Origin of the sequence: Lacticaseibacillus pantheris DSM 15945 = JCM 12539 = NBRC 106106, from assembly GCF_001311175.1 — a bacterium.
Lineage (GTDB): Bacteria > Bacillota > Bacilli > Lactobacillales > Lactobacillaceae > Lacticaseibacillus > Lacticaseibacillus pantheris.
Window position 1 is genome coordinate 1 of the sequence record NZ_BBAI01000021.1, and the last position, 41,182, is coordinate 41,182.

Genomic DNA, 41,182 nt, shown 5'->3' on the forward strand with positions numbered 1-41,182 from the left:
CTTTAGCACCTAATGTCACTTACGACTTACAGAATCAAATTGGCTAGACCGAGTGGTTTTCTCGGGCTACGGCAATTCGCGGTAGCCCGGCACGGGCGTGAGCGTGAGGCACGTAGCCGGTCGCGGGGCCCAGCCACTCAACCGGAACCACCGCGCCGGTACGACCAGCCACTACCAGTTCCACCACTTATCAGATCCGCCACCTAGGGCCAGCGTACCTATCCACCGGCCCCAATCACTGCTAAAATAGTATTCAGCACGAATAACGAGGAGAACGATATGCAATTTAAATTAATGGCCACGATGGCGGCCGGTCTTGAAGCCGTCACTGCGAAAGAACTGCAACAAATGGGTTACAAAACGCAAACCGAAAACGGTCGCGTCTACTTTGAGGGGGACGAGACAGACATTGTCCGCACCAACGTCTGGTTACGCTCGGCCGACCGCATCAAAATTATTCTCAAGCAGTTTAAAGCATTAACTTTTGATGGTCTTTTCGAAGGCGTGAAGAGTATCCCGTGGGCAGACTACCTGCCGCTCGACGCCGCATTCCCAGTTGCAGGCCGGGCCGTCCGGAGCAAGTTGCATTCTGAGCCCGACGTCCAGGCAATTACCAAAAAAAAGCGGTGGTGGAGAGCATGGCTACGACTTACCATCGACACAGCCGGTTGCCGAAACGGGCAACAAGTACCAACTGGAAGTATCAATTCTCAAGGACATTGCGACCATCACTATCGACACCACCGGTAGTAGCCTGTTTAAGCGTGGCTACCGTGTTGCCAAAGGTCCAGCGCCACTCAAAGAAAACTTCGCGGCAGCGCTAGTCCTGTTGACCAACTGGCACGCCGACATGCCATTTTACGATCCCACTACTGGTTCGGGTACGATCGCCATCGAAGCCGCGATGATTGCGCGGAACATGGCACCAGGGCGCACCCGCGACTTTGCTTTTAGTGGTTTTAGCTTCATGGATTCTCAGCTGCTCGACCAAGAACGCGAACGGGCGATGGCGGCCATTACTAACCCCACGTTGACCATGGTCGGAGGCGATATTAACCAGGAAATGATTGATATTGCGCGTGTCAACGCTCAAAATGCCGGGGTACTGCACGATATTCAGTTCAAGCAGGTTGCCGTTAAGGATTTCCGTACCGACCTGGAAGATGGCGTCATTATTGCCAACCCACCGTACGGGAAACGTCTTCAGGACGCCGATGCAGCACAAAAGATTGCTGAGGAAATGGGTGCCGTTTACGGACCGTTAACGAGCTGGAGCAAATACATTCTGTCCGGCGACGCCAACTTTGAACGTTACTACGGTCACAAGGCCACCAAGCGCCGTAAGCTCTATAACGGGGCCATGCGGGTGGACCTTTATCAGTACTGGGGACGCCGCCCACGACATTAAGTTGCGATATTACTGCTGGGGGCTTGCTTCTGAGTGGACAAATAGTAGAATGAAGCTAATCGCTATCTAATGCTAATTTAATTTTACGACGTGTCAGGAGGAAACAACATGGCTTTGAAGACCACTTACAAAGATGATTTATACATGACGGTGAACGGTGAATGGGAGCAGTCCGCGGTCATTCCGGATGATAAACCGGCCACTGGAGGTTTTACCGACCTCGCTGATGGTGTGGAGAAGAAGCTCATGGCCGACTTTGCCGCATTTCGTGATGGTCAGGAGAAAGCACCTAACCAGTACGTTCAGCGGGCGGTCGACCTCTACCGCGTGGCTGGCGATTACACCCGCCGCGACAAAGAGGGCATTACGCCATTGACACCACGTCTGGCCCGCATTGCGGCGTTAACGTCTGTTGATGACCTGAACGGACAGGCAGCTGAATGGGACCGTAACGGATTCCCATTACCATTTAACATTGCCGTTGAACCCGACATGAAGGACACCGCGAACAACGTGGTCTACCTCTACGCATTACCGACCATTTTGCCGGATACCACATACTATGCCGATGACAATCCGGCAAAGGAACAGTTGTTGGCTGCGTACCGAGAAATGGCAACCGGTCTGTTGCGGTTCACGGACCTTGATGCCGCTGCGCAGGCAGAAATGGTCGAGGCGGCCCTGCGTTTTGACGCCACTATCGCCGCACACGTTAAGAGCAACGAGGACAAAGCGGATTACCCCGCAATGTACAATCCAACTAGTCGCGCGGACGTCACGGCAAAAATGCGGCCGTTCGCCTGGGATCAATACCTGCAGGAACTGTTGCCGAGCGACCCTGACCAAATTATCGTAACGGATCCTGGTTTCCTGGACGCCTTTGCGACCATCTATAACAATGATACCTTCGCGGACTTTCGGGCGTGGGCTTACGTGAACGAGCTAATTGGCGATTCAACCTACCTTAGTGAAGAGTTACGCCAACTTGCTGGTACTTACCGGCGCAAGCTGACGGGGCTTCCGGCACTGCCCAATCAGGATAAATCGGCCTACCGGATTGCCAACAGCGCGTTCAGCGAACCGGTCGGTATCTACTACGGACGCAAATATTTCGGTGAAGAAGCAAAGGGTGACGTAATTCAGCTTGTTCAGCGCATGATTGCAACGTACAAGCAACGGATTGCCGATAACCCGTGGATGTCCCAGCCCACTAAGGACAAAGCCATCGTTAAGTTGAACACGATGGTGCTGAAAATGGCTATCCTGACAAGGTTAACGCCCGCTACGACCACTATCAGGTCGACCCCGATGCCAGCCTTCTGGAAAACATGCTCAATATTAACCGGGCTTCAACCGCCTATTCCATCGCGCAGTTGGACCAGCCGGTTGACCGGACTGAGTGGGGAATGCCCGGCCACCTAGTGAATGCTTGCTACGACCCTTCGCGTAACGACATTACGTTCCCAGCCGCAATTTTGCAGGCACCATTTTACAGTCTCAAGCAAACCGATTCCGAAAACTTCGGTGGGATTGGGGCCGTTATTGCCCACGAAATTACACACGGGTTCGACAACAACGGGGCTCAGTTTGATGAGTTTGGTAACCTGAAGAACTGGTGGCAGGATTCAGACTACAAGGAATTCAAACGGCTTACACAGGCCATGATTGACGAATTTAACGGCCGTGACTTTGCCGGTGGTAAGGTGAACGGTAAGCTCATCGTTAGCGAAAACATCGCCGATTTGGGTGGTATGGCCGCGGCTTTGGCAACCGCTCAACAGGACGAAGATGTCGACTTGCGGGCCTTCTTCACCAACTGGGGACGGATTTGGCGACAAAAAGACCGTCCGGAATATGCACAGCTGTTGCTAGCAAGCGACGTGCACGCACCAAATTACTTGCGTGCCAACGTTCAACCGCAAAACTTCGATGAATGGTATGCTACCTTCGACGTTCAGCCCGGAGACGGTATGTACCTCGACCCAGCGCGCCGGGTGGTTATCTGGTAAAGCCACACAAAAAAAATTGGTTCTTCACTTTCGGGTGGGGAGCCAATTTTTGCGTGGAGTAAAATTGCGTTGAAGAGTCATCAATAACGTTTGCCCACGGTGACTTGACACAAATATATTAATGGCAGTAATAAGGTGAAAAGATTTTTTTTGCATCTTTTGCAATTAAAATGGTCAAATATCGGAATTTTGGGTGGTTTTGTTTGGTGCGGGGCTACGGGCTTCGTATAATCGAATTAAAGATAGTTAGCGCTAGTGGCATAACCATTATGAGGATAACTAACATGCCAGCATACGAACTGTTTCTAAACCAAAAAGAACTGACCAAGCTTAATTTTTACCAGATGGTCATGGACTTGCCGCCGAACGAACGTACATGCTCGCGGTTTGCTGAACAGCAAGGGGTGAGTGTCACCACCATTTACCGTAATTGGCAAGCCATTACGACGGATTTGCATAAATTTATCCGCCCCAATGAGCAGCCACCCAAACTGTTGGAGCGTGTAGTGAACCGCCCGAGCACGATATTCCCGCCGCACGTTATGCCGTTTACCTAATGCGCCAATCGTTAGTGGGGGACTTTATCCGGTCCGTGTTGACTCAGCCTCAGCGGTCACTGGAAGATATCGCGGCGGCTCACGGTTTGAGTGCGGGCACAGCCGTCCGCCGGTTGCGTCCGCTGAGAAACTTCCTGGCCCATTTTAACGTCAACCTAACGTACTCGCCCATCGGGATTGAGGGCTACGAACCGGTTGTACGCCTGACACTCAGCCAGTTAATCTGGCAAATGGGTCAGGATGGGGCCACGTTGTTCCCATACGCGGAGAAACAGGCGCAGATGGTGACCAAGCAGTTACAAGACGCACGGTTAGTGGTTAAAAACTGCCCCTTTTTGCGCACACAAAACATGGTCGCCATCGCAATGTTGCGCAATCAACAAGAGCACACCATGCCCGCATTTCAGCCACTACACAAGGTCGTCCAGCTCACTGGTTATAGTGGGGTGGTGGGAGCGCGTCCGGGGTTTGTGGTCCGCAACCCGCATGACACGGCCCTCATTCATCTAGAAACGCTGTTGGTGGGCAACTTCCATAGTGAGGCTGATACCGATCTGCAACGCTTCGTTCAGTACCACAATAAATGTCGTTCGGCCTGCTGGCATTTGGTTACCGGAATTACCCAGCAGGCACGCACCTTAGTGGGCTACAGTAGTTCGCATCGCAACAAGGTCCTGGTGGGCAACATGTTGGCCGTCACCGTAGCAATTGACCTGATTGGCCATAATATCCCAACCTTTGACCCCATTGCTCTCGGGGGAAAACGCCCGACGTCCGACTCGCTGGAGCGGATGCTGAAACAGCTTTTCGCGACCCTACCGCCGTCAATGGGGCACTTCCGCTCATTAGCCAACACCATGATAATTCGGTATATTCCGCTACTCACGAGCGTCATTAACCTCGGTGTCCCCACGGTGGGCATTGCCCTCGATCCCGAACAGGAGCAACAGGTGTATTCCGCCATGATTGAAATTGCCCGTAGCGTGCCCAGCGTGCAAATTGTTAATAATGAACAGGACGCCGATATTGTGGTGACAACGAGATTAAGCGCGGACCCACACTATTTCACCCTCGCTCCGCAGAGCCGTTCATCATGGTTAGCGTTGGAAAAAAAAGGGTCCACGATGCGGTAGTTAAAAAAAAGTTCGCTAGCCAAGTGCCCCGAGATTGCATATACTGTTATCGAACGGGTGAGTATAAACATGAGCAAAAAGACAAAACAGATGGAACAAGCAGTCATCATTGACATGGACGTCACGTTAATCGCGTCAGCAGAACGTCACGTCCAGGGTCTAGAAGGTGGCGAGGCCGTACTAAATGCCGTCCTGAACGCAACCAAGAACGGACTCAGCGGGTTGGACGAACTATTCCACGATGGTGGGATGGTCCGCGAAGACGTCCGGGCAATCGCCACCGGCTTTTTACGCGACGCAACGGATTTGGAGGGGACGGCCCTTGAGGATCGCGTTGACCAATTAGTTACCGCTGCCCTTAAGTACCTGCGTACGCACCAAAACGATTTTAAGAACATTTAATTTCTACGGCAAAGGGCCGGACCATAGCGGTCCGGCCCTTTATCGTTAGAGTCCAATCAATCAATTAGCAAGACGCTTCTCCGCCGCGTGTAGACCGACTTGAGCGAGTTCATGAGCCCGCCGGTTGCTGTGATCGTTGCGCCAGGTCGGAATAACAAGCTTAATTTGGTCGGCTAACTGCACAATGGCAGTCACCTCCGCAGCAAAGTGCTTGGCGTACTGCTTGTCGAGAGCATCAACCACGATTTGGCTGTCGGTGATGAGAGTGACCTGCTCGTCCTGCCAGCCTGATTAATAACAGCCTCAAGCCCCAGTGCAGCAGCCCGAAACTCCGCCTGGTGGTTGGACATTACGGGCAGGGCCACGCTTTGTTCAACGGGCTCACCATGACCGACAATTAAAATACCGGCACCACTGGGGCCCGGGTTGCCTTTTGTGGCTGCGTCTGTGTACAATTTAAGCATTCAAAACTCCTTCAGGATGGAAAGTGATTCTTTGAAACATCAACTTGCATACCAGCCGGCACCCGTCGACTGCATTATCTTTTGGGGCCTCATTGTCTCTGGTTTTGGCCTGACCACCGTGGTACAACTAGAACTATTAGGGGTGTCACCCATCACGGTCACGATTGGCCTCATCACCTTTGCTTTTGCCGTTGTTCAACTACTGCGCTACCGCATCGTGGTCACCCCCACGAGCTTCAAACTGGGGCGCATGATGCCTGGCAACTCGATTACACTTAAACCGGAGGAGGTGACCATCCAGACCCGCGGGACGCACACGCTTACGCTCATCACGCAACGGTACGGCGAACTCACCATTTCTACGTGGCGCCGAGCTAGCACCGTGGCAACACAATTGCAACAATGGCTCAACCATAATAAATAAACCATCAAGTTGGAACGCAGTCAACTCACAGAGTGGAGGATTTTTTCTAGTGGAAGATATTGAAATTGCTCAGGAAAACGAAGCCAACAAAATCCAAACCATTACCGCCGTTGCGGGCGATATCGGTTTGGACCCAACCGATATTGAACAGTACGGTCCCTACAAAGCCAAAATTACCACCTCAGCGTTGGAACGACTCCGGCAACGTCCGCAGGGTAAACTAGTACTGGTGACAGCCATTAACCCTACACCAGCGGGCGAAGGGAAGTCGACCGTCGCCGTGGGTCTCGCCGACGCAATGCACCGCAAAGGTCAAAAGGCAGTGCTGGCGCTACGCGAACCTTCGTTAGGCCCCGTCATGGGAATGAAGGGTGGCGCTACTGGCGGGGGGTACGCACAAGTTGTACCCATGGCGGATATCAACCTGCACTTTACCGGCGACATGCACGCGCTCACCAGCGCAGTGAACACGCTGGCCGCGCTCATTGACAACCACCTACAGCAGGGCAACGCACTACATATCGATCCGCGGCGCATCCAGTGGAAGCGTGTCCTCGACATTAACGACCGGGCACTGCGCCACGTCACGGTTGGGCTGGGTGGCCCAACGTCCGGTGTGCCACGTGAAGATGGTTTCGACATTACGGTTGCCAGCGAACTCATGGCGGTGCTGTGTCTGGCCGAAGACCTTGGTGACCTCAAGGAACGGATTGCGCGGATTGTCATAGCTTACACATACGGCCGCGAGCCCGTGACCGTCGAGATGCTGGGCGTCACGGGGGCCATCACGATGTTGCTGAAAGACGCCATTAAGCCCAACCTCGTACAAACGCTCGAGCACACACCGGTCCTGATTCACGGGGGCCCCTTTGCCAATATCGCGCACGGTTGTAACTCCGTCGTTGCGACCCGTACCGCACTCGCGCTGGGGGACATCGCCATTACCGAAGCTGGTTTTGGTGCCGACCTGGGTGCGGAGAAGTTTCTGGACATCAAGGCTCCCGTACTGGGCAAGACGCCGGATGCGGCGGTCGTGGTCGCCACACTGCGGGCACTCAAGTATAACGGTGGGGTGGCGCTCAAGGACCTGCAGACGAGCAACCTGGATGCCATCCGCACCGGCTTTGCCAACCTGGAGCGGCACATTCACAACCTGCAGCGCTACGGTTTGCCGGTCGTGGTCGCCATCAACGCCTTTGCCACTGACGATCCCGCCGAAACCCAGTTGGTGCAGGACTGTGCGCCGACCAGGGGGTCAAGGCCGTCCCGGCGACCGTCTGGGCCGATGGTGCGCCGGTGGGGTGGAACTAGCTGAGGCGGTTACCGAAGCGCTCAGTGCCACCGAGCCATTCAAACCACTGTACCCCCAGGAGATGCCGGTGGAAGACAAGATTCAGACCGTCGTCCAGGGTATCTACGGCGGCCGGGACGTGGAGTACGCACGGAAGGCACAACTAGCACTCAAGACAATCAAAGCCAACGGGTGGGACCGCCTGCCAATTTGTATCGCCAAGACTCAATACTCATTTTCGGACGACCCGAAATTACTGGGGGCACCCACCGACTTTACCATCCACGTGAGCGATATCATCCCCAAGATTGGGCGGGCTTCCTGGTCGTTATGACCGGCACGGTGCTCACAATGCCAGGCTTGCCGAAGCACCCAGCGGCAAACGACATTGATATTGACGCGCAGGGGCACATTACCGGCCTGTTCTAGCTCGACAAAGCTGGAGTCGTAACTGCGGGTCAATACGGAAGTATGCTACAATCATTAACAGCCAAAGTATCCCGGTCGGGTTCACCCAGTGGTGGGTTCACGGCCGGGACTTTTTTATGTATTCAAGGGGGAAGTTAGATTGATTATTTACGCAATAATTGCCATCGCCATGATTGCCGTTGACCAACTCGTTAAAGCATGGGTAGTGGCGCACGTCGCTATTGGTGGCTACGCAGCGCTCATCCCCGGGGTGATCAGTATCACCCACATCAAAAACACCGGGGCAGCCTGGAGCATGTTTGAAGGCCAGCAATGGTTCTTCTACATCGTGACGGTCATCGCCCTGGCAGTGGTGGTGTGGTTGTGGCGTGATAGCAGCCACAAACCGCTGTACCGTACGGGGCTCACTTTGATTACCGCCGGTGCACTGGGCAACTTCATTGATCGGGTGCACCAACACTTTGTGACCGACATGTTTCAACTAGATTTCGTTAACTTTCCCATCTTCAACGTCGCGGACATGTGCCTCACTGTCGGCGTCATTCTAGTAGTGGTTTACGTTGTGCTGATTGACGGACGTGAGCAACGGGGGAGGGGTTAAGCAATGGATTTAACCATGACGGTCACCACTGAGCGCGGCCGAATTGATCGCGTCATCACGGACCATTTTGCTGACGTCACGCGGTCGCAGGCCGACAAGTGGCTCCACCTCGGCCTGGTGACAGTGAATGGGAAAACCGTAAAGGCCAGCTACAAAGTCGCGGAGGACGATCAGCTACTGATTGCCGCACCCGAGCCAACCGTGTTGAGCGCCCGGCCCCAGGATATTCCGTTGGACATCGTGTACGAAGACGACGATGTGCTTGTGGTGAACAAACCCCAGGGGATGGTGGTGCATCCCGCACCCGGTCACCCCGACGGTACGCTCGTTAACGGTTTGATGTACCACACGACGCTTTCGCCCATCAACGGCGTGCTGCGGCCGGGTATCGTCCACCGCATTGACAAGGACACTTCCGGCCTGCTGATGGTGGCCAAAACGGCGCTGGCCCACCAAGGGCTGGCCGCACAACTAAAGGACAAAACCACCACGCGTGAGTACCTAGCGATTGTCCACGGCAACATTAAGGAGGACACGGGGACGATTGACGCGCCGTTGGGCCGTGACCCCAAGGACCGCAAGAAACACGCTGTGGTTGCGGGGGGCCGGCACGCGGTGACCCACTTTGCCGTCGTTGAGCGTTTTGGCACGTACACGCTAGTGCGGTGCCGCCTGGAAACCGGCCGAACCCACCAAATTCGTGTCCACATGGCCTACATCAAACACCCGGTTGCGGGCGATCCGCTATACGGTCCCAAGCATACGTTACCGGGGAATGGCCAGTACCTCCATGCAGCTACGTTGGGCTTTACCCACCCAGTCACGGGTACGCCTGGAATTCGCGGCACCCTTGCCGGACTACTTTGAAGCGATGTTGGTACGATTACGCCGCGGGGACTTCAATTGAGCGTTTCAGACAATAATGTCCCGTTTTAATGTCCCGTTTTTCGTTAAATATGGACTTTAGTGGCGGTTCTGGCCGGTGGGAGTGCTGTAGGGTACTGCGACTTTGTGGACCGCTCCACGGTGACCGCTGCTAGGGCGAAACCTCCAACCGCAAAGACCGCGGTTTCCGGTGCTACTTAGAGCCTGTCTGCCAGATGCGGGCAGCCAGTCTCTAAGTTCGTCGCGCTGTACGTCACTGCGTTCCTACAGCGGCAAGCCCCTAACAGCGGTCACCGTTCCGGGTCCAGTCGTCTCCGTACCCTACAGCACTCCCACCAGCCAGAACCACATGAGCAAACAGTGTTACGAATGGATTTGATCCACATCAATCCCAGTGACATTACAACAAACAGAGTTTACTCACCGTTACGTTTCAAGACCACCCACAGTCCAAAATTAAGTTCCCAGAACGGATACTGACAATACTGGTATCCAAACTTACGAGAATAGTGAGATATTTACCATTCACTACTTCTGGGATCAGGTAGTCCGAGGTCGTAACGTACGAGCTATCGGGGACCTACGGGTGAACTTTGAGACGTAGCTGCAACAGTAGTGGTAGGCGGCGTCGGTCGAACCGGTGAGCGGAGGCGTGTGGGGTCGGAATGGTCACCACTGCAAGGGAACGCAGTCAGTTTGCGCTTTAGCGCTTACTGCCTGCTTCTCGCAGGAATGTCGCAGCCAGTCCGAGAGCTTCATTAGCATTGGTGACCATGGAGTACCCCACGAAAGCCGCAGCTCACCGGTTCGACCGACACCGCCGCCAGATACTACCGTAGCAATCACGGCGCAGCACGTAAGCCGCAACCCCAACCCCCGCCCGCGCGTTCGTAACCCCCCAGCCTAGACCAGCTGGGGGGTACCGCGGAGTAATTTCGATTAACGTTGACAATGGTGACCACCTACATTAGACTGAGTACAATTAAATATTGCCTTTAACTAAGTCCAGAGAGGCTTGGAAGGAATCGCGCCTCCGCGGAGGCAACTTGATGATTGCGTAACGCCTTCCGTCCATTCTCTGGACGGGGGCGTTTTTTTTGTGGCCGTAGGGGCGGGCAGCCGTCCCCGGTTACACCAAGGAGGAAATCGGTTATGACCAAAGAAGTCGTAGACGCTGTCACCATGCAGCGGGCACTAACCCGCATTACATACGAAATTATTGAGCGTAACAAGGGGTTACGCGACCTGGTATTTGTGGGTATCCAAACGCGGGGCGTGTACCTCGCCCAACGTCTCGCCACCCGCATGGAGCAATTGGAGGGCGTCACGGTACCAGTCGGATCGCTGGACATTAGCAACTACCGCGATGATCGCGAACCCGCCGGTAGCCAAACGAACGTGGACACGAGTGAGTTACCCGCGCACCTCAACGACCAGCACGTGATTTTAGTTGACGACGTACTCTACACCGGCCGGACAATTCGCGCGGCGTTAGACGCACTCATGACATACGGCCGACCACGCATGATCTCCTTGGCCGTTCTGGTCGACCGCGGACACCGTGAGCTACCCATCCGGCCCGACTTTGTGGGGAAAAACATCCCCACAGCACAGGATGAGCAAATCAAAGTCAGCGTGAGTGAAATTGACGGTCAGGACAACATCACCATTAGTAGCGGCAAGGAGGCCCACCATGAGTAAGCAAAACCCTAACGACGGCATTGTACTTGGCATTCACGACCGCCCCGGCTTCGGCCAGTGGGTGGGCTTATCCATTCAGCACTTATTCGCCATGTTCGGCTCCACGGTGCTCGTTCCGTTGATGGTCGGGCTTGACCCGTCCATCGCGTTGTTCAGTAGTGGGGTGGGCACCTGATGTACATCCTCATTACCCGGGGCAAAATTCCAGCGTACATGGGGAGCTCGTTCAGTTTCATCACCATGATGGAGTCCCTGATGAAGGGTGCCGGATACCCGGCAATTGCCCAGGGTGTTGTGGCCGTCGGCGTAGTATACTTAGTGGTGGCGTTAATCGTCAACTTTGCCGGTAGCGCCTGGATTGACCGCGCGTTACCGCCAGTTGTGGTCGGCCCCATCGTGATGGTGATTGGCCTGTCGCTGGCCACCACGGCTGCCACCGACGCCACCATGCGCACCACGGCGAGCGGGGCGAGTGTGTACGACATTCGCTACTTTGCGGTTGCATGATTACTTTGGCACTCACCATCATCTACAACATGTTCCTCAAACGTTTTATCAGCTTACTCCCGATTTTGCTGGGCATCGTGAGCGGGTATATCGTCGCCATCTTCTTTGGCCTCGTGGATTTCAGTACCGTGGCTAAAGCTGGTTGGTTCAGCTTGCCACACTTCCAAGTCCCGTTCCTAACGTACCACCCGCAATTTTACTGGGGAGCAATTCTATCGATGGCGCCCATCGCCTTTGTCACCATGACCGAACACATGGGCCACATCATGGTGCTCAACAAGCTGACCAACCAGAACTTCTTTAAGGATCCCGGCCTCAACCACACGTTAGCGGGGGACGGGACGGCTTCAATCATTGCCGGTTTGGTCGGCGGGCCAGCCGTGACTTCTTACGGTGAAAACATCGGTGTTATCGCCATGACCAAGGTACAAAGCGTCTGGGTCTTGGGTGGTGCCGGCTTCTTCGCCATCGTCTTCGCCTTCATCGGCAAGCTATCGGCCCTGATTGAATCCATCCCCGGGCCAGTAATTGGCGGGATTAGCTTCCTGCTGTTCGGGGTCATCGCCAGCAACGGTCTGCGCGTGTTGATTGACAACCGCGTTGACTTTAACCGCAAGCGCAACCTCATGATTGCGTCCACCATCCTGGTTATCGGGATTGGTGGGGCCAGTCTCCAATTCGGCGGGTACACGTTCTCCGGATTGGCGGTTGCCACGGTGCTGGGTATCCTGCTAAACTTTGTGCTACCGGCTAAGGCCGCTAACGAAGAATAAACTTTCAAAGGGGTGAACCCCATGCAACGCTATCTCATACTCGAAGACGGTACCGCATTTGCCGGCACCGGCTTTGGTGCGTCCATCGTGTCTTCAGGCGAATTAGTCATCCAAACGGGAATGACTGGCTACCAGGAGACCATTACGGACAAAGTGAACACCGGGTGTATTATCGCCTTCACGGTGCCAACCGTCGGGCTCGTGGGCGTAAACCGGGATAATTACGAAAGCATTGATCCCTCCATTCGCGGAGTGGTGGTCAACGAACTGGCACACGTAACGGCTCACCAGGGTGGTAAAATGTCGCTCGCGGACTTTCTCGACCAGCTCGGGATTCCCGGCATCACCCAAATTGACGTCCGGGCACTGCGGCGACATATTGATGCAACCGGGCCGCAGAAAGCCAGCATCGTGGACGCGGCCGACGAACACGCCTTTGACCAACTACGGGCGCTGGTACTGCCCCACAATCAAGTTCAGCAGGTATCGACTGAACGCCCGTACCCATCACCAGGGACCGGTCGGAACATCGTGGTGGTCGACTTTGGCTTGAAGCACAGCCTGCTACGTGAGTTTGCGGTGCGCGATTGCAACCTGACCATTGTCCCTGCAACCACCACGGCCGAACGGATCCTGAACCTGGATCCCGATGGTGTGGTGCTCAGTGACGGCCCCGGAGACCCCGAGGATAGCCAGGGTGCGCTACCGATGATTAGTGGTATCCAGGAACACCTACCGTTACTTAGCATCGGACTAGGGTACGAGCTATTCGCCATGGCCAACGGCGCCACCACCAAGCGTTTGGCGCACGAACACCACGGACTCAACTTTGCCGTCCGGGAAGTCGCCACCGGGCGGATTGACATTACTTCGCACGATCACAGTTTCACCGTCGATCCGGCCAGCCTCGAACATAACGAAGAACTGTTGATTACGCACCTCAACATTCTCGATCAAACGGTTGAAGCCTACGCCACCGCCGCTTTCCGGCATACGGGGTGCAGTTTCAGCCGGAGGGGGCACCGGGCAGTAACGATGCTGACCACGTTCTGACTGAGTTCATGGAGTTAATTGACGCCGAGAAGGACAAAGCGGGGAAGGAGGCGACGCGGTATGAGTAAAACGGTCCAGAGTATTCTGGTTATTGGGACCGGCCCAGTCGGTTCAGCCCAGCCCACTTCATTTCCGGCGGCTGTTGCCACCGCGTGTCAGGTACTAACCGCAGCCGGCAAGGACGTAACGCTGGTCACCAGCGATCCTAACGCCCCGCGGGACAACCACATCGCCGGTCGTATCTTCGTCGCACCGTTAACCGTTGACTTTATCAGCCAGGTAATTCGCCGTGAACGTCCGGACGCCATCCTCGGGACCATTGGCGGCCAAAGTGCCGTGCATATTCTGCGCCAGGTCCAGCAGAGTGGCCTGCTTCGTCAGCTTCACATCCCCGTACTCGATACTAACGACAGTATCCTGAACACGCTGGAAGACGGCGAGGCTTTCCGCCACTTTTTGGGGGAACAGCATTTACCAAACCCTGAATCAACGTACATTAAGTCGGATAACCAGGCCACTGACGTTGCGGATAAAATCGGCTACCCCGTATTAATGCGTCGGGGGGCTAACCGGGGGATCGCCAACAATGCGGACGAACTGCGCCAGTTGATCAGTAATACCGACCACTGGGGCCGGTTACGGATTGAGCGGGCCATTAACGGTCTGAAAGCGGTGGAGTGCGTCCTCGTTCGGGACAACAACAATACCAAGCTACTGATCGGAACCACCGAAAACTTTGATCCGGTGGGGGTCAACCCGGCGAACACCATTGTATTGTCGCCGGCCCAAACCATTACGGACCACGAACGCAACGTGTTACGCGCCGCGGCTTTCCGTGTGCTCGACGCGTTGGACATTCGTGGTACCGCCACGTTCTCCTTTGCCCTCGACGACACGTCGGCCGACTGGTACCTACTCAAAGTCCGGGTGGGGACCACGTGGGCGACGGAACTCACCCAGACCGCGACGGCCTATCCCATTACCGAGGTGTCCACACAAATTGCGCTGGGTCGCAACGTGGATGAAATCGAAATTGGGGCGGGTGTGCCAGCCGTTATCGAGCCCACCCAGGACGCCATCATGACCCGGTTCCCCCAGTTTGGTGAGGACCACCTCAACGGCGCGACGCTCGGGCCACAACTAGTAGCGAGCGGCGCAATCTTGGGAGCGGGAGCGAACGCTGAGAGCGCCATCCTGGAGGGATTACGCATCCAGCTCGGCGCAAAGCTGACGGCGGACGTCGTACCCGCCACCATTACCAATTGGGATGACGGGGAGCTGACCCAGCACATTATTCGGGCCAACGCGTTGCGGTTACCCACTATCTGGTCCGCCTTTGACCGGGGGTACACCCTCGACGAACTAGTGGAATTATCCCGTATTAACGTGGGGTTGCTGGCCATCGTGCAACACTTGTCGCAGTTGCACCAGCAGCTCACGAGTCACCCCGGCGACCTAGACTTGCTACGGGAGGCGAAGCGGTACGGCATTACCGACGCGGCAATTGCTAACCGCTGGGACATGACCACTGACCAAGTAGCCGCGTTACGCGCCGAACTCGCCATTCAGCCGACGTTTAAGGCCATTGATGGCGGCGGCCAAATCATCAACGCCTCCCGGTCATACTACAGTAGCTTTGGTGACGAAAGTGAACCGCGGGTAGGTACCAAGCCGCGAGTTGTCATCGTTACACCGACCAGCACACACCTATGGCTTAATGAGGCGCAGGGTGCTGTCACCGCTGCTTTGGCAGACGCCATTACGCAGGCTGGCTACGCGCCAGTCATGATTACCAACAGCACGGTTAAGCAAAACGTAGCGGGCGTCCGGCGGTACCTAGCCACCGGCAGCACCGAGGAAATCCTGACGATCATCCACCACGAGGACCCCATTGGCGTTATCTGCCAGGCTAGTGGTAACGACGGAGCCGCGCTGGCAGGGCGGCTCCGTGCCGCGGGCATGAACGTACTGGGTAGCAACGCCGACTCCGTTACCACCTTTGACCAATCCAAAGCTGGTGCGGCCGTCGCGGGTGAGTCGGACAGCGACTGGGAAGTTAGCCTTGACTTCACGGCTAGCATCGCACCTGGTAACACGCACCTGGCCGTGGACGCGTTGAGCGACGGCGAAACCGTGGCCGTCCTCGGCGTGATTAACAGTTTGGAACACAACGCGGACGTTGCCGGCACGGTGCTAGCAGTCACGCCGCCACGCAAAGGGGTGGCCGCACTCACACGACGCGTCACGGCCATTACGGTCAACCTGGCCAAGATGTACGGCCTGATTGGCTTTGTGCACACGGAGTTCGTGGTGAACGGTCACCAAATCATCGTGCGCCGCGTTGCACCCACGGTTAACGCCACCGTACCGTTCCTAGCCAAGACGACTACCGTTGACTTTGGTTCATTGGCGGCGCACGTGTACCTGGGCAACAAGCTGGCTGACTTGGGTATCGCGTCCGGACAACTGGCCCAGGCTGACGGGGTGCACGTACTGTTGCCGGTTTACCGCCAGGGCTTGCCCGCACCGGATACCGACAGGCCCGAAATGGTGCAAACGGGTGTGGTCATGGGCAGCGATACCGCGCTGGGCAAAGCATTGATCAAGGCGTTTGCTGCGGCACACCAACCGTTACCGGACCACGGGCCCATTTTGCTCGACCTCGCCGACGACAAAGCCAGCGCGTTGGCCGGGCGGTTGCGGGCGCAAGGTTTCCAGATTCAGCCTGACGGGACCCGCATCACGCGAGCCAACGTTCGGCTCGTTATCACCGATTCGCCCAGCGCAGCTGTTAGGGCACAAGCGACTGCCCGGACAATTCCAATCATCAACAGCGTCTGTGCGGACGCCATGTTACGGGTCTATGAAGCCCGGGCGTTCTCGCTCGAACCACTACCACCAGTTAGTTGGTAATATTATTTACACACAAATACCCGCTCAATCTCCATAAGGACATTGGGCGGGTATTTGTGTACTAGCTAGACTTTACATGGTCGGTTGTTGCCGCAGTTTATCCACCAGCTCGGTGGTTGGGGTCACACTCAGTGTCCGTTGGCCCGTGTAGATGACAAAACCGGGCTTGCTGCCATTTGGCTTGCGAATCCGTTTGACGGGGATGTAATCCACCGGTACGTTGGCCGATTGCCGCGCCTTAGAAAAGTAGGCGGCTAAGGACGCGGCCTCGGTGAGCGTGCGTGCACTCGGGTCGTTAGACTTGACGATGACGTGAGAGCCGGGGATGTCCTTCGCGTGCAGCCAAACATCGTCCTTGGCCGCGCTATGCAGGGTTAGCTGCTCGTTTTGCAGGTTATTCTTACCCACCAGGATGGCGGTGCCATCACTGGCCCAGAATCTTTCAGGTGGAGCCACTTTGGGCTGCCGTTGCTTCTTAGCTTTGCGCTGGAGCCGAATGTAGCCGGCATTGGTGAGTTCAGTCTGAATATCCACCAGGTCTTGCGGGGCAGCAATCTCCACCATGGCCTGGACACCCTGCAGGTACTCAAGCTCGGCCTGCGCCTCAGCCATCTGCTCGTGCACGTGGCTCACGGCTTTGCGTAGCTTTTGATACCGTGTGAAGTACTTTTGCGCGTTCTGGTTAGGCCCTAATTCCGGGGCCAACGCGATTTTGATGGGGCGCATGTCGTCGTAAAAGTTAGGTAACTCGACCGAGTTTGCGCCACGGGGAACGTCGCGCAAATACGTGGTTAAAACCTCACCACGGATACGCAACTCGTCCGCCCGGTCACTTTCATCTAACGTGTGCTGCAATTTCTTGAGCTTCTTGGTTAGCCGCTCGGTATTGGTTCGTAATACGCGAATGAGCTTGCTCCCGACTTCCTGCACGCGGGCTCGTTCAGCGCGTTGGGCGTAAAAGGCGTCTAGGAGGGCCGATAGCGTGGGGTACGCGTGGGCGTCGCCGTCAACCGTTCGCAGCGGTGTGGCAGCAAACTGTGGCTTCTGAGCGTCAATCAGCACTGGCTCTGGGTGGTTAAAGGCATCAATCAGACCGTCCCAAGCAGCTTGTGGGAGGCCGTGTTGTAATCGGGTCGCCATTTCGACGGCCGCGTCACGCCCAAAGCCTTGGAACCGGGACTGGATGGCTTTAGCCAGTGCGCCAGTATCCGAACCTGCCTGTTCCACCAACGGGGTGTAGTCTGCTGGTTGCGCCGTGAACGGATCCAGTTTATCTTGATAAGGAGGATCAACGTACTCCGCTCCCGGGAGCAGAATCCGGAACCGGTTTTCATCCGGATGCACGTGGCGAATAAGCTCCAAAATTTTGTGGGTCCGTTGGTCAACCAGAATGACGTTACTGTGGCGACCCATTAATTCAACCACCAGTCGTAGGGAGACGGAGTCACCGAGTTCATCACGTGTGGCAAAGTCAAAGTAAATAATCCGGTCGGCGCGACCTGCTGAATGTCGGTAAGCGTTGCGGCAGCGAGGTACTTGCGCATTGCCATTGTGAATGGCGTGGGCACTTTGGGGTTGGCAAAGGGGATGGTAGTAATCTGTACCCGCGCAATTCAGGATTGGCTGAGAGCAACAGGGTTTGCGTTTTACGGTTAGCACGAATACTGAGCATCAATTCGTAAGGGTAGGGTTGTGAGATTTTCATCACCCGACCAGATTGTAGTTCGCCCTGCAGTTCGCGCACCATCGCGTGGGTAAATAATCCGTCAAAGGACATGGTGTGACCTCCTTAATTAGCTCATTTCATTGTACTAGTAGTTTCACCATGGTGCAAAAATATGTTCGTATTGATGGGAAATACGGACACGAATGCCGGCAGGGTTTTCAGAAAAATGCTGTTGGTGATTGTGCACCACGGTTGTCAATCGCCCGCGGGTGGAAAATAGCCTTAACATTGGTTCTGTGTTATAGTACTTGGGTATAATTTTGAAGGAGCTGGTCCACGTTATGAAAATTGCAATTGTGACCGATAGTACTGCTTATCTTTCCGATGAAGAAGTACGGGCCAACAATATCACCGTCGTACCCATTCCCGTAATCCTGGACGGACAGGTATACGACGAGGGGAAGGACATTACCCCAGCAGAATACTACACCAAGTTACGTTCCGCCAAAACGTTTCCCAGTACCAGCCAGCCGCCGGTAGGTGAGATGATTCACCTTTACGAAAACCTAAGGAATGAAGCTACGAAAAGGTTATTAGCATTCACTTGGCCAACACCATTTCCGGTTTTCAGCAAACTCTACGTACAATTGCACCCGAGATTGACGGACTAGAGGTCACCGTATACGACTCCCAAATTACCGTTAAACTCATGGGTTGGTTGGTACTTGAGGCAGCGCACATGGTCGAAGCGGGTGCTGACGTGCCCGCAATTATTGAACGCTTGGACGACTTGCGTGCATCGATGGGCGAATACTTCATCGTTAACGACTTACAAAATCTGGTCCGTGGTGGGCGGTTATCCAACGCGGCCGGTTTTATCGGCGGCATGCTAAAAATCAAGCCATTATTAACGTTCGACGATGAATCGCACAAAATTGTGGCGATTGAAAAGATTCGGTCGTTAAAGAAGGCGTACGCGCGTGCGGAAACCTTATTCCAGGAAGAGCTGGACCAAATCGACTATCCGGTCCGCGGTCTGGTGATTCACGCCAACGATCCCGATGCCGCCGCCAAGTGGCAAGCAGACCTCACGGAAAAGTTCCCCGAAGTACCCTTTGAAACCTCTTATTTTGGGCCAGTAATCGGCACCCATTTAGGCGAAAAGGCCATCGCAATTGCATGGATGAAGGACTTTACCAAAGCGTAGTGCCGCAACCAAAGGCGATTTAATTGCACCATTTAATTCTGCAATTATTATATTGTATAATGTAGACGCTGAGTGAGCGTCTATTTTTATGCTTTCAAAATTTTCGAATTAGAAGGGATACACACTATGCTGAAACGTCCTCAAACAACTGGTCAGGTATTGAGTAGCCAAAGCGTCTATAACGGACCCATTTTCAAAGTTTTGCAACAAACAATTAAAACTCCCGATGGCCTCACCGTCCATCGTGACCTAGTGGAACATGGTGAAGCAGTAGTCATGCTGGCCATGACGGCCGACCGACAGCAAGTACTCGTTAACCAGGAATACCGGGTGGGCCTCAATGGTGAGGCGATTGCGCTGCCAGCGGGCCTGATTGATCCAGGCGAGGATCCGGTGACCGCAGCCAAACGGGAACTAGCCGAAGAGACGGGGTATATTGCATCAGATTTACGACCGTTCACAAGCATGATGGCGTCTGAAGCTTTACCAATGAACGTATTACTGCCGTGATGGCTACAATTGATCCTAATCAGCGGACAGAACGCCACTTTGACCAAGACGAATTCGTCACTACAAACCTGGTGCCGTTTACGGACCTCGTGACGGCCGTACGTGACGGCGAAGTGACCTCAGCACAAACAATCGCTGCCGTCAGTTATTACTTGGCCTTTATTGCGTCAGCCCAATAGCGATGGTAATCGCAGAAAAACTCCACGAGGATGCGCTATGAACATTAAACAAACAATTAGCAACGATGAGCTACGGGTCAAAATATTCAAAGCGTTGGCAGACGAAAGCCGGTTAGCAATTGTTCGTTTGCTCCACGGTGTGGGTCACGAGATGGATTCCACATCAATTGGTGAGCAACTGGGCATCAGCAAGTCAACCTTGTCGTACCACTTAAAGCTACTCCGTGAAGCCGGATTGACAACGACACGACGTGCAGCGCAGACCCGGTATGTGGGCATTAACAGCCAAGTTTTTACCGCGGTGTTGCCAGGGTTTCTGGGCACATTGTAGTCATATACGGTAGCCATACGCGATTTGCCGGTACCAGCAGTTCCTCACGCACAAACTGGGCTAGTGGGGGGGGCTTGCTGCGGATTGGTAATAATCGTTTAATTCTAGTTTACATAATATATATTATCCGAAGAAAACACAACGGAAGATTATTAAAGGCTGGCGCGCAGATTCGCCCGCCAACCGCGCCAACATCTTTCAGTCCCACTAACTAAGATTGCTCGCAACTAACCCAGGCGCACTGCTCAGTTTAAAATGCTGCATGATTCAAGCTTCAATGCATCCTGCCAAACACCGAGTATTATTTTCCCACGTATGTACCTGTCTAAATTACCGATTTACGCCAGTGCTAATCAAAGTGATTGCATTCGTCTGGTTGACCAGTCCACGGACCAATACCGTCGAAATCACCCCAAAATCGTCCTCTCAGACTCGAAATTCAGCGATACACGTCACTACTAATTCACGTTTGGTTCGAGCTACAAATTCATTATTAAAACACCTGCACATATCGGCTTGCATGAGCGGGTCTCGGTCACTGACGCTATATACCAATTACCGCCGTAACGTGATTATGACCAACAAAATCGCGATTTCGCAATAAATACATAACGCGATTCAACAGGCACATGGCTGACATCATAAGTCTTTAGTCTGCCAACATCCTTCTGCTGGGTGTAATTCGCGTTTTTTTTCAGTTTAATTCGCTAAGTTTAAAACCTGATGACTGACAAACTAATCAACATGGTTCCCGCAATGGCGGCGTTATTCGTTCGTTAGCTTTTCGTTGGCTTAATGACTTCTATGATCACCAGCAAAGACCAAATTGTATTGTAAACAGATAGGTCACTATAAAATTACAGGGTAACAACCAACCTTTGCCTCCACGGGCAGTGAACACCCCACCTACCCCACCCTATACCAAAAGCAAGGGTGGGTTAAATAAGTTACCTATAACCCACGCGTTGGTTGCCCACGCTAATATCTATCCGCAAAAAAAATAGCGCCCCACAAAGAGAACGCTACTTTGCAAACTTAATCGTTTTAGCCGTTGTATGCAGCCGTCAATGGTGGTACAACTTGCTTCTTACGGGAAACCACACCCGGAAGTGCAATCCGCCCCTGGTCATCAAACTGCTTGCCAAACGCAGCTTCAACCTTACTGTGGTCACCTACAGCAAAGCCAACCGAGTCACTGTTCAGGATGTCCGTCGCAATAACCAAGAACAGGTCGTAACCCTCTTTGTCAGCTTCAGCCTTCATTGCGTCCTCAATCCCCGCCTGACGGTCGTAAACTTCTGACAGGTCCACGGTGTTAACCTGGTCGATACGCACGTGGGTGCCGTTCATATCAAAGCTCTTGGCGTCACCATCAATGAGATCCTGGTCAGTACGAGCGCTGAGGTTGGTCCCAGCCTTCAGCATCTGCAGCCCGTATTCCTCCAGGTCAACACCAGCAATCTTCTGCAGTTCTGCAAAGATGCGCCGGTCTTCATCGGTGGTCGTGGGGCTCTTCAGCAACAACGTGTCAGAAATCAAGCCAGAAGCCATCAACCCAGCAATCTGTGGCTGATTTCAAAACCGGCTTCTTTGTACATGTGGTAGATAACCGAGTTGCAACTACCTAAAGTTTCTAGACGCATGTTCAGCGGTGCGGCCGTCTCAAAGTTGGCTACTCGGTGGTGATCCACCACGTACTCAATTGTGACCTGGTCACGGTCCGGCACGGACTGCTGGGCTTCGTTGTGGTCAACCAGCATCACCGTATCCGTCTCGTTAGCGGCGGTCTTAATTACGCGTGGTGCTGCCTGCTTAAAGTAGTCCAGTGCGAACTGTGTTTCTGCACTAGGCGTCCCCAGTGCTACGGCTTCAACGTCAGTGTTGCCGTTCTGACGCTGGTACTCGGCGAAGGTAATGGCACAAGTAATGGCGTCTGTATCAGGACTTTGGTGCCCGAAAATCAAAGTTGTCATGAAAGCGTTGCTCCTTTGTGTTTAATCAATGGCGTGTGCTACCTTTTATAGTCTACCACGCGTTGCACTGATACGAGCGAAGTAATCCTTCTCATCCAAATATTCTTTGAACTGGTCCAGGAATCCGGCAATTCGTGGAATCTGGTCCTTCCCGCGTCGGTAAACGAAGCTGAGTTCAAAGTGAATACCAGGCTTAAACTGAGATGCTTCCGCTTCAATATCGTCCTTGTGGGCACCGTAAAAGCTAGATGGCAACGCCGTGTTCACGTGCGTCATGTTCGAGAACTTAGCCAACTGGTATGGCGTCGTGAAGCGTGCCACCGGATCGGGCATGGTGACTAACTGGTTCTTGTACGTCTCGCCTAACAGGTGGGACAAGAAATAGTCGGACGGGTATGAAACCCACGGATAATTGGCAGTTTGCTCAAAGCTGATGCGCTTCTTACCCTCCAGCTTGGCACCATGGTGTAGGTAGAGTAATTCTTCATCGAAAATTTTCCGGGATTCGTACGGCTTCCAGTTCTTAATCGAATCATCTGGCAGGTACATCACGGCCAAATCAATCCGGTTGTTCTCGAGACTCTCCCAAATTTCACGCCGGGTCATCAGGCGGAAAGTAACGGTGATATCTGGGTGCTTTTCATAATACTGCGCAATGAAGTCGGTAAACACGGCATCCTCAATTGATGACAAGAACCCAATTGAGATTTCCCCGGAGTTGGCACTAGTAGTCCGTTGGATTTCGTCCGTCGCGTTGTTCATGACCTCATAGATTTCCTGGGCAGCCGTCAACATCGTGGCCCCAGCGTCTGAAAGGTGCAATTTTTTTTACCAACGGAGAAAAACAATGGTGCACCCACCGATTGTTCCAGCTTCTTAATCTGCTGGGTCAACGCTGGCTGGGTAATTCCCAGTAATTGGGCTGCCTGCGTGTAGTTCATCGAATCTGCTAACTGCATGAAATATGCCAAAGTCTTGGCTGAGAACAACGAATCGTGATTTGTAGCCATAAGCAATCTCCTCTAGTTTAGTTGAGCTTTCACCGACGACCAGTGGCAGCAAAACGCGTTTCCAACCGCCCTCTGTGCATCCTACTTGGCTCTAATTTATGCTCTAATAGTTAGAATAAGTTATCGGGCCGCCAAAAACAATAGTTTCTGATTATTTTCTTATAATTTTTTTTGCCACGCCCGTTATACCTGCACCAAATAGAAAGCGTTCGCAATGCCTATGTGCAAATAAAAACCGCCGACACCAATTTGTCGACGGTTCGTTTTGTCAATCACGGTCGTGGTTTCGCCCACAACAAATTCTCATCATTATTAGCGCTACTCCGCGGTGTCATCATCACCGGTAGTTGCATCCAAGTGTGGTACCACTGCGACTGGCGTACCGACCATATCCGTATCGATAATGAATGATCCGTTACTATAACGGTCACTCAGCGGGTGGTCCATCGGTTTGATGTTAGTTTGCGTCCCCTGGTCTGTCGTCACGTCCAGAGTCATCCCACTCGCCAACAAGACCATTGCCACGATGCGGTGCGGTTCCTTCTTCAGTTCGCGCAAAATTTGCAGTCCCCGCTTGGCACGACTGGTTACTGGTACTTCGCTGACGCGCATCCGTTTGAACGCCCCACGTTGTGTGAGAATGCCCACCGTCGCCCCATCAGGGTTATCGAGCACGGCAAAGTTAGCAACGGCATCATCGGGTTTGAGATTAATAAGCTTCACACCCGCCGCCCGCGCGCCGCTAACCGGAACTTCGTCCAGTGCAAAGGTTAACCCATAGCCAATCTTGGTGGCAACAAAGACGTACAGCTCCTGCGCACCGGCGGCGTTAAAGTACACGTCCGTAACGGTGGCCGCCGCCTCTTTGAGTTTAATGGCCACAATGGGTTTGCTCTTATACGTCCGGGTTGGCTGTAATTCCGCCAGTAACGTTTGCTTAATGTACCCGTCGCTGGTCCCGATGGTGAACGCACCGTCGCCGTCCAGCTTATCAAAGGCGTACACCGCCAGTACTTGCTCATCCGCCGCCAAGCCCACAGTCTGGCTCAGGTGCTCACCCGAGTCCTTCCACTTGGTGTCGGCCAGTTCGTGTACCTGGCGGTAAATCATGTTGCCCTTGGTAGTGAAAATGTACAGGTGCGTCAGGGTGGACAGCTGCGCCGCATAAACGGGTGCGTCCTCGTCCTTCAAGCCGTTAACCTCCGGACTAACCGCCTGAAAACTACGCAAGCTACTCCGCTTAACGTAGCCATCACGTGATACCTGCACCATCACTTGCTCATCCGCAACCAACACGGTCGTATCCACCTCAAGTGTCTCCACCTGGGCCTCAATTTCCGTCAGCCGGTCGGAACCGTAAGTCTTGCCAATGGCCTGCAATTCGTCGGTAATTACCTTGTCGCGGACCGCCGGTTTATTAATGATGTCCTGTTGCCGAGCAATTGTTTTGGCCAGCTCGGCCGCTTCCGCCTCAAGGGCAGTCACGTCCGTGTTGGTTAAACGGTACAGCTGCAGGGACACAATGGCCTCCGCTTGCGCCACGGTGAAATCGTACTCCTTCACCAGGTTGTTCTTGGCGTCAGCTTTGTCCTTACTACCGCGGATGGTCTTAATAACCTGATCCAGGATGGACAGGGCCTTGATTAACCCCTCGACGATGTGCGCCCGCGCCTGGGCCTTAGCTAAATCGTACTGGGCGCGCCGGACTACCACGTCGCGACGGTGTTCCAGATACGCTGCCAGCAAGGGCTTTAGCCCCAGTTGTCGCGGCTGGAGGTCGGCGATGACCACCATGTTGAAGTTGTAGGACACCTGCAAATCGGTGTTCTTGAAGAGGTACGTCTGGATACCTTCAGCATTGGCGTCCTTCTTTAGTTCAATGACCACAGACAGTCCGAAACGGTCGCTTTCATCCCGGACTTCAGCAATGCCGTCAACCTTCTTGTTCACGCGCAGCTCGTCAATTCGCTTAACCAACTCAGCTTTGTTGACTTCGTACGGGAGCTCCGTCACGACGATCTGCTGGCGGTGACCTCGCATCTCCTCAATGTGAGTCTTGGACCGCACCACAATTTTGCCCCGGCCCGTTTCGTACGCCTGGCGAATGCCGGCCAGACCCTGCACAATGCCACCGGTAGGAAAATCGGGACCCTTGACCTTGGTCATTAGATCGTCCAGCGTTGCGTCTGATTTTGCATCAGGATGAGCAACGCATCGATAACTTCGCGGAGGTTGTGCGGCGGTATTTCGGTTGCGTAACCAGCTGAAATACCGGTCGAGCCGTTCACCAGCAAGTTAGGAAAGGCAGCCGGTAAAACGGTGGGTTCCTGCTCGGTATCATCAAAGTTCAACACCATATCCACGGTGTCCTTATCGATATCCTTCAGCAGTTCGCCCGAAATCTTAGATAGGCGGGCTTCCGTGTACCGCATTGCGGCCGGCGGATCACCATCCATCGAACCGTTATTACCGTGCATCTCCACGAGGGGTACACGTAACTTCCAGTCCTGTGACAAGCGAACCATGGCCTCGTAGATTGAGCTATCACCATGAGGGTGGAAATTACCCATGACGTTCCCGACGGACTTAGCCGACTTCCGGAACCCGTGATCATAGGTGTTGCCATCCTTATTCATGGCAAAGAGGATCCGGCGTTGCACGGGCTTTAACCCGTCGCGCACGTCGGGCAGCGCCCGCTCCTGAATAATGGATTTGGAGTACCGGCCATAGCGGTCACCCATAATGTCTTCAAGCGTTAATTCTTGAACGTTATTGGCCATAACTCACTACTTTCCTTTCCGCTTATTGAGTTGCTTCTTGATGGTCTGCTTCCCAAACTGCATATCGGCGTGGTCAGTATCGGACTCCAGGATGGAACCCTCATCGTCCAACGTGAACTTCACGTTGTGCTCAATCCACTCACGCGGGGCTCAACCCGGTCACCCATGAGCGTAGTCACCCGACGCTCAGCCAGAGCTGCATCATCGATGCGTACCCGAATCAGTGTCCGCGTTTCTGGGTTCATGGTCGTCTCCCACAACTGGTCGGCGTTCATTTCCCCCAGACCTTTGAACCGGGTCAGACTGTAGCCCTTGCCCATTTTCTTAGCCTCGGACTCCAGCTCCTCGTCGGTCCACGCGTACTGGATGCGTGTTTTATCACGCACACCTTTGGACAACCGGTACAACGGCGGTAGCGCAATGTACACCTTGCCGGCTTCGATCAGCGGCCGCATGTAGCGGTAGAAGAACGTCAGTAGCAAAATCTGGATGTGCGCGCCGTCATCATCGGCATCGGTCATGATAATAACCTTGTCGTAGTTGGAACTGTCGACCTCAAAGTCGCTCCCGACACCGGCACCGACCGTGTAAATGATCGTGTTAATTTCGGCATTCTTCACGATATCGTCCAGGCGCGCTTCTGGGTGTTGAGCACCTTACCACGGAGCGGCAAAATCGCCTGGAAACGCCGGTCACGACCCTGCTTGGCCGACCCACCGGCAGAATCACCCTCGACCAGGAACAGCTCATTCTTGGCGGCATTCTTACTCTGTGCCGGCGTAAGCTTCCCCGATAGGAGGCCCTGATCCTTTTTGCGTTTCTTGCCGTTACGGGACTCATCCCGGGCCTTGCGGGCAGCGTTACGTGCCTCACGCGCCCGGACAGCTTCTTGACCAGCTCCTGGGCGGCATCCCCGCCTCCATGAGCCAGTAACTGAGCTGCTCGGCCACCACGTTTTCAACTACAGGGCGGGCTTCCGGGCTCCCCAGTTTGGCCTTGGTCTGGCCTTCAAACTGGAGGAGTTCCTCCGGCACGCGGATCGCCAGGACGCCGGCGAGCCCTTCACGGACGTCGCTACCCTCCAGGTTCTTATCTCGCTTCTTCAGCAGCCCCACCTTACGGGCAAAGTCGTTGAAGGCGCGGGTCATCCCCGCACGCATCCCCGCTTCGTGCGTCCCACCATCCGGTGTCCGCACGTTGTTAACGAACGACAGAATGTTTTCGGAGTATCCGTCGTTGTACTGTCCGGCAAAGTCGACCACGATGCCTTCTTTGTCACCCTCAAAGTGCATGACCTGTGACATCGTGTCCTTACCTTCGTTGAGGTACTCCACGAAGCTCTTCAGCCCCTCCGGATAGTGGTATTCCTCCACCCGGGGTTCATCAGGACGCTCATCAGTCAACGTAATCTTGATGTCCTTCAGCAGGAAGGCCGACTCACGCAGGCGTTCAGCTAGGGTATCAAAGCTGTAGGTAGTAGTCTGAAAAATGGTCGGGTCGGGTTTGAACGTGATGGTGGTCCCGTTAGGTTCGTTCACCTTACCCAGTTTTTGCAAACCGTTACCGTCTGGGTGCCCGCCGTTAATAAACGTCTCGGTGTAGGCGCGTTTGTCACGCACCACGCGCACCGTGAGCGACTCACTGAGGGCGTTCACGACGGAAGAACCGACACCATGCAGACCCCCACTAGTCTTGTAACTGTCCTGGGAGAACTTACCACCTGCGTGCAGCACGGTGAGGATAACCTCAATTGTTGGTCGGCCACTGGCGTGCGTACCCGTAGGCATCCCCCGTCCGTGGTCCACAACGGTAATACTGTTATCTGGGTGAATGGTGACGGCAATAATGTCTCCATAACCGGCCAGCGCTTCATCCACCGCGTTATCTACAATTTCGTAGACCAGGTGGTGCAGCCCACGGGCATCGGTCGAACCGATGTACATCCCGGGACGCTTGCGCACGGCTTCAAGGCCCTCGAGAACTTGAATCGACGAATCGTTATAAGCATCTACTGGTTTCGCCATAAATCGACAACCTTTCCTTTTACACAATAATGTTACTTTACACCACTAAGGCAACCCACTCCAAATATTTCGGTAGCGAAAGTATGTTCGTATTGACCAATTAATTCTACCCGGGTGCCCCAAGACTGTCAAAATAAATTCTATCCGTTACACCCGGCGCGGTGCGCTCACTATGCAAACATGCTAAAATGTTAGCTTGAAAGGAGTGGCGATATGCTACTTGTATTAGCGTTTATTCTCTCATACTTATTGGGTTCGATCCCCTCGGGCGTGTGGATCGGTCAAGCACTATACCATAAGGACGTCCGTACCGCCGGCAGCCATAACATTGGGACGACCAACGTCTACCGGGTGCTCGGCCCTGTAGCCGGCACCATCGTCCTGGCCATGGATATCCTCAAGGGAACGCTCGGGGCGAGCTTACCCGTCATGTTTGGTTACCACCAGCACTGGCTCATTCTGGTGTGTGGTGTTGCCGCCGTGGTGGGTCATACCGCCAGCATCTTTATCGGCTTCAAAGGTGGCAAAGCGGTCGCAACCAGTGCGGGAATTTTGTTAGCATATAACCCCGGCTTCTTCCTGATTGCCTCCGCCCTCTTCGTTTCATTCATTCTGTTGACGTCGATGGTCAGCATCGCCAGTACGTCCGCCATTACCATCGTGACGTTCATTAGCTGGTTTGGCTACCATGATCCGTTGCTCACCACCATTGCGGGGGTGCTGACGGTGGTCTTCTTTATCCGGCACCGGGCCAACTTTGCCCGCATTCGGGCCGGTAAGGAAAACCTGGTTCCGTTTGGCCTGTACTACTGGTACCGACAGCGACACCAGTAAGTGCTGCCCGCACATACACATTACTCCAAGCAAAAGCCGCGGCGTTGAACCGCGGCTTTTGTGCGCCTATGACTAGAATGTCTTAATCGTGTATCCCTGGACAAAGGTGCCACCTGGAGCCAAGCGGTTGATGCCGCGCTTCTCCGTCAGCTCGCCCGAAGCGTCTGGCGCGTCCGCAATGCCCCACCACGGTTCAATGCAGCAGAAGTTGCCAGGAACTGGGTAGTTGGACCAAATGCCGACGTATGGCGCGTCACTGACCGTCAGGGCCACCCCGTGACCACCTTTGCTCGACTTCAGGCTCATCGTCGTTTCTTCACCATTCAACTCGTAAATCAACGCATCGTCCTTAAAGAGCTCGTGGGACAACGCTTGCTGACCAACCTCCTGCTCGTCACGTTGGGCGTAATCAGCATACTTTCCGTCCAGGGGGATGTGGGTACGGGTTTCTGCTGGGTCAAACGTCAGCGTGTATTCATCGTAAGCCGACTCTGCGTCTAACGGCAGGCTAAACGCCGGGTGGGCACCAATACTGAAATAGAGTTCATCGTCGTGGCTAGGATTGTTCACGCTGTAGCCCACTTCCAGGCTGTTACCGGCCAGCCGGTAACTCAGCACCAGCCGAAAGGCAAAGGGAAACTTCGCCCGTGACTCGGCGGTGTCGGTTAGCACTAACTCAACGGCGTTGTCTTCTTGACGGAGCACCTCGAAGTCCATATCGCGAGCAAAGCCGTGGCGGGTCATGTGGTACGTCTGGCCCTGATAATGATACTCATCATCCTTGAGCGCCCCAACAATCGGGAATAATACTGGTGCGTGACGTGCCCATACCTGCGGGTCAGCCTGCCACATGTACTCCGTGCCGTCGTCGCCCTTAAGACTGGACAACTCCGCGCCGTGTAAGTTAATTTCCGCCTGTAAGTGTTCGTTTGCAATCGTAACCATCAAAAATTTCCCCCTACCAAAGTGTTTTACAAAATGTACTTGCTCATATCGTCATCAGCCGCAATGTCGCCCACCTTATCCTGGACGTATTGTTCGGTGATGGTAATGGCACCCATCTGCATGTCCGGACCCTCGTACAGGATGTCCTCCAGCAGCTTTTCCAAGATGGTCGCCAACCGCCGCGCACCGATATTTTCCTGGGTGGTGTTCACCGTAGCCGCAATGTGCGCCACTGTCTGGACGGCTTCCTGGGTAAAGGTGACCTTAACCCCGTCGGCACCGATGAGCGCCATGTACTGCTTGGTCAGCGCGTTATCGGGTTCGGTCAAAATCCGGACAAAGTCGGTCTCAGTCAGGTCGGACAATTCCACGCGGATTGGGAACCGGCCTTGCAGTTCGGCAATCAGGTCGCTCGGCTTGGCTTCCGCAAAGGCACCAGAACCGATGAACAGGATGTGGTCAGTACTGATCATCCGTACTTGGTGTTGACCTGGGACCCTTCGACAATCGGCAGAATATCGCGCTGGACACCTTCGCGGGATACCTCACCGCTACCATTCTTAGTGCCCTTGGCAATTTTGTCAATTTCATCAATGAAGATGATGCCTGAGTTCTCCGCCCGCCGGATAGCCGCTGCGTAAATATCGGCGTGGTTCACCAGCTTGGAGGATTCCTCGCGAATAAAGGCTTCGCGGGCCTCGCGGACGGACATGGTGCGTTCCACCTTCTGCTTGGGCATCATGCTACCCAGTGCCTGGCCCAGATCAATGCCCATCTGGCCGTACATATCGTTCATACCACCATTGGCCTTCTTTTCATCAGCCACGGCCACGGTCAATTCACGGTCTTCCAGCAGGCCTTTGTCCAACTGCTCCGCTACCGAGAGGCGCTCGTCGCGAATCTGGTCGGTCACTTCGCCATCGTCCTCATCGTTATTCGACGTTTCGTTATTCTGAATGCTGTTGAGCATGGACATCAGGTCCGCCATGTTGTTCTGACGTTTTTCCTTCTTGATGCCCGGTACCAATAGTTTGACCAGTCGCTTGTTGGCCGCCTCTTCAGCACGACCACGCACCTGGGCGTACTGCGCGGTTTCTTCCATCTGGACGGCAACATCAACGAGGTCCCGCACCATGGATTCCACATCACGACCCACGTAGCCGACCTCTGTAAACTTAGTGGCCTCAACCTTCACGAGGGGCGCATCCACACTTTGGCCAGGCGCCGGGCAATCTCGGTCTTCCCAACCCCAGTCGGTCCGATCATCAAGAGGTTCTTCGGCGTAATATCCTGCTGCATCTTCGGGCTCAACTTCATGCGGCGTTCCCGGTTATACAGGGCCACCGCCACGGCCCGCTTCGCTTCATCCTGACCAATCACGTACTGGTCCAACTGGGCGACAATTTGTTTCGGTGTTAAATCACTCATGGGCGCCTCCTATAGTTCGCTAACCTTAATGTTTGAGTTGGTGAAAATATCGATGCTGCTGGCGATGCCCACCGCCTCTTTGGCAATCGCACCCGCGTCCATCTCCGTGTGACGGAGTAGGGCTACGGCCGCGGCTGGGCAAAGTTGCCGCCGCTACCGATGGCAAGGACGTCCTCATCGGGGGCAATCACCTCACCGTTACCGGAGATCAGCAACAGCTCCTTACCGTCCATCGCAATCAGCATGGCCTCCAGCTTCTGCATCGTGGGGTCCTTACGCCAGTCCTGGGCCAAAGCCACGGCTGAGCGCTGTAAGTTACCCTGGAACAGTTCCAGTTTCTTTTCAAACCAATCCTGCAGGGTGACCGCATCAGCGACACCACCAGCAAAACCAACCACGACTTTGCCACCATAGATTGGGCGGATTTTCTCCGCGGTCCCCTTCATGATGACCTTCTCGCCACCGGTGACCTGGCCGTCCCCGGCAATCGCCGTGTGCCCGTTACGTCGTACTGCTGCAATTGTTGTCATTAATTTGCTCCTTAATATCCGTTGTTGACCATCAATTCGGTGATGGTGTGTACATCATAACTGTGACACTCTGTCATAACATCGTACTAAAGTATGATTCTGCTACTTATGCTCAGGAAAATACTTCTGGTAGTCCGCCACCAGGTGCGCCGTCGTGACGTGCGTATAGATCTGCGTGGTCGATAGACTACTGTGGCCTAACAGTTCCTGTACGGTCCGTAAATCAGCGCCGTGATTAAGCATATGCGTCGCAAAGCTGTGCCGCAGCATGTGGGGATGAATCTTCGTAGTCAGGCTGGTACGCTCCACCACGCGGTCCAGAATGTACTCAATGCCGCGAGCGGTAATGGGATTGCCGTGTTGGTTCAAAAACATGCGGTTAGTCCACAGTCCACTCACCGCCATCAAATCTGCCCGTACAGTATCAACGTACTGCTGGAGCGCCGCAGCGGCCTGGTCGCCAAAGAGGACGTAGCGGTCCTTGTTGCCCTTACCGTGAACGAGGATGGCGTGCATCTTAATGTCCACCTGCTCCACTGTCAGGTTAGCCACTTCGCTCACCCGCATCCCCGTATCGTACAACACTTCGAGTAGTGCGCGGTCGCGAATGTCGGCGGGTTCAGACCCACTAACCGCCTTAAATAGCTGCTCAATTTCGGGCTCGTAGAAAAACTGGGGAAGGCGGCGGTGACCCTTTTTGGTCTCAACCATGGCAAAGGGGTCATGGTCAGCGCGCCCCACCCGCATCATGTAGCGGTAAAAACTCCGCAGGCTGCTGAGCTTACGCGCGGTAGTTGCGCGGCTGTAATGGTGGTCGTTCATGTCAGTCATAAAGGCCGCCACGGTCACGGTATCGACTTTGTCGTACCCATCAAAGCCGCCGCTCTCCTCACAAAACTGGCGGAACGCAGCCACGTCATCGTGGTAGGCCCGCTGGGTGGCGGGCGAATAGTGGCGCTCAACCTTCAGGTAGTTGATAAATTCGTCTAGTGGCTCCATCGGCTCACCTCCGTCCCAATTATCCTATCACAGTTAGTGCGAATGCGCTTACGTAAATACTGACAAAGCGGAAATTCATGCCGGACAACAAAGGCGACCAGTCATAATTGGCGGCTTCGTAAAAACGATGCACATCGACGCCCGCCAGGCTTCTGACCGATTGGGGTTATGGTGAGCAACCCGCCCTACAAACGTGGACCACAATGCAGCTCCCTGGACCTAAACCAATAAGGCTGATATTCCTAAGTACAGGAATATCAGCCTTATTACGTTAGTGCTCGGGAGCTAACCGCATCGTGGTCCACTCTCATATGCGTTGCTTATTTTTGAATTGCTTCTTCGTAATCGCCGTTCGGGCAGACGACCTGCACACCGCCGCGGCTACGCTTCTCCACGAGGAAGTGGCCATCCTTCGGGCAATTACGCCCGACTGGCTTATCCCACGAGACAAAGTCGCAGTCAGGGTACCGGGAACAACCAAAGAACGTCCGGTTACGCTTGCTCTTGCGTTCAACCACCTGACCGATACCACACTTAGGACAAATCACGCCAATTTCCTTGACGATGGCCTTAGTGTTGCGACAATCAGGGAAGCGGGAACAGGCGTAGAACTTACCGTAACGGCCCATTTTGATCACCATGGGCGCGCCACAGATGTCACAGTTAAACCCTGCCGGCTCATCCTTGAGCTGAATCTTTTCGATGCCCTCTTCGGCGTGATCCACTTCCTTGGCGAATGGCTTGTAGAACTGGTCGATAACCTTAACCCAGTTTTCCTCACCCGTTTCGATGGCATCCAACTCGCCTTCGACGTTGGCCGTGAACTTAATGTCCACCACGTCGGGGAAAAATTCCACGATTAGCGAGTTAACGATTTCGCCGAGTTCCGTTGGTTCAAAGCGGCGGGCGCTCAGCTTCACGTAGTACCGCTTCTGGATGGTTTCAATCGTTGGGGCGTAGGTTGACGGTCGGCCCACACCGTTTTCTTCCAGCGCCTTAACGAGGTTGGCTTCAGAATACCGTGCTGGTGGCTGCGTAAAGTGCTGCGCCGGGTCGGTTTTAGTCAACGTGACGCTGTCGCCCTCAGCCAGTTCGGGTAACTCCCGGTCCTTCTGGTCCGCATCACGGGAAGACACGTACAAAGTTGTGAAACCTTTGAACTTCGTGTGGCTACCATTGGCACGGAACTCCGCACCGTTTTGGTGGAGCTTGACGGACACCGTATCCACAACGGCAGGGGTCATTTCGCTGGCCACAAAGCGCGACCAAATCAGTTGGTAAAGGCGCATCTGGTCCTTGGTCAGCACCTTTTCCAGACTCTTAGGCGTCCGGTAGGTGGAACTCGGCCGGATGGCTTCGTGGGCGTCCTGGGCGCCTTCCTGCAACTTACCCTGACGAATCTTGGTGGCCGCGTACGGTTCGCCATACTCTTCGTGGATAAATTTGCTGGTCTCGGCCTTCGCCACGCTGGAAACACGGGTACTGTCGGTACGCATGTAGGTGATTAACCCGACCGTACCCTCTTTGCCACCTAAATTAATACCTTCGTACAGCTGCTGAGCCAGCATCATGGTCTTCCGTGTACGGAAGTTGAGCTTACGGTTAGCTTCCTGCTGCAGGGAACTGGTGGTAAACGGTGGTGCGGGGAACCGCTTGCGTTCCTTCTTGACAACACTAGTGACGTCGAACGGTTGGGCTTTATCTACCCGGCCCAACACGTCCTGAACAGCGTCGTTGTCTGGCAACTTCGTTTTCTTTCCGTCCAGACCGTAGAAGGATGCGGGAAAGGCTTTGCCCCGCCCCTTCTTAAACTCCGCGTCGATGGTCCAGTATTCTTCGGGCTTGAAATCATTAATTTCTTTTTCGCGGTCAATGATGAGCTTCAACGCGACGGACTGTACGCGTCCGGCTGACAGACCCTTCTTGACCTTTTTCCACAGGAGCGGCTGATGGAGTAACCCACCAGTCGGTCCAAAATACGCCGGGCCTGCTGAGCTTCGACGAGCTTTTCGTCAATACTCCGGGGCTCTTTGAAGGAGTTCTTAACCGCATCTTTGGTGATTTCGTTGAACACCACGCGATTCTTGTCCTTTGGGTCGAGTCCGAGCAGGTAGCTAACGTGCCACGCAATGGCTTCCCCTTCACGGTCCGGGTCAGCTGCGAGGTACACGTGGTCGACCTTCTTGGCCTCCCGTTTCAACCCCTTGATGACGTCGCCCTTACCCCGAATGGAAATATATTTGGGTGCGTAATCATTGTCGATATCGACCCCCATCTGACTCTTGGGCAAATCACGCACATGACCGAGGCTCGCAATCACTTTGTAATTGCGTCCCAGGTACTTTTCAATTGTCTTGGCCTTCGCGGGTGATTCCACGATGACGAGATTCTTGGCGGACATAAACGTCCTCCTTTCAATAGTACGGTGCACCGCCACGCGCGATACACAAAATCAAGGCCCATATTAGGCCATCACGTGGGGCCCTGTCAAACTTTTTAATCAAAATAGCGTAATTCTGTCGAAATATCGGCCGCCTGACGGACCAAAGTTGCACCCTGTTGAATCAGTTCATTGGGTCCCACTCCGAGTGGTGCGTCAATCCGATTAGGGAGCACACACACGGTCCGCCCGTTTTCAGCCGCCATGGTTGCGGTGATTAGACTACACTTTTGTGCCGGGCCTCTGTAACCAATAATACGTGACTCAGCCCCGCAATAATACGGTTACGCGCAATAAACCGGTACGGCATGGAGCTAGTTCCAGGCGGATACTCGGATAGCAGTAGGCCGTGCTGGGCAACCGCGGACTGCAAATGACGATTCTGGGCTGGATAAAACCGGTCAATGCCGGTCGCAATCACCCCCACCGGTGGCAGCCCCGTGGTCAGCGCCGCACGATGCGCAATACCGTCCGCACCTTTGGCCAGGCCACTGATAATAGCCACATTCGGTGATAACGCTGGTAGTAGCTGCGCGAGAGCCTGTTCGGAATACTCACCACCCGAACGCGCCCCCACGATACCCACACTACTCATGTGCAATAACTCTGGGTGGCCGGCGTAAAACAAGACTAAAGGCGGCTGCTCAATCATGCGCAGCCGCTCCGGATAGTCGCTATCAACAATGGTCATGTACTGGGTGTGTGCACACAGCGCCTGCCATTGCGCCCGGTGCATTGGCTCGTTCAACCACCGCAGTAGCCGCGCACGTGACCGGGCCGGCGCCGCATCAACTAACGTCTGGTCAACGGCCGGTGCGCCGTCCGCAATTGCGACCATGACGTTGTGCGCAACCGTGGGGCTGGCCCCAGTCGCCAAGTGTGTTAACAGTATAAATTCACGCAATTCCATCTTTGTACCTCCGCAAACGGGTCTGTCAGGAGATTTCGCAAAGTCGCGTCGTTTTTCTACTATTTAAATGTTAGTCGTACACATTATTTGGGTCCAAAATTTAATTATCTGAGTGCGGCCCGTACCGGACTAAACGAACGCCGGTGAATTGGCGTAACACCGAGGTTTTGCAAACCTGCAAGATGTTTGGCCGTGCCGTAGCCCATGTTGTCATCCAAGTCGTACCCGGGATAGATGCGGTCATACATCTCCATCAGGTGATCACGGGCGACTTTGGCCACGATGCTGGCCGCACCAATGCTGATGCTGCGCGCGTCCCCCTTAATCAACTTCGTCTGGGGGATGTTCACCGGCACCGTCATGGCGTCTACCAGCAAGTAATCCGGCCGGACGCGTAACCCGTTAACGGCGTCGGCCATCCCCAGTTCGGTGGCGTGATAAATATTTTCACGGTCAATGGTAGGTGCGTCCTTGACCCCCAAACTGACAGCCACGGCCTGAGTCAGAATTTGCGCGTACAGCTCCTCGCGACGATGCGCAGTCAGCTGCTTGCTGTCATTGACGGGCACGTCAAAACTACCGTCGATAATCACGGCGGCAGTCACAACTGGGCCAGCTAGCGGTCCACGGCCAACTTCATCAATTCCCGCGATGTGCGGATACTGCGGCCACAAGGATTGTTCAAACTCCAGACGTTGCTCAAAATCCGCCCGGGCAGCGGCAGCGCGTGCCTGCTCACGCTGATAGCGCTGGAGCAACTGCTGCGCCCCTTTGCGCGGATCAGCGGTCAACGCGGCCAATACGTCCGCGGCAACGGGTGGTTGCGCCAGTAACGTGCGGTACTCACTCAGTGTCGGCATGTTCAGCCTCCGCGGTCGGCACCTCGAGCGTGTAGCGTCCCAGCTCACCTTTGCGCACGTCGTTAATCAGGCGTGTAGCCATACGGTCATACTCCTCACCAAAGCCTAGCTTACTGGTCAGGTAGGCCATCAGGTCGTGCGGGGCTAAAGTCATATCGGCATCATTTAATCCGTACGCCTTCCGTAACCGGGCCGGATACTCCTGCATGAAGTACGTCAGTCCCCAGAGCGCAACGTCATCGGCGTTAAACACCGTGTCCGCAATCGCACCGCTCAGAGCCAAGCGCATCCCCACTTCCTGGTCCTCAAACTTCGGCCACAGGATGCCGGGTGTGTCCAGTAAGTCCAAGTTATCGCCGGCCTTAAGCCACTGCTGGTTCTTGGTGACGCCGGGGCGGTTCCCGGTAACAGCAATGTTTTTGTGGACTAGCCGGTTCAGAATCGTCGACTTACCAACGTTCGGAATGCCAATACACATGGCGCGAATATGGGGGGTTTTAATCCCCCGCGCTTCTTGCGGGCAATTTTGTCCGCGAGCTGGGTGGTCGCCATCTGGGCCAACTGCTGGAGGCGGTTGGCGTGCTGCGCATCGATTGCCAAAGCCGGTTGGTCAGCCTGCTCGTATGCTGCTAACCACTGTTTGGTACGGTTAGGATCAGCGAGGTCCGCCTTGTTGAGGATTGCAATCCGCGGCTTTTGGTTCAGCATGGACAGCAGCATGGGGTTACGTGAACTTTCCGGCACGCGTGCGTCCACCACCTCAAAAACAATATCTACCTGTTTAATACGCTCGGCTACTTCCCGCCGGGCCTTTTGCATGTGGCCGGGGAACCAGTTAATTTGTGCCATTGTTTGTAACTCCTTTAGTACCAAGGGCTTGAGGCCCTTGGGTTGTCATTTTTTTCATAAACGTGGGCAAAACGTGGGCAGCGTGGCGAAATTACCAAACGCTACCGTTCAACTTCACCCGATTTTTTTCAATGAACCGCGTGATGGCTTCGACCGATTTATCCTGATTTTCATCAAGGGTGTGGGTGTAGCCATCCGTGGTTTCGGCCCGAACATGCCCGACCCGCTTTTGCACTTCTTTGAGTGAAATCGACGGGTCATCGCGAAGCACCGAAATGTGAATGTGGCGGAAGCCGTGAGGAATCGCGTTCTTCGTCCATTCAAAACCATACCATTCTTGGCAATGCTTCGTTAGCGACTTATTGATTCGCGTCAGAATCTCACGGAAGCTGTGCGAGGTGATTGGTGAGCCATACTCTGTCCTAAACAGCGACTTAGAAGCATGAAAGGCGTCCGCGGGAAAGTCAGCCATGTGTTCGTCGAATGCCTTGTTACGCGCAATGACACGCTTTACGGCATCAATGGCAAATTCCGGCAATTCTTCGACACGTTCACCGGCCTCGGTCTTAGTGGTGTCTTCGTAATACTCATCAACGCGCAGGTCGTAATATTGCAAGGACTTGTCGATCGTCACCAGCCGATTCTCGAAATCAATATCCGCTTCCGTCAATGCAGCAGCCTCACCGATACGACAACCCGTCCCAATCATGAACAGCGCCAAATCGTAGTATGTCTGATGCCGCCGCTTGCGTAACTCTGCCAATAAGGCGTGGACCTCGTGCTCGTCAAGAAACTTCGCTTCGTGGCGCAGTCGTTTTTCGCGCTTCTCCTTTGAACTGGCAGAGAGTTTGATTACACGCGTTGGTGAGAACGGAATTGCGTTGTGCAGAACGCCGTAGTCGAAGATCTTATTTAGCGAGCATTTGATATGTTGCATCGTCGAATGGGTTGAATGATACTTCTTCTTGTAGTCGTTCAACAGGTTCTGAATTAGCAGTGGTGTAATCACTTCAAGAAGCACGTCATCTGCCATCAGCTCTTCAATACGTTTCAACACCATTTTCTCACGCGTGACGGTTGGCGCTTGACCGTAGTCTGCCAAGTTTCCAACCATTTTGCTTTCAAGTCACCGAATGTCACCATCGCGGCGCCGTTGAAAGTACCTTGTTTCTCTGCAATCAGCTCCTCAATCTTTGCAGCTAAGTCGCGTTCGGCCTGCTTGCGGGCGCGCGCCGTGTTCGTAGTGAACTTGACGACTTCCCGTTTTGCTTTGCCAGTCAATGGATCAACATAGCGATCGACCGCGTAATAAGTTGACTTACCGTTCTTGCGTTTTCTTTCTTCAAAATACATGTTTTATCCTTTCCGGGTAAGGAAAAGGGCAAAACTGAATCTCTATTAGCAGATTCTATTTTAACATCCAAACCCTTTATTTTCTGCGCAATTTTGAATAGCCATGTGTCTTCCAGTACAAAAAGTCGTCGAATACCTCGAAATTGATGAAGACGAGCTTGTGCGTTGGGTTCAAGACGCCATCACGCCACAGCTTGTTGTCACGCATCTCACATAGCCAACGATTGAGCGTGTATTTGTTTAAGCCGTCGTATCGGCTCAAAATGGCTTCCTTATTGCCCCATTCAGCATCACTGTCCGATACTGGACTGTATTTGATTTTCATTCATTACCTCACTTGTTGTGTCTAGCATCTGTGTGAGATAATCAGCACAGATAGGACCCATATCTTATCTGTGAAGGGTGACTACTTGCTTTGGTCGGCGTGGTCATCCTTTTTTTTGATTGCTCACTTTCGGGTGTCATTTCTTCAAACAAACCATTTTCAAGTTGATCTGCGCCAACTGTGTACTGCTCAATGATTTGTCGATGCTTGTCTGTCAAGATTGCCCCGCGAATCGATTGCATCGTTTTTTTGGTTACCCCAGTACGCGTCAATCTCGTGGAGCACTCGCTCCGTCAGTGCAACTTGCTTATCGATCCACGCCCGCGTGCGGTTGAGATCGAGCGGTTCTGGGGCAGTGGTCAAGCGCAGCGGCTGGCGATCATGACCGACAAAGCGTTGCCAATTCTTGTTGAGCGGCCAATCCAGTCGTAGCTTGCCTTTTTGAGCATCAACAAAGCGTAGATAGCGTTTAATGATGCCAAATATCGTGCGTTCCTCATCGCGATAACAAAGTAAATCATCAACAGCCTTTTCCGCCCGAGTGTTCTTCAAACGAATTTCAAAACGGTTGTAGATGTTGGTGGTTAAGCCTTTCTTGTGCTGCTCGGCGCCTTTCTCGTAGAGGCAAAAGTAAAGTTCGCTTTTGGTTGAACCAATGTATAATGTCGTACCAGTCTCATCATCAAATTCTTCATCGTCTTCATGATAGATGCGGCCGGATACCGTGCCTTGGTACTCACGCATGACGTGGATACACTCGTTGGCCTGAATTTTTTTGAATCAGGTTTGGAATATCCAACATATTGACCATATCGTTAACGGCTAAATCCAGTCGTTTCATCACGCCTTTCATGTCCAGGCACTGGTAAAGAAAGTCATACCAAGTTTCGCCACGCCCTAGCAGAATACTTTCCATCTGGCGACAACCTTGCCCACGTAGTTCTAGCAGCGTGCCTAATTCCTTGTGGCCCGGATCAGAGCCGTAGATTTTAATCTGTCCTAGTGAGCGGGTGAACTGATAACCAAACGCCGCGCGATCTTCAGACAGAATACAATCCGTTTGCAAACGTAAAAGGTCATCGACGATTTTGTCTATATCCTGTGTTGGAAACCGAATCCGTACATAGTCAATCAGCAGTTGCAGTTCCGGCTCATCTGACCAATTATTGAGAGTCTTATCAATGTGCATCTGTAAGCCGCTACTACACGCTTCGCCATTTTCGATGCGACTAAGGTGGCGTTGTGTGATACCAAGCCGGTGACATAGCTGCACCTGTGTCAGGTTCAATTCTTTACGACGCCTCCGTACTGAATCACTCCAGTAACCCAAATTGTTTGCCTCCTAATCTTGTTGCCACTAGACATCAGCTTGAGTTGTCCAGTCGGTAAGTTCTGTGTCGTATCAACGTTTCTACCCGGAAATCAGGTAGATAGGTGTCATTTACGACCCCCTGTTAGTACATGGGGGTCTAGGCGGCC

The 41,182-nt window shown here is 53.9% G+C and carries 19 protein-coding genes and 18 pseudogenes; 17 read left to right on the top strand and 20 right to left on the bottom strand.

All coding sequences use genetic code 11. The features are described from left to right. The first annotated feature begins 279 nt into the window (after nt 1-279). The 5 genes and pseudogenes from JCM12539_RS07685 (at nt 280) to JCM12539_RS07705 (ending at nt 5,509) form a co-directional block, all read left to right on the top strand. Nucleotides 280-1,408 (top strand): annotated as a pseudogene (locus JCM12539_RS07685) (THUMP domain-containing class I SAM-dependent RNA methyltransferase). Between the two features lie 108 nt (nt 1,409-1,516). Further along, a pseudogene (locus tag JCM12539_RS07690) lies at nt 1,517-3,417 on the top strand (M13 family metallopeptidase). A 284-nt stretch (nt 3,418-3,701) separates the two neighbouring features. Next, on the top strand, nt 3,702-3,974 hold the full coding sequence (locus tag JCM12539_RS07695; protein ID WP_054650484.1) for a hypothetical protein: 273 nt from the start codon (nt 3,702-3,704) through the stop codon (nt 3,972-3,974). 35 nt (nt 3,975-4,009) lie between these two features. Beyond that, nucleotides 4,010-5,107, top strand: coding sequence for a hypothetical protein (locus JCM12539_RS07700; RefSeq protein WP_054650486.1), 1,098 nt, complete (start codon nt 4,010-4,012; stop codon nt 5,105-5,107). 69 nt (nt 5,108-5,176) lie between these two features. Further along, on the top strand, nt 5,177-5,509 hold the full coding sequence (locus JCM12539_RS07705; protein ID WP_054650488.1) for a hypothetical protein: 333 nt from the start codon (nt 5,177-5,179) through the stop codon (nt 5,507-5,509). A 60-nt stretch (nt 5,510-5,569) separates the two neighbouring features. Here JCM12539_RS07705 and JCM12539_RS14120 read toward each other — a convergent pair whose 3' ends face one another. Both JCM12539_RS14120 and JCM12539_RS07710 read right to left on the bottom strand, forming a co-directional pair. Continuing rightward, a complete protein-coding gene (locus JCM12539_RS14120; protein WP_225350305.1) occupies nt 5,570-5,752 on the bottom strand; it encodes a ribonuclease H family protein in 183 nt (60 codons plus the stop codon). Continuing rightward, nucleotides 5,701-5,973 (bottom strand): RNase H family protein, encoded by a 273-nt coding sequence (locus JCM12539_RS07710; RefSeq protein ID WP_225350300.1) that lies wholly within the window; start codon nt 5,971-5,973, stop codon nt 5,701-5,703. Before JCM12539_RS07710 ends, JCM12539_RS14120 begins: the two co-directional genes overlap by 52 nt. A gap of 31 nt (nt 5,974-6,004) precedes the next feature. On the opposite strand from JCM12539_RS07710, the gene JCM12539_RS07715 reads away from it, so the two are divergent. The 8 genes and pseudogenes from JCM12539_RS07715 to JCM12539_RS07750 all read left to right on the top strand — a co-directional run bounded on the left by JCM12539_RS07715 (nt 6,005) and on the right by JCM12539_RS07750 (nt 16,550). Then, nucleotides 6,005-6,397 carry an EbsA family protein gene (locus JCM12539_RS07715; protein WP_054650490.1) on the top strand — a complete coding sequence of 131 codons (393 nt, stop codon included), beginning with the start codon at nt 6,005-6,007 and terminating at the stop codon, nt 6,395-6,397. Between the two features lie 49 nt (nt 6,398-6,446). After that, a pseudogene (locus JCM12539_RS07720) lies at nt 6,447-8,117 on the top strand (formate--tetrahydrofolate ligase). A 139-nt stretch (nt 8,118-8,256) separates the two neighbouring features. Continuing rightward, complete coding sequence (gene lspA / locus JCM12539_RS07725) at nt 8,257-8,718, top strand: signal peptidase II (RefSeq protein WP_054650492.1); 462 nt, start codon at nt 8,257-8,259, stop codon at nt 8,716-8,718. A 3-nt stretch (nt 8,719-8,721) separates the two neighbouring features. Further along, nucleotides 8,722-9,625, top strand: a pseudogene (locus JCM12539_RS07730) (RluA family pseudouridine synthase). A gap of 1,130 nt (nt 9,626-10,755) precedes the next feature. Beyond that, a complete protein-coding gene (gene pyrR / locus JCM12539_RS07735; protein ID WP_054650494.1) occupies nt 10,756-11,304 on the top strand; it encodes a bifunctional pyr operon transcriptional regulator/uracil phosphoribosyltransferase PyrR in 549 nt (182 codons plus the stop codon). A 91-nt stretch (nt 11,305-11,395) separates the two neighbouring features. Further along, nucleotides 11,396-12,584, top strand: a pseudogene (locus tag JCM12539_RS07740) (solute carrier family 23 protein). Between the two features lie 21 nt (nt 12,585-12,605). Continuing rightward, nucleotides 12,606-13,705: pseudogene (locus JCM12539_RS07745) on the top strand (carbamoyl phosphate synthase small subunit). Continuing rightward, nucleotides 13,698-16,550, top strand: a complete 2,853-nt coding sequence (locus JCM12539_RS07750; protein ID WP_054650496.1) for an ATP-binding protein — start codon at nt 13,698-13,700, stop codon at nt 16,548-16,550. The pseudogene JCM12539_RS07745 and the gene JCM12539_RS07750 overlap by 8 nt, the downstream one beginning before the upstream one ends. A gap of 72 nt (nt 16,551-16,622) precedes the next feature. Here JCM12539_RS07750 and JCM12539_RS07755 read toward each other — a convergent pair. Further along, nucleotides 16,623-18,327, bottom strand: a pseudogene (locus JCM12539_RS07755) (NFACT RNA binding domain-containing protein). A gap of 230 nt (nt 18,328-18,557) precedes the next feature. Between JCM12539_RS07755 and JCM12539_RS07760 the strand changes: the two are divergent. The 3 genes and pseudogenes from JCM12539_RS07760 (at nt 18,558) to JCM12539_RS07770 (ending at nt 20,443) form a co-directional block, all read left to right on the top strand. Next, a pseudogene (locus tag JCM12539_RS07760) lies at nt 18,558-19,423 on the top strand (DegV family protein). Between the two features lie 126 nt (nt 19,424-19,549). Then, nucleotides 19,550-20,112: pseudogene (locus JCM12539_RS07765) on the top strand (NUDIX hydrolase). Nucleotides 20,113-20,149: 37 nt separating this feature from the next. Next, nucleotides 20,150-20,443, top strand: a complete 294-nt coding sequence (locus JCM12539_RS07770) for an ArsR/SmtB family transcription factor (RefSeq protein WP_054650498.1) — start codon at nt 20,150-20,152, stop codon at nt 20,441-20,443. Between the two features lie 1,044 nt (nt 20,444-21,487). Here the strand turns inward: JCM12539_RS07770 and JCM12539_RS07775 are convergent. From JCM12539_RS07775 to parE, 4 pseudogenes are all read right to left on the bottom strand, one after another. After that, nucleotides 21,488-22,416 (bottom strand): annotated as a pseudogene (locus tag JCM12539_RS07775) (manganese-dependent inorganic pyrophosphatase). Between the two features lie 45 nt (nt 22,417-22,461). Continuing rightward, nucleotides 22,462-23,426: pseudogene (locus JCM12539_RS07780) on the bottom strand (LysR family transcriptional regulator). 318 nt (nt 23,427-23,744) lie between these two features. After that, nucleotides 23,745-26,206: pseudogene (parC, locus tag JCM12539_RS07785) on the bottom strand (DNA topoisomerase IV subunit A). Nucleotides 26,207-26,212: 6 nt separating this feature from the next. Further along, nucleotides 26,213-28,230, bottom strand: a pseudogene (gene parE, locus JCM12539_RS07790) (DNA topoisomerase IV subunit B). Between the two features lie 213 nt (nt 28,231-28,443). On the opposite strand from parE, the gene plsY reads away from it, so the two are divergent. After that, nucleotides 28,444-29,064 carry a glycerol-3-phosphate 1-O-acyltransferase PlsY gene (gene plsY / locus JCM12539_RS07795; protein WP_054650500.1) on the top strand — a complete coding sequence of 207 codons (621 nt, stop codon included), beginning with the start codon at nt 28,444-28,446 and terminating at the stop codon, nt 29,062-29,064. 72 nt (nt 29,065-29,136) lie between these two features. Here the strand turns inward: plsY and JCM12539_RS07800 are convergent, their stop codons facing one another. The 13 genes and pseudogenes from JCM12539_RS07800 to JCM12539_RS14135 form a co-directional block, all read right to left on the bottom strand. Then, nucleotides 29,137-30,009 (bottom strand): aldose 1-epimerase family protein, encoded by an 873-nt coding sequence (locus JCM12539_RS07800; protein WP_054650502.1) that lies wholly within the window; start codon nt 30,007-30,009, stop codon nt 29,137-29,139. Between the two features lie 26 nt (nt 30,010-30,035). Next, a pseudogene (gene hslU / locus JCM12539_RS07805) lies at nt 30,036-31,437 on the bottom strand (ATP-dependent protease ATPase subunit HslU). A 9-nt stretch (nt 31,438-31,446) separates the two neighbouring features. Then, nucleotides 31,447-31,967 (bottom strand): annotated as a pseudogene (gene hslV, locus JCM12539_RS07810) (ATP-dependent protease subunit HslV). A gap of 102 nt (nt 31,968-32,069) precedes the next feature. Then, nucleotides 32,070-32,966, bottom strand: coding sequence for a tyrosine recombinase XerC (xerC, locus tag JCM12539_RS07815; protein ID WP_054650504.1), 897 nt, complete (start codon nt 32,964-32,966; stop codon nt 32,070-32,072). Nucleotides 32,967-33,286: 320 nt separating this feature from the next. Further along, nucleotides 33,287-35,367 (bottom strand): annotated as a pseudogene (gene topA, locus JCM12539_RS07820) (type I DNA topoisomerase). A gap of 95 nt (nt 35,368-35,462) precedes the next feature. Continuing rightward, nucleotides 35,463-36,316: pseudogene (gene dprA / locus JCM12539_RS07825) on the bottom strand (DNA-processing protein DprA). Nucleotides 36,317-36,420: 104 nt separating this feature from the next. Next, nucleotides 36,421-37,176 (bottom strand): ribonuclease HII, encoded by a 756-nt coding sequence (gene rnhB, locus JCM12539_RS07830; RefSeq protein WP_054650506.1) that lies wholly within the window; start codon nt 37,174-37,176, stop codon nt 36,421-36,423. Beyond that, nucleotides 37,160-38,025, bottom strand: a pseudogene (gene ylqF / locus JCM12539_RS07835) (ribosome biogenesis GTPase YlqF). The gene rnhB and the pseudogene ylqF overlap by 17 nt, the downstream one beginning before the upstream one ends. Nucleotides 38,026-38,116: 91 nt before the next feature. After that, the gene (locus JCM12539_RS07840; protein WP_225350301.1) at nt 38,117-39,079 is read right to left on the bottom strand and encodes a tyrosine-type recombinase/integrase; all 963 of its coding nucleotides are present in this window, start codon (nt 39,077-39,079) and stop codon (nt 38,117-38,119) included. Further along, the gene (locus tag JCM12539_RS14125; RefSeq protein ID WP_225350302.1) at nt 39,076-39,378 is read right to left on the bottom strand and encodes a hypothetical protein; all 303 of its coding nucleotides are present in this window, start codon (nt 39,376-39,378) and stop codon (nt 39,076-39,078) included. The genes JCM12539_RS07840 and JCM12539_RS14125 overlap by 4 nt, the downstream gene beginning before the upstream one ends. Before the next feature lie 76 nt (nt 39,379-39,454). Next, nucleotides 39,455-39,703: a hypothetical protein gene (locus JCM12539_RS07845; RefSeq protein ID WP_054650508.1), complete on the bottom strand. Its 249-nt coding sequence runs from the start codon at nt 39,701-39,703 to the stop codon at nt 39,455-39,457. 189 nt (nt 39,704-39,892) lie between these two features. Next, the gene (locus JCM12539_RS14130; protein WP_263849772.1) at nt 39,893-40,447 is read right to left on the bottom strand and encodes a replication initiation factor domain-containing protein; all 555 of its coding nucleotides are present in this window, start codon (nt 40,445-40,447) and stop codon (nt 39,893-39,895) included. After that, on the bottom strand, nt 40,440-41,033 hold the full coding sequence (locus tag JCM12539_RS14135) for a helix-turn-helix domain-containing protein (protein WP_225350303.1): 594 nt from the start codon (nt 41,031-41,033) through the stop codon (nt 40,440-40,442). Before JCM12539_RS14135 ends, JCM12539_RS14130 begins: the two co-directional genes overlap by 8 nt. Between the last annotated feature and the right edge of the window lie 149 nt (nt 41,034-41,182).

What these genes read in the sequence shown, in the direction of transcription:
- JCM12539_RS07695 (WP_054650484.1), top strand. Translation starts at nt 3,702, where the DNA reads ATGCCAGCATACGAACTGTTTCTAAACCAAAAAGAACTGACCAAGCTT.
- JCM12539_RS07705 (WP_054650488.1), top strand. Translation starts at nt 5,177, where the DNA reads ATGAGCAAAAAGACAAAACAGATGGAACAAGCAGTCATCATTGACATG.
- JCM12539_RS07710 (WP_225350300.1), bottom strand. Translation starts at nt 5,973, where the DNA reads ATGCTTAAATTGTACACAGACGCAGCCACAAAAGGCAACCCGGGCCCC.
- pyrR (WP_054650494.1), top strand. Translation starts at nt 10,756, where the DNA reads ATGACCAAAGAAGTCGTAGACGCTGTCACCATGCAGCGGGCACTAACC.
- JCM12539_RS07750 (WP_054650496.1), top strand. Translation starts at nt 13,698, where the DNA reads ATGAGTAAAACGGTCCAGAGTATTCTGGTTATTGGGACCGGCCCAGTC.
- JCM12539_RS07770 (WP_054650498.1), top strand. Translation starts at nt 20,150, where the DNA reads ATGAACATTAAACAAACAATTAGCAACGATGAGCTACGGGTCAAAATA.
- plsY (WP_054650500.1), top strand. Translation starts at nt 28,444, where the DNA reads ATGCTACTTGTATTAGCGTTTATTCTCTCATACTTATTGGGTTCGATC.
- JCM12539_RS07800 (WP_054650502.1), bottom strand. Translation starts at nt 30,009, where the DNA reads ATGGTTACGATTGCAAACGAACACTTACAGGCGGAAATTAACTTACAC.
- xerC (WP_054650504.1), bottom strand. Translation starts at nt 32,966, where the DNA reads ATGGAGCCACTAGACGAATTTATCAACTACCTGAAGGTTGAGCGCCAC.
- rnhB (WP_054650506.1), bottom strand. Translation starts at nt 37,176, where the DNA reads ATGCCGACACTGAGTGAGTACCGCACGTTACTGGCGCAACCACCCGTT.
- JCM12539_RS14125 (WP_225350302.1), bottom strand. Translation starts at nt 39,378, where the DNA reads ATGTATTTTGAAGAAAGAAAACGCAAGAACGGTAAGTCAACTTATTAC.
- JCM12539_RS07845 (WP_054650508.1), bottom strand. Translation starts at nt 39,703, where the DNA reads ATGAAAATCAAATACAGTCCAGTATCGGACAGTGATGCTGAATGGGGC.
- JCM12539_RS14130 (WP_263849772.1), bottom strand. Translation starts at nt 40,447, where the DNA reads ATGCGTGAGTACCAAGGCACGGTATCCGGCCGCATCTATCATGAAGAC.